General features: G+C 34.9%; 70 protein-coding genes and 4 pseudogenes. 57 read left to right on the forward strand and 17 right to left on the reverse strand.

Annotated elements, in window-relative coordinates:
- Positions 1-24 precede the first annotated feature (24 nt).
- Entirely contained in the window at positions 25-393 is a 369-nt protein-coding gene (locus tag PSR14_RS05585; protein WP_000545705.1) for a VOC family protein, read from the reverse strand.
- A gap of 107 nt (positions 394-500) precedes the next feature.
- Between PSR14_RS05585 and PSR14_RS05590 the strand changes: the two genes are divergently transcribed.
- The 3 genes from PSR14_RS05590 (at position 501) to PSR14_RS05600 (ending at position 1,468) form a co-directional block, all read left to right on the forward strand.
- Entirely contained in the window at positions 501-890 is a 390-nt protein-coding gene (locus PSR14_RS05590) for a general stress protein (protein WP_000448798.1), read from the forward strand.
- A 50-nt stretch (positions 891-940) separates the two neighbouring features.
- A complete protein-coding gene (locus PSR14_RS05595) occupies positions 941-1,141 on the forward strand; it encodes a CsbD family protein (protein WP_000004269.1) in 201 nt (66 codons plus the stop codon).
- Positions 1,142-1,216: 75 nt separating this feature from the next.
- Positions 1,217-1,468, forward strand: a complete 252-nt coding sequence (locus PSR14_RS05600; protein WP_000522902.1) for a GlsB/YeaQ/YmgE family stress response membrane protein — start codon at positions 1,217-1,219, stop codon at positions 1,466-1,468.
- Between the two features lie 180 nt (positions 1,469-1,648).
- Here the strand turns inward: PSR14_RS05600 and PSR14_RS05605 are convergent, their stop codons facing one another.
- Positions 1,649-1,849 carry a methyltransferase gene (locus tag PSR14_RS05605; protein ID WP_098487462.1) on the reverse strand — a complete coding sequence of 67 codons (201 nt, stop codon included), beginning with the start codon at positions 1,847-1,849 and terminating at the stop codon, positions 1,649-1,651.
- A gap of 197 nt (positions 1,850-2,046) precedes the next feature.
- Here PSR14_RS05605 and PSR14_RS05610 point away from each other — a divergent pair.
- The 5 genes and pseudogenes from PSR14_RS05610 (at position 2,047) to PSR14_RS05630 (ending at position 5,404) form a co-directional block, all read left to right on the forward strand.
- A pseudogene (locus PSR14_RS05610) lies at positions 2,047-2,350 on the forward strand (STAS domain-containing protein).
- A gap of 6 nt (positions 2,351-2,356) precedes the next feature.
- Positions 2,357-2,839 (forward strand): anti-sigma B factor RsbW, encoded by a 483-nt coding sequence (gene rsbW, locus PSR14_RS05615; protein ID WP_074532283.1) that lies wholly within the window; start codon positions 2,357-2,359, stop codon positions 2,837-2,839.
- Positions 2,802-3,578 carry an RNA polymerase sigma factor SigB gene (sigB, locus tag PSR14_RS05620; protein ID WP_002163732.1) on the forward strand — a complete coding sequence of 259 codons (777 nt, stop codon included), beginning with the start codon at positions 2,802-2,804 and terminating at the stop codon, positions 3,576-3,578. The genes rsbW and sigB overlap by 38 nt, the downstream gene beginning before the upstream one ends.
- 70 nt (positions 3,579-3,648) lie before the next feature.
- Positions 3,649-4,089, forward strand: coding sequence for a ferritin-like domain-containing protein (locus PSR14_RS05625; RefSeq protein ID WP_098487463.1), 441 nt, complete (start codon positions 3,649-3,651; stop codon positions 4,087-4,089).
- A 172-nt stretch (positions 4,090-4,261) separates the two neighbouring features.
- Entirely contained in the window at positions 4,262-5,404 is a 1,143-nt protein-coding gene (locus PSR14_RS05630; RefSeq protein ID WP_098487464.1) for a fused response regulator/phosphatase, read from the forward strand.
- 38 nt (positions 5,405-5,442) lie between these two features.
- On the opposite strand, the gene PSR14_RS05635 is transcribed toward PSR14_RS05630, so the two are convergent.
- The 3 genes from PSR14_RS05635 to PSR14_RS05645 all read right to left on the reverse strand — a co-directional run bounded on the left by PSR14_RS05635 (position 5,443) and on the right by PSR14_RS05645 (position 9,464).
- Positions 5,443-6,300 carry a protein-glutamate O-methyltransferase CheR gene (locus PSR14_RS05635; RefSeq protein WP_000429026.1) on the reverse strand — a complete coding sequence of 286 codons (858 nt, stop codon included), beginning with the start codon at positions 6,298-6,300 and terminating at the stop codon, positions 5,443-5,445.
- Between the two features lie 16 nt (positions 6,301-6,316).
- Positions 6,317-9,007 (reverse strand): ATP-binding protein, encoded by a 2,691-nt coding sequence (locus tag PSR14_RS05640; RefSeq protein WP_098487465.1) that lies wholly within the window; start codon positions 9,005-9,007, stop codon positions 6,317-6,319.
- Positions 9,008-9,212: 205 nt separating this feature from the next.
- Positions 9,213-9,464, reverse strand: a complete 252-nt coding sequence (locus PSR14_RS05645) for a hypothetical protein (protein WP_000991341.1) — start codon at positions 9,462-9,464, stop codon at positions 9,213-9,215.
- Positions 9,465-9,685: 221 nt separating this feature from the next.
- Between PSR14_RS05645 and PSR14_RS05650 the strand changes: the two genes are divergently transcribed.
- The 4 genes from PSR14_RS05650 (at position 9,686) to PSR14_RS05665 (ending at position 11,170) form a co-directional block, all read left to right on the forward strand.
- On the forward strand, positions 9,686-9,823 hold the full coding sequence (locus tag PSR14_RS05650; RefSeq protein ID WP_000359816.1) for a hypothetical protein: 138 nt from the start codon (positions 9,686-9,688) through the stop codon (positions 9,821-9,823).
- A 39-nt stretch (positions 9,824-9,862) separates the two neighbouring features.
- Complete coding sequence (locus PSR14_RS05655; RefSeq protein ID WP_071741434.1) at positions 9,863-10,393, forward strand: general stress protein; 531 nt, start codon at positions 9,863-9,865, stop codon at positions 10,391-10,393.
- A gap of 125 nt (positions 10,394-10,518) precedes the next feature.
- Positions 10,519-10,722: a DUF4028 family protein gene (locus tag PSR14_RS05660; protein WP_002193859.1), complete on the forward strand. Its 204-nt coding sequence runs from the start codon at positions 10,519-10,521 to the stop codon at positions 10,720-10,722.
- Positions 10,723-10,858: 136 nt separating this feature from the next.
- Positions 10,859-11,170, forward strand: a complete 312-nt coding sequence (locus tag PSR14_RS05665; RefSeq protein ID WP_000637511.1) for a heavy metal-binding domain-containing protein — start codon at positions 10,859-10,861, stop codon at positions 11,168-11,170.
- Positions 11,171-11,722: 552 nt separating this feature from the next.
- On the opposite strand, the gene PSR14_RS05670 is transcribed toward PSR14_RS05665, so the two are convergent.
- The 3 genes from PSR14_RS05670 to PSR14_RS05680 all read right to left on the reverse strand — a co-directional run bounded on the left by PSR14_RS05670 (position 11,723) and on the right by PSR14_RS05680 (position 14,178).
- On the reverse strand, positions 11,723-12,028 hold the full coding sequence (locus PSR14_RS05670) for a hypothetical protein (RefSeq protein ID WP_000266262.1): 306 nt from the start codon (positions 12,026-12,028) through the stop codon (positions 11,723-11,725).
- A gap of 117 nt (positions 12,029-12,145) precedes the next feature.
- A complete protein-coding gene (locus PSR14_RS05675) occupies positions 12,146-13,138 on the reverse strand; it encodes a zinc-dependent alcohol dehydrogenase family protein (protein ID WP_000546065.1) in 993 nt (330 codons plus the stop codon).
- A gap of 194 nt (positions 13,139-13,332) precedes the next feature.
- On the reverse strand, positions 13,333-14,178 hold the full coding sequence (locus tag PSR14_RS05680; protein ID WP_001083673.1) for a helix-turn-helix transcriptional regulator: 846 nt from the start codon (positions 14,176-14,178) through the stop codon (positions 13,333-13,335).
- Between the two features lie 178 nt (positions 14,179-14,356).
- Between PSR14_RS05680 and PSR14_RS05685 the strand changes: the two genes are divergently transcribed.
- Both PSR14_RS05685 and PSR14_RS05690 read left to right on the forward strand, forming a co-directional pair.
- Positions 14,357-15,526 carry an MFS transporter gene (locus tag PSR14_RS05685; RefSeq protein WP_048519793.1) on the forward strand — a complete coding sequence of 390 codons (1,170 nt, stop codon included), beginning with the start codon at positions 14,357-14,359 and terminating at the stop codon, positions 15,524-15,526.
- Positions 15,526-15,921, forward strand: coding sequence for a carboxymuconolactone decarboxylase family protein (locus PSR14_RS05690; RefSeq protein WP_073541961.1), 396 nt, complete (start codon positions 15,526-15,528; stop codon positions 15,919-15,921). The genes PSR14_RS05685 and PSR14_RS05690 overlap by 1 nt, the downstream gene beginning before the upstream one ends.
- A gap of 198 nt (positions 15,922-16,119) precedes the next feature.
- Here the strand turns inward: PSR14_RS05690 and PSR14_RS05695 are convergent, their stop codons facing one another.
- Complete coding sequence (locus tag PSR14_RS05695; protein WP_000273537.1) at positions 16,120-16,260, reverse strand: YflJ family protein; 141 nt, start codon at positions 16,258-16,260, stop codon at positions 16,120-16,122.
- A 153-nt stretch (positions 16,261-16,413) separates the two neighbouring features.
- On the opposite strand from PSR14_RS05695, the gene PSR14_RS05700 reads away from it, so the two are divergent.
- Complete coding sequence (locus PSR14_RS05700) at positions 16,414-16,776, forward strand: hypothetical protein (protein WP_029437729.1); 363 nt, start codon at positions 16,414-16,416, stop codon at positions 16,774-16,776.
- Positions 16,777-16,803: 27 nt separating this feature from the next.
- Here PSR14_RS05700 and PSR14_RS05705 read toward each other — a convergent pair whose 3' ends face one another.
- Positions 16,804-16,989: a YhzD family protein gene (locus PSR14_RS05705; protein ID WP_000539554.1), complete on the reverse strand. Its 186-nt coding sequence runs from the start codon at positions 16,987-16,989 to the stop codon at positions 16,804-16,806.
- 168 nt (positions 16,990-17,157) lie between these two features.
- Here PSR14_RS05705 and PSR14_RS05710 point away from each other — a divergent pair, with 168 nt between their 5' ends.
- From PSR14_RS05710 to yhaM, 3 genes are read left to right on the forward strand one after another with little or no spacing between them, the layout of a single operon-like run.
- Positions 17,158-18,399: a DNA repair exonuclease gene (locus PSR14_RS05710; RefSeq protein ID WP_141114676.1), complete on the forward strand. Its 1,242-nt coding sequence runs from the start codon at positions 17,158-17,160 to the stop codon at positions 18,397-18,399.
- Positions 18,396-21,320, forward strand: coding sequence for an AAA family ATPase (locus tag PSR14_RS05715; RefSeq protein ID WP_073541964.1), 2,925 nt, complete (start codon positions 18,396-18,398; stop codon positions 21,318-21,320). The genes PSR14_RS05710 and PSR14_RS05715 overlap by 4 nt, the downstream gene beginning before the upstream one ends.
- Before the next feature lie 41 nt (positions 21,321-21,361).
- Positions 21,362-22,318, forward strand: a complete 957-nt coding sequence (yhaM, locus tag PSR14_RS05720; protein ID WP_000726636.1) for a 3'-5' exoribonuclease YhaM — start codon at positions 21,362-21,364, stop codon at positions 22,316-22,318.
- 19 nt (positions 22,319-22,337) lie between these two features.
- Here yhaM and PSR14_RS05725 read toward each other — a convergent pair whose 3' ends face one another.
- The 4 genes from PSR14_RS05725 to PSR14_RS05740 all read right to left on the reverse strand — a co-directional run bounded on the left by PSR14_RS05725 (position 22,338) and on the right by PSR14_RS05740 (position 26,061).
- Complete coding sequence (locus tag PSR14_RS05725; protein WP_169509450.1) at positions 22,338-23,495, reverse strand: site-specific integrase; 1,158 nt, start codon at positions 23,493-23,495, stop codon at positions 22,338-22,340.
- A gap of 69 nt (positions 23,496-23,564) precedes the next feature.
- Entirely contained in the window at positions 23,565-23,990 is a 426-nt protein-coding gene (locus tag PSR14_RS05730; RefSeq protein WP_069355118.1) for an ImmA/IrrE family metallo-endopeptidase, read from the reverse strand.
- 15 nt (positions 23,991-24,005) lie between these two features.
- Positions 24,006-24,428, reverse strand: coding sequence for a helix-turn-helix domain-containing protein (locus tag PSR14_RS05735; RefSeq protein WP_000102963.1), 423 nt, complete (start codon positions 24,426-24,428; stop codon positions 24,006-24,008).
- Between the two features lie 403 nt (positions 24,429-24,831).
- On the reverse strand, positions 24,832-26,061 hold the full coding sequence (locus tag PSR14_RS05740) for an IS110 family transposase (RefSeq protein WP_098487274.1): 1,230 nt from the start codon (positions 26,059-26,061) through the stop codon (positions 24,832-24,834).
- Between the two features lie 369 nt (positions 26,062-26,430).
- Here PSR14_RS05740 and PSR14_RS05745 point away from each other — a divergent pair, with 369 nt between their 5' ends.
- The 15 genes and pseudogenes from PSR14_RS05745 to PSR14_RS05815 all read left to right on the forward strand — a co-directional run bounded on the left by PSR14_RS05745 (position 26,431) and on the right by PSR14_RS05815 (position 33,176).
- Positions 26,431-26,613, forward strand: coding sequence for a helix-turn-helix transcriptional regulator (locus tag PSR14_RS05745; protein WP_000361154.1), 183 nt, complete (start codon positions 26,431-26,433; stop codon positions 26,611-26,613).
- A 2-nt stretch (positions 26,614-26,615) separates the two neighbouring features.
- Positions 26,616-26,888 carry a DUF771 domain-containing protein gene (locus tag PSR14_RS05750; RefSeq protein WP_000127561.1) on the forward strand — a complete coding sequence of 91 codons (273 nt, stop codon included), beginning with the start codon at positions 26,616-26,618 and terminating at the stop codon, positions 26,886-26,888.
- A gap of 14 nt (positions 26,889-26,902) precedes the next feature.
- Complete coding sequence (locus tag PSR14_RS05755; RefSeq protein ID WP_169509496.1) at positions 26,903-27,058, forward strand: DUF6906 family protein; 156 nt, start codon at positions 26,903-26,905, stop codon at positions 27,056-27,058.
- Between the two features lie 14 nt (positions 27,059-27,072).
- Positions 27,073-27,825 (forward strand): Rha family transcriptional regulator, encoded by a 753-nt coding sequence (locus PSR14_RS05760; protein ID WP_113732852.1) that lies wholly within the window; start codon positions 27,073-27,075, stop codon positions 27,823-27,825.
- A gap of 11 nt (positions 27,826-27,836) precedes the next feature.
- Positions 27,837-28,025 (forward strand): hypothetical protein, encoded by a 189-nt coding sequence (locus PSR14_RS05765; RefSeq protein ID WP_001186272.1) that lies wholly within the window; start codon positions 27,837-27,839, stop codon positions 28,023-28,025.
- 26 nt (positions 28,026-28,051) lie between these two features.
- The gene (locus tag PSR14_RS05770; RefSeq protein ID WP_113732851.1) at positions 28,052-28,486 is read left to right on the forward strand and encodes a replication terminator protein; all 435 of its coding nucleotides are present in this window, start codon (positions 28,052-28,054) and stop codon (positions 28,484-28,486) included.
- Between the two features lie 17 nt (positions 28,487-28,503).
- Complete coding sequence (locus PSR14_RS05775; RefSeq protein ID WP_113732850.1) at positions 28,504-29,217, forward strand: hypothetical protein; 714 nt, start codon at positions 28,504-28,506, stop codon at positions 29,215-29,217.
- The gene (locus PSR14_RS05780) at positions 29,217-29,432 is read left to right on the forward strand and encodes a hypothetical protein (protein ID WP_038413184.1); all 216 of its coding nucleotides are present in this window, start codon (positions 29,217-29,219) and stop codon (positions 29,430-29,432) included. The genes PSR14_RS05775 and PSR14_RS05780 overlap by 1 nt, the downstream gene beginning before the upstream one ends.
- A complete protein-coding gene (locus PSR14_RS05785) occupies positions 29,365-29,703 on the forward strand; it encodes a hypothetical protein (RefSeq protein ID WP_113732849.1) in 339 nt (112 codons plus the stop codon). The genes PSR14_RS05780 and PSR14_RS05785 overlap by 68 nt, the downstream gene beginning before the upstream one ends.
- 93 nt (positions 29,704-29,796) lie before the next feature.
- On the forward strand, positions 29,797-30,750 hold the full coding sequence (locus PSR14_RS05790) for a DnaD domain protein (protein WP_113732848.1): 954 nt from the start codon (positions 29,797-29,799) through the stop codon (positions 30,748-30,750).
- 11 nt (positions 30,751-30,761) lie between these two features.
- Positions 30,762-31,241, forward strand: coding sequence for a hypothetical protein (locus PSR14_RS05795; protein WP_196477848.1), 480 nt, complete (start codon positions 30,762-30,764; stop codon positions 31,239-31,241).
- A complete protein-coding gene (locus PSR14_RS05800; protein WP_169509498.1) occupies positions 31,234-31,464 on the forward strand; it encodes a hypothetical protein in 231 nt (76 codons plus the stop codon). Before PSR14_RS05795 ends, PSR14_RS05800 begins: the two co-directional genes overlap by 8 nt.
- Positions 31,465-31,487: 23 nt before the next feature.
- A pseudogene (locus tag PSR14_RS05805) lies at positions 31,488-32,041 on the forward strand (hypothetical protein).
- Between the two features lie 39 nt (positions 32,042-32,080).
- Positions 32,081-32,515, forward strand: a complete 435-nt coding sequence (locus PSR14_RS05810; RefSeq protein WP_069355125.1) for a hypothetical protein — start codon at positions 32,081-32,083, stop codon at positions 32,513-32,515.
- A 124-nt stretch (positions 32,516-32,639) separates the two neighbouring features.
- Entirely contained in the window at positions 32,640-33,176 is a 537-nt protein-coding gene (locus PSR14_RS05815) for a dUTP diphosphatase (RefSeq protein ID WP_065485656.1), read from the forward strand.
- 179 nt (positions 33,177-33,355) lie between these two features.
- On the opposite strand, the gene PSR14_RS05820 is transcribed toward PSR14_RS05815, so the two are convergent.
- Positions 33,356-33,826: a hypothetical protein gene (locus PSR14_RS05820; RefSeq protein WP_069355126.1), complete on the reverse strand. Its 471-nt coding sequence runs from the start codon at positions 33,824-33,826 to the stop codon at positions 33,356-33,358.
- Positions 33,827-35,153: 1,327 nt separating this feature from the next.
- Here PSR14_RS05820 and PSR14_RS05825 point away from each other — a divergent pair.
- The 5 genes and pseudogenes from PSR14_RS05825 to PSR14_RS05845 all read left to right on the forward strand — a co-directional run bounded on the left by PSR14_RS05825 (position 35,154) and on the right by PSR14_RS05845 (position 37,532).
- A complete protein-coding gene (locus PSR14_RS05825) occupies positions 35,154-35,366 on the forward strand; it encodes a hypothetical protein (protein WP_065485654.1) in 213 nt (70 codons plus the stop codon).
- A 304-nt stretch (positions 35,367-35,670) separates the two neighbouring features.
- Positions 35,671-35,784, forward strand: coding sequence for a DUF3983 domain-containing protein (locus PSR14_RS05830; RefSeq protein WP_113732895.1), 114 nt, complete (start codon positions 35,671-35,673; stop codon positions 35,782-35,784).
- Between the two features lie 290 nt (positions 35,785-36,074).
- On the forward strand, positions 36,075-36,563 hold the full coding sequence (locus PSR14_RS05835) for an ArpU family phage packaging/lysis transcriptional regulator (protein WP_065485652.1): 489 nt from the start codon (positions 36,075-36,077) through the stop codon (positions 36,561-36,563).
- Positions 36,560-37,063: pseudogene (locus tag PSR14_RS05840) on the forward strand (tyrosine-type recombinase/integrase). Before PSR14_RS05835 ends, PSR14_RS05840 begins: the two are co-directional and overlap by 4 nt.
- 250 nt (positions 37,064-37,313) lie before the next feature.
- Entirely contained in the window at positions 37,314-37,532 is a 219-nt protein-coding gene (locus tag PSR14_RS05845) for a hypothetical protein (RefSeq protein WP_065485648.1), read from the forward strand.
- A 392-nt stretch (positions 37,533-37,924) separates the two neighbouring features.
- On the opposite strand, the gene PSR14_RS05850 is transcribed toward PSR14_RS05845, so the two are convergent.
- Positions 37,925-38,683, reverse strand: coding sequence for an anthrax toxin lethal factor-related metalloendopeptidase (locus PSR14_RS05850; RefSeq protein WP_233936032.1), 759 nt, complete (start codon positions 38,681-38,683; stop codon positions 37,925-37,927).
- Positions 38,684-39,882: 1,199 nt separating this feature from the next.
- On the opposite strand from PSR14_RS05850, the gene PSR14_RS05855 reads away from it, so the two are divergent.
- The 7 genes from PSR14_RS05855 (at position 39,883) to PSR14_RS05885 (ending at position 44,865) form a co-directional block, all read left to right on the forward strand.
- Positions 39,883-40,158 carry a hypothetical protein gene (locus tag PSR14_RS05855; protein WP_169509500.1) on the forward strand — a complete coding sequence of 92 codons (276 nt, stop codon included), beginning with the start codon at positions 39,883-39,885 and terminating at the stop codon, positions 40,156-40,158.
- Between the two features lie 117 nt (positions 40,159-40,275).
- Positions 40,276-40,413: a hypothetical protein gene (locus PSR14_RS05860; RefSeq protein ID WP_169509495.1), complete on the forward strand. Its 138-nt coding sequence runs from the start codon at positions 40,276-40,278 to the stop codon at positions 40,411-40,413.
- Positions 40,414-40,957: 544 nt separating this feature from the next.
- Entirely contained in the window at positions 40,958-41,266 is a 309-nt protein-coding gene (locus PSR14_RS05865) for a hydrolase (protein ID WP_113733190.1), read from the forward strand.
- Between the two features lie 15 nt (positions 41,267-41,281).
- A complete protein-coding gene (locus PSR14_RS05870; RefSeq protein ID WP_065485642.1) occupies positions 41,282-41,617 on the forward strand; it encodes an HNH endonuclease in 336 nt (111 codons plus the stop codon).
- A gap of 121 nt (positions 41,618-41,738) precedes the next feature.
- Complete coding sequence (locus PSR14_RS05875; protein ID WP_069355130.1) at positions 41,739-42,050, forward strand: P27 family phage terminase small subunit; 312 nt, start codon at positions 41,739-41,741, stop codon at positions 42,048-42,050.
- Positions 42,047-43,714: a terminase TerL endonuclease subunit gene (locus PSR14_RS05880; protein WP_069355131.1), complete on the forward strand. Its 1,668-nt coding sequence runs from the start codon at positions 42,047-42,049 to the stop codon at positions 43,712-43,714. Before PSR14_RS05875 ends, PSR14_RS05880 begins: the two co-directional genes overlap by 4 nt.
- A gap of 11 nt (positions 43,715-43,725) precedes the next feature.
- Positions 43,726-44,865: a phage portal protein gene (locus PSR14_RS05885; RefSeq protein ID WP_169509501.1), complete on the forward strand. Its 1,140-nt coding sequence runs from the start codon at positions 43,726-43,728 to the stop codon at positions 44,863-44,865.
- A 134-nt stretch (positions 44,866-44,999) separates the two neighbouring features.
- Here PSR14_RS05885 and PSR14_RS05890 read toward each other — a convergent pair whose 3' ends face one another.
- Positions 45,000-46,229 (reverse strand): IS110 family transposase, encoded by a 1,230-nt coding sequence (locus tag PSR14_RS05890; RefSeq protein ID WP_098487274.1) that lies wholly within the window; start codon positions 46,227-46,229, stop codon positions 45,000-45,002.
- A gap of 373 nt (positions 46,230-46,602) precedes the next feature.
- Here PSR14_RS05890 and PSR14_RS05895 point away from each other — a divergent pair, with 373 nt between their 5' ends.
- The 12 genes and pseudogenes from PSR14_RS05895 to PSR14_RS05950 all read left to right on the forward strand — a co-directional run bounded on the left by PSR14_RS05895 (position 46,603) and on the right by PSR14_RS05950 (position 55,358).
- A complete protein-coding gene (locus tag PSR14_RS05895) occupies positions 46,603-47,385 on the forward strand; it encodes a head maturation protease, ClpP-related (protein WP_113733266.1) in 783 nt (260 codons plus the stop codon).
- A gap of 3 nt (positions 47,386-47,388) precedes the next feature.
- Positions 47,389-48,543: a phage major capsid protein gene (locus tag PSR14_RS05900; protein ID WP_086386850.1), complete on the forward strand. Its 1,155-nt coding sequence runs from the start codon at positions 47,389-47,391 to the stop codon at positions 48,541-48,543.
- A gap of 5 nt (positions 48,544-48,548) precedes the next feature.
- On the forward strand, positions 48,549-48,842 hold the full coding sequence (locus PSR14_RS05905; protein ID WP_340135139.1) for a hypothetical protein: 294 nt from the start codon (positions 48,549-48,551) through the stop codon (positions 48,840-48,842).
- Between the two features lies 1 nt (position 48,843).
- Positions 48,844-49,197: a phage head closure protein gene (locus tag PSR14_RS05910; protein WP_089148395.1), complete on the forward strand. Its 354-nt coding sequence runs from the start codon at positions 48,844-48,846 to the stop codon at positions 49,195-49,197.
- Between the two features lies 1 nt (position 49,198).
- Positions 49,199-49,540, forward strand: coding sequence for an HK97 gp10 family phage protein (locus PSR14_RS05915; protein ID WP_098214535.1), 342 nt, complete (start codon positions 49,199-49,201; stop codon positions 49,538-49,540).
- Positions 49,540-49,869, forward strand: coding sequence for a hypothetical protein (locus PSR14_RS05920; RefSeq protein ID WP_098214536.1), 330 nt, complete (start codon positions 49,540-49,542; stop codon positions 49,867-49,869). Before PSR14_RS05915 ends, PSR14_RS05920 begins: the two co-directional genes overlap by 1 nt.
- On the forward strand, positions 49,870-50,463 hold the full coding sequence (locus PSR14_RS05925) for a major tail protein (RefSeq protein WP_113733089.1): 594 nt from the start codon (positions 49,870-49,872) through the stop codon (positions 50,461-50,463).
- A gap of 6 nt (positions 50,464-50,469) precedes the next feature.
- Positions 50,470-50,814 (forward strand): hypothetical protein, encoded by a 345-nt coding sequence (locus PSR14_RS05930; protein WP_000415940.1) that lies wholly within the window; start codon positions 50,470-50,472, stop codon positions 50,812-50,814.
- A gap of 68 nt (positions 50,815-50,882) precedes the next feature.
- A complete protein-coding gene (locus PSR14_RS05935; RefSeq protein ID WP_000338227.1) occupies positions 50,883-51,032 on the forward strand; it encodes a hypothetical protein in 150 nt (49 codons plus the stop codon).
- Positions 51,033-51,049: 17 nt separating this feature from the next.
- Positions 51,050-52,258, forward strand: a pseudogene (locus PSR14_RS05940) (hypothetical protein); the annotation flags it as partial.
- A gap of 257 nt (positions 52,259-52,515) precedes the next feature.
- Complete coding sequence (locus PSR14_RS05945; protein WP_113733255.1) at positions 52,516-52,773, forward strand: hypothetical protein; 258 nt, start codon at positions 52,516-52,518, stop codon at positions 52,771-52,773.
- A gap of 218 nt (positions 52,774-52,991) precedes the next feature.
- A complete protein-coding gene (locus PSR14_RS05950; protein WP_169509376.1) occupies positions 52,992-55,358 on the forward strand; it encodes a phage tail tape measure protein in 2,367 nt (788 codons plus the stop codon).
- Positions 55,359-55,370 lie beyond the last annotated feature (12 nt).

Below are 55,370 nucleotides of genomic sequence, written 5' to 3' on the forward strand. Positions count from 1 at the left end.
TACTAGTTTTAGGATAGAGAAAATTCAAGAGGAGGTTAACCGTAAATAATAACCATCAGGGTCTACAATACGAAAATCCTTCATTCCCCAAGATTGCATTTTAAGGTTAGATTCCACTGGATAATTTTTTTCTAATACATGTTGGTATATTTGTTCAATATTATCAAAAACCATGATAACTTCAACACCTTTACCTTTTGGCTTAAGTCCACCTGTTTTTAAATAATGATTTTCATTGAGAATATAATCAGGGGTTAATAATAAAGAAAAATCCCCTAGTTTAATCATTGCACTAGTTGCATTCTTTTTTGAGAATACAAGGGTAAGGATTTCCTCATAAAAACGAATAGATCTTTGCAAATCTTCTACAAATAACTCTAGACGAAAGTGCATATGTACTCTCCTTTTCATTTTTTTTCAAATTTTATGTTTAACATTTCGAAAATAGGTGTACTACATATAATATAACAAATAATTCATTTTAAAGGAGGAAGTTAAAGATGGAAACGAAGTATAGGAAACCTTTTGTATATGAATTTATTACGGAGAAAGAGGTCATGAATGCGGCGAATGATCTAGTGAAGAAAGGAATAGACCAAAAAGATATTTACGTATTAACACACGAGAAAGAAAGGACAGATAGAATCGCAGACAATGCAGACGTGAATACAATTGGTATACAAGAGGAGGGACTTGGGACAAGTATTATTAACGTCTTTCAAAAAACGGGAGATCAGTTAAGAAATAAGATGCAGGAGTTAGGGCTTAATGAGGAAGAAGCGAACTTCTACGAAGAAAAGCTGGATGAAGGGAAAATCTTGTTATTCGTTAAAGATTTAGAGAGAGTCGGTGAATGGTTACAAGAAAGAAGATGCATGTATTCTATTTAAATTTGTATCCTGTAAATCTATAAATCTATTACGAAAAGGAGATGGGAAATATGAGTGAGAGCGGACTAAAAGAACAAATTACTGGTAAAGTGGAAAAGACAAAGGGACAAGTAAAAGAAGGAATTGGTGAAGTTACAGAAGATAGAAAGTTGAAAAATGAAGGGAAGTGGGACAAGACGAAGGGAACGATAAAAGAAAAAGTCGGAAAAGTTAAACAAAAGATAAGTGATGGGTTGGATAATAAAGAATAATACATGTTTATCAAGCTTTGGTTACATACCAAAGCTTGATAAATACAATATAAAACGAATATAGGAGGGTTAATTGTGGGACTGATTATTACGTGTATTGTAGGTGGACTTATTGGTGCGTTAGCTGGAATGATTACGGGAAAAGACTTTCCTTTAGGTATAGTTGGTAATGTGATTGCCGGATTAATCGGATCTTGGGTAGGTAGTGCATTATTTGGTCATTGGGGTCCTGAATGGGGAGGCATCTTTATTCTTCCAGCTTTATTAGGTGCAATTGTCTTTATTTTAATCGTTACATTCTTCTCTAGAATGCTACGGAAAGCGTAAGTATGATAATGAATAGTAATCTTAAGTTTATTATATGCAGTTATAAAGTAAATAGAATGATAAATATACATAAAAAAGCATCCAATTCAAATAAATTGGATGCTTTTTTATGTAATCTGCATAGGAATGAGCGGGGGATGAAGGCCCCCGCTCATTGAAATTACACTTTCTATTTATGTATTAAGCCATCGTTACTTTTTTACAAGCGTTTATTCTTACGACCTGCCTTGGTTCTATATGAGATAAGTCCTCGTTATTACCTATATCAACTACAATTGTATTCGTTAGTATATTAATAATGGAACCAACTAATTTTGTAGCATGATCGTGTCGATAAGAAAATTGAACAAAATCTCCTTTTTCAAAATTGTGCTCTTCCATAGATAGATCCCCCTAAAAATAATGTTTATAGATTATATATACACAAATTTATAAGGTTTAAACATTTGGTAGTATTTTTTACGTGTTAAGCCGAGAAAGGTGTGGAAAATTTATTTATAATAAAAATAAAAAAATATGTTTAAAACTAATTTTTATGGGTAATTAACATAGTAGTAGTTTGAGATAAGGGGGCGGAAATGATGAATTTGGGAATAAATATTTTGCAAAATGATGTAGGTTATACGGTACAGCTTAATGGTGAAATTGATGCCTATTGCAAGCGAAAAAGAGGTTCATATGGTAGTAGATTTTACTGAGGTAGAGTATATGGATAGTACAGGTTTAGGTGTTTTTATAGCGCTATTAAAAGCAGTTAAGAAAAATGATGGAAAACTAGAGTTTATTGGTGTATCTAAAAGGTTAAAAAGATTATTTGATATTACAGGGTTAACAGAAATATTAAATTTGAATTCCGATTTTGAAAAAGTAGAAAGAAGGTGACTAGGGATGATGGAGAGATTTGAAAAGATAGAAATGAAAATTCCTGCAAAGGCAGAATATGTGGCTATTATTCGTTTAACAATGGCTGGTGTTGCGAATCGAATGGGCTTTGCTTATGACGATATAGAAGATATGAAAATTGCTATTAGTGAAGCATGTACAAACATTGTACAACATGCATACAAAGAAGACGTTGGAGAAATTGCAATTGTCTTTGGGCTATATGAAGATCGATTAGAAATTATGGTTGCTGATAATGGGGTTAGCTTTGATTTTAACAAATTAAAAAGGAAAGTTGGCCCGTATGATATTAGTAAACCAGTAGAACATTTGCCGGAAAATGGTTTAGGTTTATATTTAATTAATACGTTAATGGATGATATACAAATCATGCATGATGAGGGCATGACAGTTTTAATGACAAAATATATACAAAGAGAGCAGGTGGAGAATGATGGAAATCCAATCTCAACCTACGAATCTTACTAAAGAAGACGTTATGAAACTAATTGCAGAATTTCAACAAAACCAATGTGATGAAGCACAGGAAAGGTTAGTTGATCATTATAAAAATCTCGTATATTCCATTGCATATCGCTATTCAAAAGGCGGGCCGATGCATGAGGATATTATACAAGTAGGCATGCTAGGGCTCTTAGGAGCAATCAGAAGGTATGATTATTCGATAGGGAATGCTTTTGAGCCTTTTGCAATACCTACGATAGTAGGGGAAATAAAGAAGTATTTACGCGATAAAACTTGGGGCATTCACGTTCCAAGGCGAATTAAAGATTTAGGCGGAAAAATTAAACTTGCGATAGAGGAGCTAACAGATCATTTGCAACGTTCACCGAAAATTATAGAGATTGCGGATCATTTAGGGCTATCCGAAGAGGAAGTACTAGAAATTATGGATGCGAAAAATAATTATCGAGTATCTTCCTTAGATGATGTAGTTGAAAATGCATCTGATGGAAGTTCGGTAGCGAGAATTGAATCTGTAGGTGAAGTAGAGCAAGGATATGAAGAGACAGAAAGGCGTCTCGTTTTAAAAGATATTTTTAACGTATTAAATGAAACGGAAAAGAGTGTTATTCATTATATATTTGAAGAAAATTTAAATCAAAAGGATACAGGGGAACGGTTAGGTATTTCACAAATGCACGTTTCTCGTATTAAAAGACAAGCGATAAGTAAATTGAAGCAAGCCGCATTTTTAGATACATAAAAAATTTAAAATAATGATGTTTAAAACATGAGAAAAGGGGTACGTATTAAGTATAGGAGGAGATATAAAAATGTCACACGATGTGAAAGAACTAATCGAAGGATTGAATGAAGATTTAGCAGGAGAATACTCAGCAATTATTATGTATAACCATAATGCAGCAACAGTTTCTGGTATATATAGACAAGTGTTAAAACCTTTCTTTGAATCTGAAATTAGTGATGAACAAGGACATGCCCTATATTTAGCGGAGAAAATTAAGACGTTAGGTGGTACACCTACTACGATCCCTTTACCAGTGAAACAAGTAGAAGACGTTAGAGAAATGTTAGAAGAAGCTAGAAAGTCAGAATATGAAACAATTAAGCGTTATGAAAAGAGAAAAGGACAAGCAGCGAAATTAAATATGACAGAGTTAGTTGTAAAGTTAGAAGATATGATCGCAGATGAAACAAATCATATGGAAGAATTGGATCGTCTTTTAAGTGATAAAGCAATGGTGTTAAATTAAAAGTGGAAACTTATAGAGTGAAAGAACAAACTCTCATTTCTGGGGGTTTGTTCTTTTGCTGTATAAATGTGTTTGAGTAGGAAATTTTCATTTTATAACTGAGTATGTAATACTAGAAAAATAGAAAATGATAATCGATTTACATTTTATATAAGAAAAGGGGAAATCACTTGTGTCCATTTTAATTGTAGATGATAATCCGGTGAATATCTTTGTAATTAAGAAGATTTTAAAACAAGCCGGATATCAGGATCTTGTATCGCTTAATTCTGCACAAGAGCTTTTCGAATACATCCATTTTGGAAAAGATTCTTCCAGGCATAACGAAATAGATTTAATACTATTAGATATTATGATGCCTGAAATTGATGGACTTGAAGTTTGTAGGCGATTACAAAAAGAGGAGAAGTTTAAAGATATTCCTATTATTTTTGTTACAGCTTTAGAAGATGCAAATAAATTAGCTGAAGCTCTTGATATGGGGGCAATGGATTATATTACGAAACCTATAAATAAAGTTGAATTGTTAGCGCGTATGCGTGTGGCATTACGCTTGAAATCAGAATTAAATTGGCATAAAGAACAGGAAGAAAACCTTCGGAATGAACTAGATTTAGCTACGCAAGTACAAAGAAACTTATTAAGTAGTCCATTAAGGGAAGAGCATATAAAAATTGAAGCAAGTTACTTACCTTCATTTAAACTAGCTGGAGATATGTATTACTGGTATAAAATCGATGAAAACCGCTACGGTATTATATTATTAGATGTGATGGGACATGGTGTATCCGCTTCCTTAGTTTGCATGTTCATTTCGTCTGTATTACGTGAAACGATTAAAAGTTTAATCGATCCAGAACTTGTCATGAAAGACTTAAATAAATATATGACTCTTTTACATAATGAGAATGACAATATTCCATATTATTTTACAGCGATATACTTAGTAGTGGATACAGAAAAGAGAACGATTGAATATGTAAATGCAGGACATCCTTCTGGATACGTTTTAGTTGATGAAACAAATGTAGTGGAACTAAATCGCGGGAGTTGTGCGGTAGGATTTTTTGATGAAATAAAAGTTGAAAAGACAGTTATACCTTTTGAGAAGAACGCTCAAATCGTATTGTTTACAGATGGTGTACTTGAAGCAATAGCAAATGATGAATTTGAGGCTGAAGAGAAATTACGTACTTTTACAGAAAGAAAATGGGGAGAGTTAGAAGAAGAGATAGAAGGGTTTTACAAGGAAGAACAGAAGGAAGCACAATCAGATGATATGTGTCTTATCATGATACAAGCGAATGCGAAATAAAAAGCGTATGAAATCCAAATAGAGGATTTCATACGCTTTTATTGTATTTTTTGATAGATTTGTTCGTGTGGATTAAATTGCGTATAATGCGGCATGATATCCGAGAAACGAAGAGTTTCTTTATTTCCTAAACATAGGAATCCATTGTGACTTAAACTTTCATAAAATAGTTGCTGTACTTGGTTTTGAAGTTTACTTGTAAAGTAAATTAAAACGTTACGGCAAAGGATAATATGAAATTCGTTAAAAGATTGATCGGTTACTAAATTATGTTGTGCAAAAATAATGTTTTGTAACAGTGAAGGATTAAAATAAGCAAAACGACTATCCGTTGAATAATAGTTAGAAAATGCTTGTGTACCGCCAGCTTGTAAATAATTTTTCGTATAAGTTTGCATTTTATTTAATGGAAGAATACCTTGTTTTGCTTTTTCTAACACATCTGTATTCATATCTGTTGCGTAAATAATAGCTTTTTCACTTAATCCTTCTTCATGAAGTAAGATGGACATGGATAATACTTCTTCACCAGTTGCGCATCCAGCGTGCCAAATTCTAATTTCAGGATGCTTTCTTAATTCAGGAATAACATGCTCTCTTAGCGCCTTAAAAAAGATAGGGTTACGGAACATCTCAGTTACATTGATCGAGAAATCATTTAATAACTGCTCTAAAACCCCTTCCTCATGAATTACTTTTTCAATTAACTTTGAAATGGTAGGGATATTAGAAATTTGCATTCGATTACAAATCCGCCTATAAATAGATGTGCGAGCGTATTGGCGAAAATCAAATCCTGATAGTTTAAATACCGCTTCTAATAGTAAGTCAATTTCTAAGTTCGTACGCTTATCCATATCTACTGATGGATCAAAATTATAATACTTATTTTCCACTGAAACGAAACCTCACTTATTTTATTAACCATACACTCATTACCGAATAGAGTTGATGTAAATTTAATGGTTTACTTATATAATCTGAAGCGCCAGCAGATAAACATTTTTCCTTATCATTTGGCATTGCTTTAGCAGTTAATGCGATAATAGGTATTTCATGTAACCCTAAGTTCATTCGGATATGTTCCATCGTTTCATAACCGTCCATATTTGGCATCATAATATCCATTAAAATAAGGTCGATATTTGTATTGTTTTTTAGTATTTCTAAACACTCTAGGCCGTTTTGTGCAGTAATGATATTGGCATGGTGTTTTTTTAATGCATTTTGTAATGCAAATATATTTCGATGATCATCATCGACAATTAAAATGGTTTTCTCTTGGAAGACATTAGTTGTTTCTGGAAGAACGATGGTTTCCTCAACAACTTCAGCAGGAATAACTTCATCTACCGTTGCTGCGACTTCTAAATTGGATACTTGTATATCAGTTAATCCGTTTGGAAGGTTAGGAATATATACGGTGAAAGTACTGCCTTCTCCTACATTACTTTCTAACGTAATCCAACCACCTAATAGTCTAGCAAACTCTTTACAAATAGATAAACCTAATCCTGTACCACCATACTTCCGAATCGTTGCGCCATCTGCCTGTTGAAAGGCTTCGAAAATAAGTTGATGCTGTTCTTTAGCGATACCAATACCAGTATCTTTTACCGAAATGGTTATCCAATCATTACTGATAGACTGCATTTCATGGCTCAAATTAGTTGCTTCTATTGAATCAAAATGTAAAGAGACAGATCCTTTTTCCGTAAATTTAAATGCATTGGATAATAAGTTTTTAATAATTTGTTCAATCCGTTGTGCATCTGTATAAAACAGATCAGGAATGGTGTCACTGTTTTCAACAGTAAATTCTACATTTTTTTGTGCAGCGATATGTAAGAAGTTTTGCTGCATACTTGCAGCCATATCACTTATGTTCGTTGCTTCAAAAATAACATCTAGTTTTCCGGCTTCTACTTTAGATAAATCTAGTATGTCATTAATTAAAGTAAGTAAATCCTTCCCTGATGAATGAATGACGGTTGCTAATTCAATTTCATCATCGGATAAATGATTATCATGATTTTCTTTTAACATTTCAGATAATAGTAAAATACTATTTAATGGTGTACGTAATTCATGTGACATATTTGCTAGGAATTCTGATTTGTATTTTGAACTACGTAACAACTCACTTGCTTTTTCTTCTAATTCTAATTTAGTCACTTGTAAGTCAGCTGTCTTTTGCTCGGCCTCTTCCGTTCTAGACTCTAACTGTTCGTTCGTTGTTCTTAATTCCTCGGCTTGCATTTGTAGTTCTTCCGCTTGCGTTTGCAATTCTTCTGATTGAACTTGTAACTCTTCTGTCATTGCTTGTGATTCATGTAAAAGAGTTTGAATTCGCATACGTCCCATAATGCTGTGGATTGTTAAACCTAGATTATCAACAGTTTGGTGAATTAAATCTTGATGTAAATCTGAAATGTCAGTTACACTTACTAACTCCATTACTGCAATCACTTCATCCTCAAATAAGACAGGGATGACTAGTAAATTTTTAGGGCGTATTTCTAATAATCCAGTAGTAACGTAACGAAACTCTTCAGGTATGTCCCTAAGAATAAAACTTTTCTTTTCTAAAGCAGACTGTCCAATGAAACCTTCACCCATTTTAATGGATTGTTTTCCAATATCAATACCTTGATCGGCGAAAGAAGCTTTTTTCACAAAGTAGACAGTTTCTTCAACTTCTTCACGTACATAGAATGCACCGCAAGAAGTTTGCGTTTTTTGTATAATGCCACTCAAAATTTTGTTACCTAACATCTCAATAGAAGATACACCTTGATACATTAAAATTAATTCTGCAATCTCCGTTTGTAACCACTCTCTTTTCGATATTTCGTCTAGCAGATGGTTCGTTGTATGAGCAAGATCTTTTATTTCATCATGTGTATTTACATGAATTCTTTCCGTAATTTTTTCTTTAGAAGAAATGGATTTAATAGCTTGAATTACATTTTTAATCGTTTTTGTAATGGAATTGGAAATATAAAGTGAAACGATAATAGAAATACAAGATAGTAAGAACAATAAACTGTATAACCAAAGCTCTAATTTATTATTTTTAGTATCTAATTGTGCAGCTCTTTTTTTCGTTAATTGCTCCTCAGTGCTACGGAAGTCAGTTAGTTGTGATTGTAATGATTGGATTTCGGTAGTGTCGATTTCTTGTATTTTATTACTATTATGATTTGCAATTAACGGGTGAATCTCTTTATTCATCCAATTAGTAATGTTTCCGTTAATCTCTTTTAATTTTTCTTGCTGAGATGGATTATCTTCTAATAAAGAAAAAAGATTATGGTAATGTTTTTCATAATCTCTTTCGGCAGAGTTAAGAGATTGCAAATAGTTCACGTTATTAGAAGTGATAAAGCCTTTCGCTTTATTTTCTATTGTTAGCAAGTCTTTTTCCACTTGGTTCGTTAAATTGAGAACTTTAAAATCGTGATCAATAATAAAATTACGAGATTTTTGTAAATTGGAAATCTGATTGTTTAACATAATAAAAGAAATAAGTAAAAACAAAATGATAACTAAATAACCAGCCATAATTTTGTAGCGAATACTAAATTTTGCTTTCGATTTCATTAAAAATTCCTACCTTCAAGGTTATTAAAACTTTTCTATTTTAAAGAATGAAAAACGTAATATATATTATATCAGTTTTCATAGGGCTAAACTAGAAATCCCCCTATTGTATTAGGGGGTCTCGTTTTGAATAGAGGAAATCATTTTGAAGTATAAAACTATGTATGAAAAATAACAATCGAGGGAATAGGGGATAATAAAACCTTTAAGAAGGAAAGAGTGTTCTTAAAGCTCTTTTTGCATCTATTCCTTCAAATATAAATAATACAAGCTCTCTCTTTTTTATAGTAAGGAAAAATGATACTAATGTGCTTAAGTTTTTAATAGAAGTAAGTGTTCCTCGTTTACTTATAAATACATTTGTTTGAAATGTTGTCATTAAAGCATAAAAATGATGAATCTGCGTTATTGTAGGTGTTTCATTATAAAGAATAGTAGTAGAGTGAATGGCGTTCATCGTAATTTTCCTTTCCATATAATAAGCATAACAATATAAACGTACCCGTTTTAAAAAATGTTAAACATATAAATAAGAAAAAATATAATTATAGTTTTTTACGTTTAGAAAGGGGGAAGAAGGGTATACATATACCATAAAGAGATTGACCGAAGATGGATTGTAAAGTTTTAGTCTATAAAAATATACTTTTACTTTAAATAAAAAGGAGACTGTTACATATGGATAAAATGATAACGGATATTACATTTGATTTCATTTACTTGTTAAGTAGTTCTCTTGTAGTCCTTTTATTATTAGCATTTTTCGTAAATGGTTATGTGAATAAAAAAATTAGTGTATATAAAAACGAAGAGTAATAAAGATACGTTATATAAAATTTTAGGAGGTTAATAGTTATGAATATGGATAGAAAAATAGTAGGTGTTTTTCCAACAATTGATGATGCGGCACTCGTTATTAATGAATTAAAGGAAAAAGGATACTCGGCAGATAACATTTCAGCTATTGCGAAAGATCAAAAGGAAATTGAACATCTGGAAGAAAAATCAGGTGAGAAAGTGAATCATGAAACTGCACATAAAGGAGATATCTTTTCAGCGACAGGACTTGTAGCAGGAGGAGTAGCAGGCGGACTCGGAGGTTTATTAACAGGCCTTGGTGTACTTGCTGTATCTGGACTGGGCCCAATTGTAGCAGCGGGACCGATCGCAGCAGCAATTGGGGGAGCCGGTATTGGCGGAGGAGCTGGAAGTTTAATAGGAGCATTTATCGGATTAGGCATTCCAGAAGAACACGCTAAGAAATATGAAGAATACATTTACGATGGAAATATATTAATTTTAGTAGATGCAAAATTAGATGATAAGTTAGAAATCTACAAAATATTTGATAAGCATAATGCTTATAACTCTGATTTCTTTAAATAAAATGTAAACAAAGTAAATATCGTTTTTGATCTTACAACTTTGGCGCGACCGAGGAGTCGTATGACTATAAGAGAGGAAGGGCTTATGGTAAAAGATCAAGTTTCAGAGAGAAGGGGTGTCTTGTCGTGATTGTAAAAATATTAAAGGATAGTAGTAATAGCTTCCTTTGTACAGTGCAAAATAAGAATGGAGATCAGTATGTGAAGAAATGGTTTCGTAAACATGAAAACAAGGAAGAATTAGGACGACCAACTTTTAAAGAAGTAGAACGCGACTGGAAAGAAAATAGGGAGTCGTTTATGTATCCTAATGTTAAAGCACTTTATTAAACAAAATAGTCGCTGTATTCTTACAAAACTGTCACATTCCTGTAAGGTAATTCAATAGATTCGTTGCTTGTTCCATGTCATAATAAAGACATAAGAAAGCTTATTCAAACTACAACTTATTAGGAGAGTGTCAGTCATGATTGTAACAACAACGTCTGGAATTCAAGGTAAAGAAATTATTGAGTATATCGATATTGTAAATGGTGAAGCTATTATGGGTGCAAATATTGTCCGCGATTTATTCGCTTCTGTTCGTGATGTTGTCGGTGGTCGTGCTGGTTCTTATGAAAGCAAGCTAAAAGAAGCTCGTGATATCGCAATGGATGAAATGAAAGAACTTGCAAAACAAAAAGGTGCGAACGCTATCGTTGGCGTTGACGTAGATTACGAAGTAGTTCGTGATGGAATGTTAATGGTTGCTGTAAGTGGTACAGCTGTACGTATATAAGTAAAAAAACAGGCTCACCCCTCGAAGCTTATGCTTTGAGGGTTTTTTTTTGTTCATAACTAAAGGTAAGAGGGAGAAGAGCTGATATACTAGCCTGCTTATTTCAAATGTAGTATATTATTCTCGAAGATAAAAGTAATAATATGGAAAAATGTTAACTTTATGACAAATAATAAAATTATTATTTGAGGTAAGAAGAGAAATAATAGTATGAATAGCTTTAGAGAGTGTATAGTTGATAGAAATAAACGATTGAGCATGTAAAGAGTTATATTACATAAAATTTATTATGGATGGAGGCGATTATATTATGTTTTGGTTAGGATGTTTTTTAGGATACATTGTAGGCTCAGTTATTACATGCGCTCTACTTTACTATGGGTATAGATCTAATGAAAATAAAAAAGCGAATATACAAAAGAGGGAGGAGAGGAAAATCAATCAAAAAGGTGTATAGGATGTGGAAGGTACGGTGATAACGTTGATGCAAAAATAAAGGACAGTACATATTTTATATGACTATTATGTACTGTCCGGCTTATTCTTTTTGGATTAGGAAAAATTATTGCCTGTCTTACTATAAATTTCATAGGCGAAATAACCAAATAAATAGCCTATTCCAGATCCTAAACTAACTGAAAGCAGGGAGAAGTCCGGGAAAAACATACCGAAAATCAAACCGATTATACAGCCAACAAGCATTCCTATAGGTATGAGACTATCTAATAAGTTTTGAGCTTCTTTTGATTTTTTCTTACCTAATTTTCCGTTCTTATATTTATGTTCCAATCTTTTTATTACAAATACTACAATTCCCCCGACTAGTATAACAGGCCAAATTGCCGAAATTAACCACATGTGAAAATCTCCTTTCACCTTTTAATAGAATTATACCAGATACTTACAAATGTTCGCTCTTAAAGGTATTATCTAGTCTATTTAAAAGGCCAATCAAAAAGCCCACTTCAATTGTAGTTAATAACTAGTCAAAAATACTTTCCCTTTCGTTTTCTCAGCAGACTGCACAACATCAACTGCTGCTTTCACATCCGCTAAGTCATATGTAGAATGTACTTTCATAAAACGTAATTGCTTATTTTCTACTAAGTGAATTAAATGACGAAACGTCTCTTGCCATTTATATGGCGTTACTTCTTTATTCCAATGCCGTAAATGAAATATGTTCGCGTGCACTTTTGCTTTCGTGACAATCTCTGCCCAGTTAACTTGTACACCTGATAGAAGACCGATCGTTAAAAAGTGCCCGTTTGGACGTAAGGAGAAAGCCAATTCATTTCCATCTGATCCCCCGATAGAATCAATTGCAGCATCCGCGCCGAGCCCGTTCGTTAATTCCATAACGGTTTCATAAAGCGGGGTAGTGGAAGTATCGATTACATGGTGGGCACCAAGCTCAAGTAATTCCTCTGTATGTTTACTATTTCTTGTCACGGCAATGAGTCGGAAGTTTAAAATGTGTGATAACTGCGCAAAAAGATGACCAATTGCGGATCCACAAGCATTCACTAATAAAACATCATTCTGTTGTAAGTTTAACGTTTCTGTACATGTAACCCACGCCGTAAGAGGATTAATATACATTTGTGCCGCTGTAAAATCATCGATGGAATCAGGAATAGGGACTACAAAATCAGCTGATGTTTTCACATATTCTTGCCAAGTACCTTCTCCGCGTAACGGTAAAACACGTTTGCCGATAAGTTCTCTAGAAACAAAAGCCCCTACATCTTCTACAATGCCAACACCTTCATAACCAGGTATGTTAGGTAACGGAATTCTATGTGCGTACGCTCCGGTTATTGGAATTAAGTCAGATGGATTAATCGGTCTAACTAACATACGAACTAGCACTTCATTATCTCTTAATGGTTCTATATTTTTATATTCAACTTGTAATACATCTTTTGGATTGCCGAACTTGTGAAATTGAATGTGTTTTCCGTGCAAGATAAATGATCCCCCTTAGTTTGATTGGGTTTATTATAGCATTTTTAGTTTGAAGGGCTATTTTGTTGAAAATGAATAAAAGGGAACAAAAGGCTATTATTCTTCTCGTTCTAGTTTGTAAGGTTTAGCCTAGTATTGCATAATTTGCAGTGTAGGCCTTATGTTAATAATCAGTATGAGTATGTATTTTATATTTAATTGGAAGTTAATTGTAGTAATTGTCTTAATTTATTTAAAGTTTCTGGGTCTTTAGGTCGATACATAGTTAGTTTTAAGTCTGGAGCGTCATACACCCGGAATGTAATATGTTCGAATAATAGTGTGCCTACTATTGGATGATGGATTTCCTTTTTTCCACTCGGTGTACCGAGAACATCGTGAGCGGGCCACCATTCTTGGAACTCTGCGCTAATAGCCATTAATTCTTCCACTACTTCTTTGAGCCATTCTTCACCAACAAAACGACTACATGTAGCTCTAAATTGTGCTAAAAGTCTCCTTGCATGGGCCTCCCAATCATTTGCTAATAAGGTTCGATATTCTTGGGAGGCAAAACATCTCCAAACTGCATTTCTTTCTTTGAAACTCATAGTTTCAAAATCTCCAAATACTGCACTTGCAACACGGTTCCAGGTTACAACATCCCAAAGTTGATCTGTTACATATATCGGGTAAAACTTTAAATCATCTATAAAATTTTGTAGTACAGGGCTTACTTCGTCATCAGTTTTTAAAGGCTTTTCAGGAGGTAACTGTTGATGAGCTAATAAAAACATATGCTCACGTTCTTCTTTATCTAAGCGTAAGGCATCAGCTAAACTTTCTAAAGCCTGTATTGAGACTTGGATATCTCGGCCTTGTTCAATCCACGTGTACCAAGTTACCCCAATATTAGCTAGTTGTGCTACTTCTTCACGACGTAATCCTTTGGCTTTTCTGCGTGAACTAATTGGTAATCCAAAATCTTGTGGAGAAAGTCGGTTGCGTCTAGACTTCAAAAAATTTCCGAGTTCTTTTTTTCTTTCCTGTTCACTGTTCATAAAAAGCCCCTTTCTTTAAGGTAGTACTGTTAATACTAGTATAACTGGATATCTATTTACATTAAAATATTTGTTTTATATTAAAGTTGTAGTTTTGATAAAGGGGGTGAATAAAGTGAATAAAGCCAATGCTTCTGTACAAGAAAACCCAAGAGTTACAAAGGGAGTAATCTTTTTCATGGCAGTTGCTTGTGGATTTACAGTGGCGAATGTGTATTTAAATCAGGTTTTGCTTGTAAGCATGGGGAAGACATTTAATGTAGCAGCAGCATCTATTGGTATTGTAGCCACTTTAACACAAGTAGGATATGCTTTAGGGAATCTTTTAGTAGTACCACTTGGGGACATATTTGAGAGAAGAAAATTAATTTTAACGTTGCTATGTGCAGTAAGTCTTTCACTAGCAGCAGCCGCTATTTCACCAAATGTGACTTGGCTTGTGGTGACCAACTTTTTGATAGGGATTTGTACGGTTATTCCTCAGATAATTGTACCCCTTGTAGCTAGTTTGGTTGATGAAAAGGTGCGCGGAAAGGTCCTAGGAAATGTAGCCATAGGCTTGGTATGTGGGATTTTAGGAGCACGTTTTGTTAGTGGCTTGATTGACGTGCATTTTGGTTGGAGAGCAATGTATTGGGTCTCCTTTGCAAGTATGCTGGTAATCATTGTACTCACAAGACTTTTACTACCCAAAAGTCAAGGGGTTGCTTCTATGAAGTATAGTGAGTTATTGACTTCATTAGGCCCCATGTTTATACAAGAAAAAGTACTGCGTCAAGCTTGTATAAGCCAAGGAATGATATTTGGTGCATTTAGCGTGTTCTGGACAACTCTTGGCTTCCTTCTACAATCACCTTCTTATTCATATGGAAGTGATGTTGTAGGATTAGTTGGGTTAGTTGGAATAGGAGGTGCATTTGCTACTCCTATAATTGGGCGGGTAATTGATAAAAAGGGTCCAATTTATGCGAATACTCTTTGTATGACAATTACATTCATAGCATTTATTATTTCTATTACGTTAGGCTACTGGTTAACTGCTTTAATTTTATCTGCATTATTAGTAACTGTAGGTACACAAGCAAATCAAGTTGCATGTCAAGCCAGAATATTTCAGCTCTCCCCAGATAAACGTAGTAGATTAAATGGACTGTATATGGTAGCCACTTTTTTAGGTGGGGCACTTGGATCGTATATAGGGGTATTAGCTTGGAGCAATTGGGGTTGGCTAGGAGTTTGCATAACAGGTATGGTGATGGTGAGTTTAGGATTTACGAGTCTTTTAAACATGAAAAATGAGGTTAAGAGCTTAAAAATGGTTGAAAATATGAAAAGGGGCGATGCATAATGGTAAGGAATGAAGAGAATTATCAAAAAGGTCTAGATATTCTGAAAAAAATAGACAAGGAGAATTATCAAGCGATTGTCGATAGTTTTAAAGATTCTATTGCACCAGATTTAGGCACATTAGCTGTTGAATTTAATTACGGACAAATTTTTTCAAGACCAGGATTAGATTTAAAGTCTCGTCTATTAGCTACAGTAGCTGGGTTAACGGTATTAGGAAATACGCAACAACTTAAGTTTTATATTAATGGAGCTTTAAATGTAGGGTGGACAGAAGAAGAAATTGTAGAAGTAATGATGCAAATGTTGATTTATGGTGGTTTTCCAATAGCTTTAAATACGATTTTGACAGTTGCTACGGAAGTATTTGAAGAAAGAAAAATGGCAACAAAGTAAAAAAACGTAAGGGATGGAGAATAATATGATTATTGATAGCCATGCACATAGCAGGTTTAATGGAAAATAAAAATGTCTTTGTGAATGAAAGACATAATTTTACACTAGTTGATGTTGCAGTTGAACCCTTACAAGATGGAAGGCTTTCCTAATACTCTGACAAGAAGCCACTTGAAAAGTGGCCTCTTCTATTTTTTATTAAGCCGAAGCTCTCTTCATTCTCTCAAGTAAACTAGATAACACATGCGTACGATACGATTCTAGTTTTTTACCTTCATAAGTACGGATACCTAATTTTTTAAGTTCTTTTACATACCAACCTTTGCTTCCGAAATACATGTGATCGCTCCCCTTCAACTTTGTTTTATTTGTTCTGATTGCATATGGAGGTACAGGTAATATAATGAAGGAAATGAATTTCGCGCGAAAATGGTTAACTTTGTTGCAAAAGACATATATACTAAAGATAGTATACAACGAGGTGGACAAGACGTGATTATAGAGAAGCACGAAATTCAAATTGACCAAATTACGAGTGGTAAGGTGAATATCTTTACTTTCTATCGAAATAGAAAGCAAATTGATGATCATTTTTTACGATTGCAAGAACCATCGCTTACAGCAAACTACTTCTTCCATTTTCATTTTGATGCAGAGAGCTTGCATCTACTGCAGGAAGAGTTTCCGAGCGTATATCCGTACGACGGTAGTGAAACGATTCACGACTGGACGGAAAAGATGAAAGCAGAATTGCAACATCAGATCCAAACAGGAAAATGGAATAAGCGCGTACGTATCGGTAATCGCATTCTAGATGTGGTGTTTACGTGGTGTGACGAAGATATAGTAGAGTGAAAAAGAAGCGGATGACGCTTCTTTTTTTTAGCGCTGGAATAAAACGAGCTTACCTGCAGTAGATGTGCAGCGATGTGTTTTTTCATACAATCCTTTTTCTCGTAAAATAGATTCACCTTTTGCTTTCGCTTCTTTTTCAGTTGCCGCCTCGAATGATTCGTCTAATGCTTTTGAACCATCTTTTTCAAAGACTGTTAGAACGTATACTCCCATGAAAATTCCCTCCAATAATAAAAATCAGAATCTTATAACTATTTTGGCATAAATCACTAGAATATGCAAAGAAATATATGACATTGCGTGGTAAAATAGAGAGAAAGTTTTATGAGCACTAGATTTACTATTCGTAGTAAAGTACGGAAAAAGAAAGGATCGTTATTTGTGAAACAAGTGAAGTTTATACATGCGGCTGATTTGCATTTGGATAGTCCGTTTAAAGGGATGGAGATGAATGTACCGCAGTCTGTTTGGGAGAGAATGAAGCAAAGTACGTTTGAATCGTTCGAGCGTATTGTTGATAAAGCGATTCAAGAGCGCGTTGATTTCGTATTACTAGCCGGGGATTTGTATGATGCGGAGACGAGAAGTTTGAGGGCGCAAGTGTTTGTGCGTGAGCAAATGAAGAGACTGTCGCAGTACGATATCCCTGTTTTTATTATTCACGGTAACCACGATCATTTAGGGGGAAGCTGGGCAGCAATTGAGTTTCCGGAAAATGTTCATGTGTTTACCGAGCCTTATGTAGAAGAGAAATCATTTTATAAAAATGGTGAGTTGTTAGCTTCTATTTACGGATTTAGTTATTTGCAGCAAGCGGTAACGGATAATATGACAGCGCAGTATACGAAAATGAGTGATGCGCCTTTTCATATTGGCATGCTTCATGGAAGTGTGGAAGGGGATGCAGAGCATAATCGCTATGCGCCGTTTCAAATTCGTGAGCTGAAAGAAAAGCAGTTTGATTATTGGGCTCTTGGCCATATACATAAACGTGAAATTTTATCAGAAGAGCCGTATATTATTTATCCAGGTAATATACAAGGGCGTCATCGTAAGGAAACAGGGGAAAAGGGTGCGTACCTGGTTGAACTTACGAAACAAGGAACGCAATGTTCATTTTTCCATACGGCTGATGTTGTGTGGGATGAGAGAGAAGTGAATATTGATGGACTTGAAACTGTTGATGAACTTATGACGAGTGTGTCAACTGCGATGAATGAGTGCCGAAGAGAAGAGGAAGGGACGCTATTAACTGTCGTATTTACAGGACAAGGCCCACTTTCTCCGTATTTACGTGACGAAAAGCGTGTGGAAGAGATTTTTCATATTTTAGCAGCTGGCGAAGAGCGAAAAGATTTCGTGTACGCGATGAAGTGGAAAAATGAGACGGTCTCTTTTGCGGAAATCGAACGTTTGAAAGAAGAAAATCATTTCGTCGGTAGTGTGCTGAAGGAGTTAGAAGCTTTCACTAATATGGACGGCGTGTTGCGCACTATTTGGACATCTCCTGTAGCGCGTAATAGTATTGAATCTTTTACAGAAGAAGAGAAGAAAGAGATTCAGAAGGAAGCGGAAAATATTATTTTAGAACAATTATTCCAGCAAGAGAGGGATAAAAAATGAGAATGGAAAAACTCCATATTTATGGGTACGGAAAATTAGAAAATGTGGAAATGGATCTGTCAATGCTGACGGTGTTATACGGTGAAAATGAAGCAGGGAAATCAACAATTCGCTCGTTTATGAAAAGTATTTTATTCGGTTTTCCGACGAGAGGACAGCGCCGTTATGAACCGAAAGAAGGCGGGAAGTATGGCGGAGCAATCACTGTGCAAACAGAGAAGTACGGCCGTTTGAAAATTGAACGATTGCCAAAGACGGCTGTTGGTGAGGTAACTGTTTATTTTGAAGACGGGAAAACGGGCGGCGAGGAAATTTTATGCGATATATTAAGCGGGATGAATGAGAGCTTATTTGAATCTGTCTTTTCATTTGATATGCACGGTCTTCAAAATATTCATCAGCTTGGTGAAGCGGATATCGGTAATTATTTATTTTCAGCAAGCGCAGTCGGAAGTGATGCGTTATTACAGCTAGATAAAAAGCTAGAAAAAGAAATGGATCAGCGCTTTAAACCGAGCGGGCGTAAACCGGAAATTAACGTGTCACTGCAAGAGATGAAGAAACTGGAAGAGAAGATGAAAGAGTGGCAAGGAAAAATTGGCACGTATGAAAAACAGGTCGAACAGTTAAAAGAAAGTGAAGAGAAACTTGCTTCTGTTCGAGTGGAAAAAGAGAATGCAGAAAAACGAAAGCAAGATTATGAAATATTAGCAGCACTTGAACCTCTCGTTATTGAAAAGCGTGCGTATGAGAAAGTGTTAGAAAACGAGAATGGGCAGTTTCCTGTAAACGGGATGGCGCGTTATGAAGCAATTAAGGCAAAGATGGAGCCGCTCCAGTTGCAAGTTGATTCGCTCCATAAAAAAATAGAGACAGTGCAATTGGAAATGGAATGGATTCAAATAGACGAAGAGTTTTTACAAAAAGAAAGTTATGTAGAAGAACTTCGTATGCAGCATATGTCGTATGAAAATGCACGTCAAGAAATGCGTGATATAACAGGAGCGATTACGAATATAAAAGAAGAGCTTGCAGAACTCGAGCAACAAATCGGCACTACTTTTGAAGAAGAAACAGTTCTTTCCTTTGATATGAGTTTGGCAACGAAAGAGTTAATTACGCAAACTGTGCAAAAGGCACGCGAATTAGAAACGCAAAAAGCACAGCTTGATGATCGTTTTAAAGTAGCGCAAGAGCAATTAGAAGAACAAGAAGAAAATATAAGACAAATTCAGAAGCAAATGTTAGCGGATGAAGAGCGAAATACGTTAGTTGAGAAAGAAAAATCGTTCCAAGATGCGGCGTTTATCGGTATGGGCGCTGAGAGAATGAAGCGCAAATATGAGGAAAAAGCAGGAGCAGCGATGCAAAAGAAAAAACAGTGGCAAAGAGTTTGTCTTCTGTTACTTCTTATTAACACAGGCGTGTTATTCACAAGCTTATTTATAGATAACCGCCCGCTTTTATTTATTAGTGTCATTATTTTTGTAGGGATTGTTCTTGCTCTTGTTTTATATAAAGATCCGTCAAGTGGGTTACAAGAAGAGCTCCTTACTCTTCAGCAAAGTGCTGGCGGGAGACAAAGTGAAGAAGCGATGTCTGTTCGTTATGAGTTAGAAAAAGACGAAGAGATTCGTAAGTTATTTGAGCGTGAGTCATATAAATTGCAGCAAATGGAGCGAGCGTATGATAAAGTCGTTTCATCGTATGAGGAATGGGAGAGAGAAACGTTCCGCACGAGCGAACAAGTCAATGTGTATAAAAAGCGCTATACGTTCCCTGAATTTTATACGTATGCACACATATTGCCGGCATTTGAGCGTATGGAAAAAATGCAACAATTATATCGTGAATTAGAGAAGCAAGGCAAGCGAAAATCTTCATTATATGAAATGATTTCACAATTTGAACATAAACTAGAAACTGTTATCGGTAGCGCGGAGTATAGTAAGCTGCACGAGGCACAAAGTCGTATGCAAAATGAGAAAGAAAAACGCCAAACTTGTAAGCAGTTAAAAGAAAAACTGACGGAATGGCAAGAAGAATATGAGTTTATGCAAGAACAATTAAAGCAATTACTAGTAGAACGAGACAGTTTATGGCATATTGCAGAAGCTACAAATGAAGAGATGTTTTTAGCAGCAGGTAAACTAGCGGAAAAACGTGAAGATGCGGAGAAGCAAGTAGGACGTTTATTACCGCAAATTGATCTTTTAGAACAACGTTTAACGAGTTTATCATTAGCTGAACATTATGAAGCTGACGGTTATGATGAAAAATTAAAGCAAGAACTGACAGCCGCGCAAAACTGTCTGGCACAAGAAAAAGAACTGACAGAGCGTATTGCACAGCATCGTATGGAAATTGCGAATTTAGAAGAAGGTAGTACGTACGGTGATTTAATGCATGAATGGGAAATGAAAAAAGCGCAAGTGCGTGAGCAAGTGAAGAAGTGGGCTGCGTATGCGGCCGCAAAGACAGTGTTAACGAAAACGAAGCAATATTATCATGAAGTACATCTTCCTCGTATTTTACAAAAATCAGAAGAGTATTTTGTGTATTTAACGGGCGGACGATATAGTAAAATCTTTTCACCGTCAGAGGCGGAGCCGTTCATCGTTGAGCGTAACGACGGTATGCGTTTTTATAGTCATGAACTAAGCCAAGCGACAGCTGAGCAGTTGTATTTATCGCTGAGATTTGCATTAGCGAACACATTTGAGCATGATTATCCATTTATTATTGATGACAGTTTCGTGCACTTTGATGCGGTAAGGACGAATCGGACGATTGAACTTATAAAGGAAATTGCAAAGGATAGACAAGTCATATTCTTTACATGTCATGCGCATTTACTCGCGTATTTTACAGAAAAACAGATTGTAAAATTAACACATATGCGTAAAGAAAATGAGTTGTAGTGTGCTATACTAAAAGTAACTGATTTGGTGGAGGAATTCGAATGAAAAAGAAAATTGCAGAGTATGAAGTTGGTGAACAAGTCGATATTTTCTTGTTAATTAAAACAGCGACAAAAGGTATCGCAAGCAATGGAAAGCCATTTTTAACAGTAATCTTACAAGATCCAAGTGGAGATATTGAAGCGAAATTGTGGGATGTATCACCAGAAGTTGAGAAACAATATGTAGCGGAAACAATCGTGAAAGTGGCTGGTGACATTCTAAACTACAAAGGCCGTATTCAATTACGTGTGAAACAAATTCGTGTTGCGAATGAAAATGAAGTTACGGATATCTCAGATTTCGTAGAAAAAGCACCAGTGAAAAAAGAAGATATGGTTGAGAAAATTACGCAATACATATTTGAAATGAGAAACCCGAACATTCAACGTCTAACAAGACATTTATTAAATAAGCATCAAAACGAATTTTTAGACTATCCAGCAGCGACGAAGAACCATCACGAGTTCGTATCTGGACTAGCTTATCACGTCGTATCGATGCTTGATTTAGCGAAAGCTATCTCAAATCTATATCCATCATTAGATAAAGACTTACTATATGCAGGCGTTATTTTACATGACCTTGGTAAAGTAATCGAGTTGTCTGGTCCAATTTCCACAACGTATACGTTAGAAGGAAATTTATTAGGCCACATTTCGATTATGGTGAACGAAATTGGTAAAGCAGCAGACGAGCTGCAAATCGATGCAGAAGAAGTATTAATTCTTCAACACATCGTGCTTTCTCACCACGGAAAAGCAGAATGGGGTAGTCCAAAACCACCATTAGTAAAAGAAGCAGAAATTCTGCATTACATCGATAACTTAGATGCAAAAATGAACATGATGGACCGCGCATTAGGACGCACAAAACCAGGCGAATACACAGAGCGTGTCTTTGCTCTTGATAATCGTTCGTTCTATAAACCTAAGTTTGAAACCTATCGTGACAAGTGAATTTAGCGTATTGTTAAAGTTACTTGCCCACAATTTGCCCACGAGATTTTAAAAACTCGTCATATTGGTTTACGGCAGTTTCCTCTATAGATTTTGTTATATGAAGATACACATTTGCAGTCATGTCTATAGAGGAATGCCCTAAACGTTCTGAAACATATTTAAGGTTTGCCCCACTTTGTAATAAGTGAACGGCATGTGTATGTCTAAATCCGTGTAAGGTAATGTACTTTAAATTTCCTTTCTTACAAGCTTGCTGTAAGAATTTTAGGGTTGCTGGGTGTAGCATACAAGAATTATCTTCATGTGTAAATACAAAATTATACTCTTTATAATATTTACCGTTCTTCAAAGTGTTTTTATTTTGCTCCATTTTCATTTTTCTTAAATGAGATATGGTAGAAGAATCTAAAGAGATAGTTCGTTTACTACTTCTATTTTTAGGTGGGCCGAATAAGATTTTTTCATTTCTCTTGGTAGTGATTAATGTTTTGTTGATGAATAATTTTTGTTCTTCAAAATCAATATCTTCCCATTGAAGGGCTAAGCATTCACCAATGCGGAGACCTGTGCGAGATAGAAACATGAATAAAGAAAAGTATTTAAAGCCTCCTTTCTCATTAAGGATGTAAGTTAAGAATTGGTGTAGTTCATCTATATCGTAGCATTTTATATCATCATTTTTTGAGGAAACACGAGTTGTTCTTAATTTAATTTTTGTAGTTGGGTTTTTTTCTAAAATCCCAAGTTCGTTAACAGCTGTATCTAACGCATGGTGCATTGTGACATTAATTGTTTCTACCGTTTTTTTACTGTACTTTTCTAATAGGTTATTTATAAATTTTTGATATTTAATTCTTGTTAAATCTTTTAACTTTAATTCTCCAAACACAGGTAAGATGTGAAGTCTAATGTTTTTTTCGTAGACCATGTAAGTTCTTGGAGCTACATTTCCTTTTTTGAAGACATTTAACCATTCGTAAAGGTATTCATTAAAAGTTATTTTACCGTTCTGTATATTGCTCCCATTTACTAATTTTTCTTCTATTTTAGCAGCAGCTAATTGAGCTTCTTTTTTTGTTTTAAATCCACCTTTGGAGGTTTCTTTGTATTTCCCCATTTCTTTATACCTGATCCGATATTCCCACTTATCATTACGTTTTCTAAAACTAGCCATTTTAATCACTCCATTCTATATACAATGAGAATGTTTGTTCTGTTTTTGTGTAAAAATATATAATAGATTTTAAATAAATCTATCCATTTGTTTAGGGATTCCATAATGCTGTAATAATTCTTGCTTTGTTTGTATGTAGTAATCATGATGACTTCCATCGATAAGAAATCTCGTTGCAAAATAGTTTGCTTCAGCTTCTATACGAATTTCAGAACAAAGAGACACCTTGGATAATTTAGGTGTATTTTCATCTGGATGAAATAAAGCATGACCTAATTCATGAAAACAAGTGAAGATTTGATTTTGATATGAAAGTCGTTCGTTAATATGTATAAAAGGGATACGAGACACTTTGTGGTAGTATCCGTAAATATCCCCTAAGGCTTCTGTGATAATGACTATACCTTTTGCTTCAGCGATAAGGAAAGGATCTCTGGTGTTATATCGTCTAAGTAGTTCGTCTATTTTTAAATTGATTTGTTGTTTTGAAACCAACTAGATCCACTCCAATCACTCTTCGTTTCTGTATTTTTTTGGTGTAAATTTCTTTTTAGCCATTTGTTTTCCTAATCTAAGAGAGTTTTCTAATGAGACAATTAATAATTGTTTAGTTTCCTCTGACATAGGTTCAGAGTCTTTAGAAAAAGCAAGAGCATCAGCTTTACTCATATCTTCTATTAACTCTTCTAACTTTTTTTGTATATCTTTTTCATCTTTCTCTGTAAGTTCCCAGTACTCTTTGTTAGTTCTACCTAGTAGGTAATCAACACTTACCTCAAAATAATCTGCTACCAATTGCAGCTTATCAACAGCAGGTTTTTGTGTCTTCCACTTATATAGAGAATTTTCCCCCATGTTTAGTTGTTTTGCTAAATCAGATAACGATATTCCTTTTTTATCCGCAAGACTTTTAATTATGTTGAATGTAGACATTTGAGCCACCCTTAATAAAGCTAAGAACATTTATTATCTGAATGGATAGAAAATCATTGACTTTTATCCGTTTGGATATTAAACTATGTTCATAAGCTAATTATTTAGCCGCAAAACCATTACAAATTAAACCTCTATAGCACGTCCCTCAACGTTTAAAAGGTAATTTAATTTGGTTTATTTAGCTATGCCTTAATTTTATCTAATCGGATAGAAATAGTCAATAGAAAGCTAAAAAATTAGCTGAATGTATAGAAGACCTGCGGTAGTATGTCAACTTAGAAATAACAAAGTTTAAAGTTGTCAAAGGTCAATTTGTTTAAAAAAGGCATCACAAAACTAAACCAGTAACGAATGTAATTTACTGGAAAATAATGAAAGGTAGCGATGACAAAATTTTATGTCATTCTTTCACACACCTTCCAGGCGTAAAAAGTTGGTGGCTACGTAGTAGCGCATCCACCAATCGCACAAATTTTCTTGCGGTTAGAACGAGTGCACGTTTGTGTTGATGTTTTGGTACTTCATTATATTTTTTCACGTAATACTCTTGATAATCTGATACATGCTTTCTTACTGAATTGGCGGCTTCAACTAAGTAATAACGCAAGTAATGATTACCTGTACGGGATAATGAAGTATCTTCGGCTGTAAAACGACCGGATTGGTGCTTTCGCCAGTATAATCCAGCGTATTTGGCTATTTTTGTTTCATCGTCAAATCTTTCGATTTGGCCAATTTCAGCAATGATACCGGCAGCGAAAACAGGGCCTACTCCAGGAATAGATTCAAGTGTTTGGGTCAAACCAGCCATGATTTTTTTAATAGACTTTTCTAATTCCTTGATTTGCTGTTGAAACGTACGAATGACTGCGATGGATGTACCTAAGATGACATCTATTGAATCTTCTACAACCTTATCCAAGCGATAAGAAACTTTCACAGCTTTGTGAATGGATGCTGCTACGCATTTTGGATCACCAAAACGGTTTCGACTTTTTTTCTGTAGGAACTCAGCGAGTTCTTCTAAAGGCATATTAGCGAGTTCCTCTAAGCTGAATTTTTCAAGAAATAGTTCTGTCATGGCGCTACCGAATACGGAAGTATCCACCTCTTGTGAAAATGTATTACATTTAAAACTTAGGTGTTGAAGAAAGTGTTGTTTTTCTTTCGTTAACATTTTGACAAGTTGGTATCGTGATCGAGTTAATTGCTGCAGTGCCACGTACTGGCTTTCTTTTACGATAGACATTTGATTACGGCCAAATCGTAAGTAATCAGCAATGACAAAGGCATCAATCTCATCGGTTTTATTCATGTCAGAATAACTTTTCTTAAAATTTGCGACTTGCTTTGGGTTTAGGAGAAATACTTTTGCTCCAAAACGCTGTAAATCTATATCATGGTGAAGAAACATAGAAGGATGAAAGCTGTAAACAGAGGTGGATTCTAGACCAATCTTAAGGATGTCGACCTCTTTACCTGCAACACACTGTAATAATTTTTCTTTGAGTGTAGTAGCTCCCGGTAGGTCATTACTGACCGAAAAAGAATCCAGTTTTTCTCCATCACCATTTAAAAAGCAAACTTTCATATCAAACGAACTTACATCTAAACCAACAAATAATCTCATGTAAGAGACCTCCCTTCTATATTAGAATCATTTCTTGGACGTCTCGAGATATCTCTAGTGTGTACGCCGACCAACAACCTCGTGTATGAGAGCTAGTCCTGAATCGAAAGCCGCCCTAGAGCTACTATCATCTAGGTTCGAGGGTCAGGCTGCTCAGCCTGCGAGTAGGGAGTCCCGCACGTTCACTGAGAAACACTCTTCAAATGTGGTAAATCCACAGGAGGTGAAAGAATTGTCCCAAATGATCCTAAAATCATTATCTAGAAATATCTTGGGACGTCCAAGTATTTTTATTTATAGGGCTCTTATTAAGAAGAAAATCTAAGCCTGTAATAGGGCTTAAATATTAATATACGAGGAGGTGTGGATATGGATAAAAGGTTTGGTAAGAAAGTGAAAATGTGGCTATTTGTTAATGGGATGAAGCAAGGAGAATTAGCAAAGATGCTTAACGTTTCTGGTCCATATCTCTCTGATATTTTACACGGTAAAAGAGAAGGTAAAAAAGTGAAAGAAAAAATAAATCGAATATTGGAAAGTGAGGAGATCTAGTAATGACGGCAACAGTGCAAGTCATTATCGATGATAACTACTTGCAAAAAGAAGTTTCTCGTCAAGTTAATGAACGTTTAGCTGATATGGGAATTGGTACTTGGTGGGATATGAAAAGACTTCAATATGAAACAAGTAGAAGTTATGACTGGTTAATGGAATATGTTGTTTGTGATCCTAGAGTACAGATCTTTGCTAAACAAAAAAATAATCGTTGGTTATTTAAAGCGAAGGAAATGAAAGAATTTCTTAATAAGTATTTTGATGAATTATAAGGAGGTTAGTATTAATGAAAAATGGTAAAAAGCCGGCAAAAAAAGAAAAAATGCATATTAAATTATACAATCTAAATCCTGATAATTGGTTGATTTTTAAAAAAGTAAATCATGAATTGCATTTGGTACATCGTAATATGAATAAAACTAAAATTATTCCGAGTTTGTAGAGGGGGGAAGTAACATGAATCAATTAACAGTAGCAAACGAACAAGCACTAGTATTTGAAAACAACGGAAAAGTTGTTACAGATAGCTTGAAGATTGCGGAAGTATTCAATAAACGTCATGACAATGTTATGGCTGATATCAGAACTCAAATGGAGTATGCAGGTTATGAATTTTCACTCCTAAATTTTAAGGAGCGAACTTATGAAAATAGAGGGCGTCGTTATCCTAAAATCGATCTGACAGAAGAAGCTTTTACATTAGTTGTAATGAGTTATAACACAAAAGAAGCTGTTCAAATGAAAATCAAGTTTATTGAAGAGTTTAAACGAATGAAGCAACATATACAAAATCAACAAAAAATACCTACAGATCCAATGGGAATTTTAAAGTTAACGTTTCAAGCTTTAGAAGGACATACCCAGGAAATTCAGGAGATTAAATCCGATGTGAAGGATTTACGAGAAAACGCCCCTTTATATGCTATCGAATGTGATGAGGTATCAAAGGTTGTAAGAAAATTAGGTGTTCTTCTATTAGGTGGTAAGGAATCTAATGCTTATCGGGATGTTAGCCTTAGAAAAAAAGTATATAGCGATATTTATAGTCAATTACATAGAGAGTTTGGGATTAGTAGTTATAAAGCTATTAAACGTCATCATTTAGATAGAGCGATTCAAATCATTAATGAAGAATATTCACTTCCAATCATTTTAGAAGAAGAAATTACAGCTACAAATACACAAATAAATATGGCGGAAGTTCAGTAGGAGGAGCAAGCATGCAACAAAAGATTTTAGTGATTACTAGTAATTTCGCAGGTTTTCCAGGTATCAGTGAGTTTCACACAAAAGAAGCTGCAAAAGAAGAAGTTAAAAAGTTGATTCAAAAAGGTGTAAGTCCAAAATCAATTCGTGTAACGCAAGAAATACCTATGAACATTGATATTCAAGTAGATGTTGAATTTTAAGAAGGAAGGATTAGGTGAGAGAAATAATGGAAGTCATGATTGATTTAAATACATTTGCTGATGGAGCACTTGCTGAAAGATTTCATCAAGAGTTTGAGCGCGTAATGGAAAATATGGCAGATTTAAATACTGATCCTAAAAAAGCAAGAAAGATTGTTTTAACCCTTTCGTTTGCTGGTGATAAAAAGCGTGATGTGTGGAATTGTCAAGTTCAAGCCATTTCGAAACTAGCGCCAACAGAAGCGGTAGAATCTAAGATTCTATTAGATATGGATCAAAACGGAAATTTAGTTGGTCAAGAGTTAGCTTCCGGGATCCAGGGACAGTTTTATATGGATCTACAGGGTGATGTGAAAACAGATGTTGGACAACCTGTAGAAGAAGTAGAAGAAAAGGAACAAAATCAGGCTGCTGATAAACAAACAGTAGTAATCGATTATATGAAAAGTAAATCTAATTAAGAAAAGGGGAAATAAAAATGACTATGACAAGAGAAGCAATTGAAAAGGTATTAGAGATTGGAACGATTGAAACACATAAAATCGGGGAACAAACTTATTCAACACAAAGATTACATCTTGTGCAAGAACCGACACCAGCAGAGATTACTGTTCGTAGTTTATCTGGTTTAGTAGGTTACGTGAAATCAGAATTTGACACAACAGAAGCTGTAATGATTCATATTGTAAACCCAACAACGGTAAGATGCTTTACTGCGGTTAATGGAGATAAGGCTAGAAGTACTTATATCGAAGCACAAGCATCCATTCCACGTTTTAATTTTGGAAGCTTTTATGACAGAGAAGAATTTAATATTGCATTGCAATCAGGTTTTGTACAAAACAATCATCGAGACATTGTTTTACAGGTAGTAGGTACGGTTGTAGAAAATGATGTTAAGGAAATTGGAGATGATGGTGTATCGCAAGCTGTAACAGTGAAAACAGGAGTTGCGAGTAGAGGGAATGCAAAAGTACCTAATCCAGTGCAATTAAGCCCGCATAGAACATTTGTTGAAGTGGAACAACCAGAAAGTAAGTTTGTGTTCAGAATGCGTGAAGGTGCACGTTGTGGTTTGTTTGAAGCTGATGGTGGGGCTTGGAAGTTAGAAGCGATGAATAACATTAAAGAGTATTTAAACGAAGCGTTGGCGCAAGAAATTGAGTCTAAAAAGGTGTTTGTTTTAGCCTAATGGATATTACAACGGTAGAAAGTACAACGAATGTCTGTATCTTTGGATTAGGGATTGTGATACTTGCGTATGGAGTTTATAAAGGTGGTACTTTCATTGAACAAAAGTTTGATGAAAGTGATCGCTTAGAAAGGGAGGCTTTAGATAATGGGAATAGAAAGCCGAGTTCTTTTGGAACATCTAGAAAAGGCTTTGGAATTAGAAGAGGAGCGTAGAGAGTGTATACAAAATCTGCATCTGTTATATAAACAAATGAACCAGGCAAATAAGGAAAGGAATAAAACTTTGTATCTTGAATTGCATAACGCTTATCAGAAGCAAAGTATAAGAGATTTAGAGATATCAAAGCAGTTATCAGCTATGTATTTTAAGAAACAGAAAAGTGATCGTGAAGCAGAAAGAGCAGAGGTTTTTCGTGTAGCAGATCGTCTTGAAAAGGTTGGTGGCAGAAAAGAAGTAGTTGAAAGAATTCGCAAGAATGCATAAGAGAAGAACCCGCTGCAACGGGTCCTAAAGAAAAAATAATAATACGTATTATAACAATTAATTGATGTTTTGAAAATAGGAGAGGTAGGAAATATGGGTATTTTTCGAGTGAAAAAGGATACAAATTATTCGGTTATACACAATACGCCTTTGCGCGATGAAAATTTAAGTTGGAGGGCAAAGGGGTTATTGGCTTACATGCTTTCTTTACCGGATGATTGGACATTTCATGCTACTGAATTAAGTCAACATGCCAAGGATAGCGAGAAAACAACAACAAGTACCCTAAAAGAGTTGAAAAAGGCAGGGTATTTGAAGAGATATCCAATCCAAAATTCAGAAACAGGGAAAATTTCACATTGGGAAACCATTGTTTATGAGTTACCAACCATAGATACCAAAAACCATAGGGTGGATAAACCACCTAGTGGTGAAACCACTGAGTGGAAAAGCTACCCTATGGATGAACCACATGATGGTGAAACCACCGAGTGGACGAACCACCCTATGGAAAAATGCCGACTACTAAATACTAATTCTTTACTAAGTACTAATAATATACAAAATACTAATTATTATCATGATGATAATAAAGAATCGAAATCACATGTATTAGTCGATGAAGAATTTAAGGTCAGTTATAACTTTTTAAAAAATGAAGGCATTCCATTAAGTGAAATTGCCATTACGGAATTAGGAGAGTTTTGTGATTCATTTGGTAGCGAATTAATTAAACATGCTGCTCACAAAGCCATTGATGAAAATAAACCAAAATGGAATTATATTAAGGCTATTTTGAAAAGCTGGGAAAAACAAAAAGTAAAAACACTAGATGATGTTGCTGCATTAGATAGACGCTTTGAAATGAGTAAGAACAAGCGATTGAATAGTTCGGGACCAGGTCGTTCAAATAGAAAAGAAATTGTTCCAGATTGGTTACGTGAAGATGTTGAGCCAACTAAAAAAGAAATTGAAAAGCAAAACTCGCAATCTATTGATGAAGAGCGTGAGAGATTGCAAGAAGTGCTAAACAAATATAAATCATAGGAGCGATTTACATGTTAAATCCATTTGAAGATGTAATTGGAGAAGAGTGTTATAAATGCGAAAATCCTTTTCCTGAGTCTGATATGAGTAAAATATATATTTCTGGTTTGGAAAGGACTTTATGCAAGCGGTGTAGAGAGCAGCTTGAACAGAAAGTAAAAGTGTTAGATTTTCGTGTCATTCATGACGTACTAAAGGAATTAATAACAGGATTCGGCCGCGAGAAAGTCCGTCAATTCGATTTAGTAACTGCAAAAAGATACATGATTGACAACGAAGTAGCTCTAACGATTGAAAAACGAGGAGGCAAGTTCAATCAAGAACCTTTAGGCGAATTTGTTTTCTTATCTACCGAAGAGTTAATTACAATCATCGAATTTTTAATGAGAAAAATGAATCCTACCCTATGGATGAATGCTGTGATAGGGAATGTGTTAGATCAACAAATGATTATTACGCTTTCACCGATAGAAGGTGAATCAAATGACTGAACAAATCACAATAGATCATGATTTTATTTACGAGCCACTCATAGATACATACATGGTGGATATTGTTACAGAATCAGGATTTAAATTAGAATTTTGTGAAGCTGAAACGAAAGAAGAAGCGGCGTTAAAAACTCGTGAAAAATATCGTAAGAATTATAGTTTTAAGATTCGTAGTATTGAAGTTTCGAATAGATCGTTAAAAGAAGTTCAAGAACTTAACTAACAATTGAATAGGAGAAGATACTCATGCAGAATCCATATGATTATTATATAACTCCAGAAGAATATGAGGCGGCTGCAAAGAATGGAATTAGTAATGAATTACTGACACGTAGGATTAGAAATTTGGGATGGGACAAAGAAATTGCAATGACAAAACCATCAAGATATAACGCAAATAGATGGAAAAACATTAAAGAAATAGCTTTGAAAAATGGTATCTCTCATTCAACTTATACAGCAAGAATAAAAAAAGGTTGGAGATTGATGCAATCAGTAAGCCACCTATAGATAAGTATCAAGCATTAAAATTGGCGGAACAAGCCAATTCAAAATGTAAAAACAAAGTGTTAACTGATGGACAAGCGGAACAAGCTGAATTAAATGGTATTAGTTATAGTACGGCACGTGACAGAGTTAAACGTTTGAAGTGGACTGTAGAAGAAGTCATAACAACTACAGTGTTAACACGATCAGAATGTGGAAAGAAGGCAAAAGAAGCTTCACTTTGGTCAAAGTTGGTTATTCCATCAAGAGAAGAAATGATGCAGCGCAGGAAGTTAACTTATATAGCTGATTAGTTTGGATTCATAAATCTTTAATTAGAGGAGAGATAGAAAATGAATTTACAGATTGATGAAAAGAAAGTAACTGCTGGTCAATGGGTTATATGCGAATTGAAGGATAACAAAGTTATTGCACAAGTGAAACGAGTGATTAAAGATACATTTAACAACAAAGTAGAGTTATGGGGAACATGGGGATGTGAAGGAGCGATACATGGTGATTGGGGCTACAATCATGCAAATAAATGTAGATACGCAACAGTAGAAGAGATCAACAAAGAAAGTTTAAGACGTGTATTTGCTCAAAAGGGACGGAGGCCGAATGAGTATCGTTCTGGTGATGTGGTAACTGATGATGTGTATACATCTCGTGTTTTACACGTAATAGCCGATAGAGCGACTGTACAAATCATGAACTCGCATCAAATATATGAGGTTGCGATAGAAAATTTAGAAATTCTATTCTTTGCTGAAGATATGGCTGGTTAAATCATGGGATTTGTAGTTTCAATATTATGTGTATTGGTGGTTATGATTGTCTTCAGATTGGTAGATAAGGTTAACAAAAGAAAGCGTTCAAATAAATAAGTTTCAAGAGTAGGAGAGAAATTACATGAAAAATCGATTTATTGATTTAACGGAACTATTCCAAATGCAAAGGGTTTTAGATAAGGATATCATAGCAAAACATAAAGAAAATTATGTTCGCTATGACATGCTGTATAACAAGGTTTATGCGCTAAAAAATGAAGTGAATGAAGCTTGGAATGCAACAAATTCTTTTAAAATGTGGTCCACAAAATTTGAGCAACCTAACGATACATTTTTAGAAGAAATGGTTGATATTTTACATTTTTGGTTGTCGGTTGCTATGGACTTTAAAATCAAAAATCTGCTTCGAACAATTTATATTACAGAAACTAAAATAAACGGTTTTAATAAAGCGTTCTTCCATATGGACAAGAACGTAAATCATCTTATTGGAAAAGCCGAATACAAGGACTCTATTGGTGCAAAAAGACCTTTAATAATGATGATGGATTCATTCTATAAAATTATTGAATTTGCAGGTTTTACATGGGATGACGTTGTGAGAGCGTATAAAGAAAAAAATCAAGAAAACTTTAATCGTCTTGTTGGTGGTTATTAACCCAATTTGAATTTTATACAAAAAAAGATGAATCAGCAATTGTTCTAGCTAATTCACTAGTTCTATCAATTCAAGTAATTTTCTTTTTATATGTAGTTATATCAAAGTTCTAAGAGACGAGTTAAAAAGATTCCAACAAGAATACAAAGAAAAATTAATATAGAGAGAATAAGGTTTTATTAGGTTAATGCTACAACAGCAAGAGTTAACCCCCAAGTATTTAATGAATCAGAATAAGGTCCTACATGAACAGTCAGTGTACTTGTTATACCTGAAGGTGTAGTAAAAATGGCGGGTGCTGATACAGAGGTATATCCTGCAGTGTATCCTAAAGAAGTGCCTGAGCCAATTAGGGCATTATTATTAAGATACATAGTGATACCTGCGAAATTGCCTCCGGGTTGAATCATTACTTGCACTTCATAGATTGCTAAATAGGTTCTTCCGCCTTCTAGCAAAACAGTTGTTGGTGGTGTGAATGAGATTGCCGTGCCATTAGAATGTACCACGGTATCTAGTGGAATTGCAGAATTTACAGAAACGATTGTTGGAGTAGTCTGAACAACGTTTAAACTGTTAGCTGTGGGAGATGGACAAGAGCAAGGACACGGTTTGTGAATTTTTGAGTTCTTATTATGTTGATCATTCACAAAGAATCAAACTCCTTTTTGTGTATCTATTTTATTTTTAATGCATTTATAAAGATAAACTGAATTGTGTTGGTGAGTCAGTTCTTAAAAATATTTGATATATGAGGGATCTCAAATTGCATTCAATACATATATATGAATGTTTTTTGAGAGCAGTACTGTAAATTAAAAACACAATAAAAGAGTGATTTTATACAGAAAAATAAAAGAACCCGCTAATGCTAAACGGATTCTTTTGTAACAGGAACACAAGGAACACCAGGAGGCTGGTCCAGAGCAATCTAGGTATTCACTTGGATGATGTTACTATATGTAAATGGGATAAAACGGTTCATGGAAATTAAACAAAATTCTTATTTAACAACAAATAAAAGGCGCATGTTATATGCACCCTTAGTACGGTAGATGAATGTCTTATGAGATGTAGAAATCTAAAAGATCGTAATCAGATTTTTACGAGTAAATTTTTAATATAGTATGCCTTACTTGGAATTATGGAGCCTGTCATCAAAGAATAAAGGTAAGTAGGAATTTTAATTTTGGAAAAGGAGCTAAAAAATCATGAAAGAACAAATTTAAAAAATTTTTACTTATCATCCACCGAAAGAGGGACAAACAGAGAAGTTTGTAGATATTAGAAATGAAGCTTTGCAATTCGCAAATTTGATAGATGGATCATACCCGAATAGTCGTGAAAAATCATTAGCTTTAACAAAACTTGAAGAAGCTGTTTTTTTGGCTAATGCAAACATTGCAAGAAATTAATTTTTAACAAAATCCTTATTTAGGTACAAAAAAGAGCACAATATATGTGCTCTTGAACAAGAAAGGTAGATTTCTATGAGTGGATGCCTCCATACAATAATATATGCTTGTCCAGTTAAAAGGTGAAAAGTTTTAATAAAATTTTTATTTGAACATTACAGAAACCCTTTTGAGAAAAGCGCTCTGAAGGTGAATGTACTGTAACGACTATTCAGATTAGTATATGTATGTTTTTTAACGTATGTGCAGTTTTATATAGGGTCTTTATTAGTGCATTTAAATGCTAAAAGAGCGCTCCTTATACCTAATTATAACGAAAGTGACGAACTCACATTATACAGAAAGGCACTATTATTGTATGTCAAAGTATAAGGTTAGTGAATGAATTTAGATAAAATTTTTATTTGAAAGTAAATAAAAAAAGAGCACACATATAAGTGTGCTCTTAGACTAAAAGGTTTGAACGTATGGACTGTGGAGTGCCCTACACAATAAGATATGCTTGTCTGATTAAAAGGTGAAAAGTTTTTATAAAAACGTTATTTTTGGGTGGATGGAGAGGATGAGACATACAAGAAATAGCCGAATGTTTACAGTGGATCACAAGAACTTTAAGTATTTAGCTAATAATAAAATTTCATTAATGCGTAAAATCGGCTATAGAGGATTAGACCCAATTTTCCAGTGGCACAGAGATTATCATGGTATAAATATTGTATCTTTTAACCGTAACGGTGATACATTTAAAACTTATGTGATAAAAGGGAGAAATTAAACAAAAACGCTATTTTGCACTTTGTAAATGATAAAGCAGCTAGCTCAATGAACTAACTGCTCGGCTCCTATATTAAAAAATGATGCTAAGTGTAAGGTTGATTCGTGACAAATGGAGCCTATGTCTATTATTAACGAAATATTGAATTTTATTCATTGGATATAAGAGAGTTTAAAAATAATCCTTGTGTAAGCATTAATGAATAGATACAATTCACATATTATATTTTTGAATGAATAGTATTAAATTAATTAAAACGATCCAAAATAGCTGTTAAGGGTATTTAAAGAGAAGGGTGGAAAATTTGGCTAGTTTGAAGAAAAAGAAATTAAAAAAAGCAATTGCTCGTCGTATAAAGGCTATACAAAAGGAAGAGAAAGTTAGACTAGATAAAGCTTGGGAAAACCTTTTTACATAGCCTAGCATCATGAAATGAATATAGTCCGGCTCGAAAACTAGAGGACACCGATTTTTAGAACAGCAATCAAGCTGCTTTAAGAAATGGTGTCCTCTTTCTTTTGTAAGTGGGATGGAAAAAATTCAAGAACTAAGAGGTCAATGACGTGAATGGGAAAAACAAACTAAACAAAAGAGAATTTTAGCACTTGTGAAATGGAGAGTTTAATGGGGATGTATAGACCTTGTTATGAACGAAGACGTGGAGCAATCAGACAAAAGTAATTTAAAAATAAAAGGGAGTGGTCTTACGTGACTATACAATTATCTTTTTTACCAAAAATCGATAGAGCAGCAACACAAGAGAAATTAGAAGGTATTTTGGAAAGTGTACGTATATATAAGCAGTTTGGAATGATGCGTAAGGAAATGAAAGTCACTCCTTCTTATGAAAGGAGAGAGCATGGTCCTACACATACAGTTGGCAAGCAGTTAGAGGATGTAGCGATTTCTAATATTCAACAAAGAAAACGTGAAGAATGGTTAGAGAAAATGGCATTTCGAGTTGAACAAGCATTAAGTCGATTCGGAAACAGTTCAGTTGGAAACAATCAGAGGGACATTATAGTTAAACGATATTTAGAAGATGAAGATGTATGCGATTATATGGTGTATAACGAAATTGGCATGAGTGAGCGTACGTATCGACGTATGAAAGCGAAAGCTTTCTATAAGCTTGCTTTTGCTCTTAGATTAGAAGTTTATGAGACAGAGAAGCAATACGCGGGGGATGACTTATGAATTTTGTCCAGTTTATACGTAATCCAGAGCAAATACAACAAATCAAAGAATATTTAAAGAAAAAGAATGCATGTAACTATATTTTGTTTGTAATGGGAATTAATACGGGTTTACGTATAAGTGATATTTTAAAACTAAAGGTTGGAGATTTAAAAGGTAATCATATCTCAATGTGTGAAATGAAGACCGGTATGCAGAAACGTATACAGATTACAGCGATGCTAAAGAGAGAGCTTCGATATTTCAATGAAAACAGAGAAGATGATAGTTTCTATTAAAAAGTAAGTAGGGGGGATCGTCTAATCGGCCGTAGTAAGGCATATAAGATACTAAGTGGAAAGGCAGCAGAATTGGGATTAGATGAAATAGGATTAGATGAAATAGGATCTTATACGTTAAGAAAGACGTCCAAGTATCACATTGACATGCAAACGAAAAACATGGCATTCTCATGTAGCTATTCAATCACTTGTCTACACTACGTTACAGGTGCAAACTAAGATGCAATGGATAAAGTGATGACTAGGTTTAAAATCTAATCATTGCTTTTTTCTATTTAAATCTATACAGTTACTCAGAAATTTTGTACTGTGTAACCCAAAAGAAAAAGTAGAATGAAATCAATGATACCAAGGGATTTGGTGAAAGGGTCAGTTACACACAATATAAGATATGGGTAACTGCAGGTATCGAGAAATCGAATGGTGTATATACATAAATATAAACTGTAAGGGGAGGTAATTGTGATTCATGTTAAATGAAGAACTATTAGAAGTAATCATTAAATATAAAAGGAATACGGGGAGAAATCCTGATATGTTAAAGTTGAACCCAACTTATTTTAGAAATATTTTAGAAGAATTGAATTATCCACATTGGATTATTAAAAAGAAAATGACAGAAATGAAAAAAAGTATATTTGGTGTACCAGTAGAAGTAACAGATACAGTGGAAAAATTTGAACTATGAAAAACAATGGCATAGTTGTGGCCGCTTTTTGGCAGAAAATGTGTCGGTTATTTTGGAAGTAATGTGTTATATTTGTATGGTGGGAAGTGTCGGAAAACACAACTCACGATGTTGGTATTAAAATTCTAAACGGTTCATAATGACGGTATCTAAAATCCGAAACCAGTTTTCGATGGTGCGAGATTGAATGTAGCCGTTGAATGGAAAGAGCATCTTGAAAGATGCTCTTTATTTTGTATATAGAAAAATACTAATTCGTGTAGTAATTATGTTTACAAAAAGAATGTTACTCAGTCATCTGATTTCTTTATTTAGAGTAAACAGGGAATCTTTGATGTGGGAGGAATGACTTGGAAAAGAGTTGTATCGCTAATACATGTGCATGGATACAATTATAAACGAAGAGGTAGTTTTTGTATGAACTCGTAGGTATAAGGAGCGCGTGTTTTTAAAGTTTCATGGGTAGAACTATTCAAGTAATAGTAGGCATAGGCTTCAGCAAAATATTCCTCTGGATAGTAGTAATAGGAACTGTTGGAAAAGGAATTATATTCACGACTATGAATTCTTAAGAATTCTTGTGAATAGCTAATGTTTTGGAATACATAACGATCAATAGCGTGAGCTGTTTCGTGTAATTCAAGATTGATTGAAGTATGCATATTACCGTAATTACTATATCCTATACGAGCAACAACAGGATTCCCGCCAATACCTGGAACAGAGTCCCAGGTATAGCCTGTACCTTCCCAGCCTCTAGGGATTTGTCCTCTTAAATAAGAATATTCGGGTAAATAAGTGATTGGAAAGTTAATGAGTTTAATACGAATATTTTTATGGTAAAGAGCATATAGAGTTTTGCTATCAATGTTGCTAATACGCTGTATCATATTGGTGGCTTCTTGTTGATTATAGTTGCCGGAAGTTTGGACGATGATAAGTTGTTGAGGAAGATTCGCCGGTGATGGTGTGTGCAGTTTTAGGAAACCCGGAAGGGTGGATGGAAAGAAAGGAGAGGTAGAGACAGAGGGATTCGTTGTATTTTTACCAGAAATGATAGGTTGTCCTTTTTGAGCGCTCACACTAATCGAGGGTATAATTAGGAATAATGAGAAACATAAGACAGTTAAGAGCAATTTTTTGAATTTCATAGTTATTCATCCTTTGAAAGTAATTTATATCCATAGTATTATATTATGAAGTTTAGATAATGGTGATAGGAATGTAATCGTTATTTTTATATGTAAAGAGGAAAAGAAAAAATAGGGATGAAGTTATTGGAGAATTATAGTTTTTTCGTATGTTCTCACACAATGCTAATGTGCAAGATAAGTCTATAGCTTGCTATAAAAAAGAGAGCTACATGGTCTGTATAAGACAAGTCATGTAGCTCTGGAAGTGAGTAGGAGGACAAGTGAGTTTTTACGTCCTCGCAGAAATTTAATTAGGGTATATGTATTTTAACATGCAGGGCTTGTAGTGAGGAGAGAAAAGTGTTCTGTAATAAAGGACAAAAAATAGATAGTTGAATATAGGATTGTATGGTATTTTAAATTAGGTAAATGATGGCGGAAACCACTTTTACAATATATGTATAAGCAGATTTACGGGCATCCATTGTAATTCGGAAGAGCTTTTGCTCTTCTTTCAGCCGCTAAGTTTTAGACATGAATGTATAACCGGGAAAGTTAAACATATATGCTTAGCGGTTGAAAGAGGGGCTAAATAATACATAATGTTAGATTAAGTTTTTAGGGTAATTTTTTAATAATAAGTACATGCAGTACAAGTTGTACTAGAAGAGAGCGCTTTTATTATTGAGGTGCTTTTTTTTATAGGATTTATAATGAGGTGATGGATGAAGGAGGTAAAAGATGTATGAAGGAATGAAGAATGCAAAGATATAGATGTGTGGTAGGTTAATTTTGGGATAAGGGATACCCATTCGCATTCTTCACCCTTCTGAAAGAAATGTTGGAGGAAAACAGATGAATTGTAACTGCTTACTAAGTTAAGGGTCTGAAATAAACAGTAGACAGCGTCAGTTTTCCAACCATTTTTAGTATATGCAGAAAATGGTTTTTAAAACCAAAAATAATGTGTTGTCTAGAACTTTTTTCTAAGAATAAGCATATAATGAAGCATCGGACAACACTTATTGATAGTGCTTTTCCAAAGACCTTCCTTTCTATATAAATGATGCAAGAGCAGCTATTCCCTTGGTTGCTCTCTTTTTACGTCCATATGTACTTTTATAGAAAGAGGCATAGATATGAAAAATGGGCATATAAAGTATATAGAAAATATATGATAAATTGGTTATTTTGACAAAGTAAGGAGTGGGATACGGATGGGCAGTTTGTCTAAAATTATTTTATCAAATGGGAAAGAATATATTGTATCGATTCAGCTTGGTTCCCTCATTGGAAAGACACTTGTAAATGGTGAGGGAGAATTTCTTAATACTTTTGTTGCGTTACCTCATATAGATGTGGAAACAGGAAACGAAATGCAAGTTGCTTTAAATCCGCGGTATATAGTAGCGATTGAAGAGTCTAATATAAGAATGCAACCTCATATACCTTCAGCATTTAGAATTGAAAAAATAAATAAGGATTTAGAGTGAAAGTATCCATTCGGATGTTTTTGTTTATTTTGTAGAAGGTATGTATGAAGTGAATAAAATAAGAACAAGCAATTATAATCAGCACATTCACTTTGATGTTGGGACCAGGTTTTGTAAATGAATAATATCGATAAAAAGAAATTAGAAAGTGTTATTCCGATCTTTAACAAAACGGAAAATACAACGCTAAAACAAAGAAGAGAAGCGTTGGTTTGTTTACTTGATAGAACAATGGATGAATTTCTGAAAGAATAGTAAAAAAGGAACAGTTACCTCATCAACTGAGGATGATAAGTAACTGTTCAAATAGAGAAACAGAAAGGTTTGATATAACTTGTATATGATATCAAATATGGTTAAGAGATTTTTATTATAACATGAGGAAGATAAAAATGAATGTATAAAAATTCCTTTGCTAAAGGTCAAAAAATATATAAATGTCAAGATGGTTAAAGGTTTTATGCATTGTGGATGTAAAGCAGAATATGTAAAGAATGGAAAAGGAATAAAGAACGACTGTATAATTGTAACAAAAGAAAATATGGTTTAGTTTTAATATGATTTACACAGTACGTTCCTTATCCTTCATGAAGTGACTACACGGATGAAGGATATACATTATTCATACATTTCAAAGGTGTGGAATAGCTAATTGGGGTCATTCAATGTACAAGTCATAGTGCATGTCCTTCATCCACTCTTATTGTTCACTTGTTTTGGTTATGTATACCAAAAAAGGGAATATAAATTAGTAAATGACCAAATAGTGGTTTAATGGTTAAAATAAGGAGTGGAGAAGATGGTGCAAATGGAAAAAGAGGTACAAAAGAAGATTGATGCGCTTGGTCTGCGTCCTTTGGACGATGCAATTTATCATAGGTACTTTAAAAATCGAATAGTAGTAGGAATTGGTGAACTGCAATTTAAATATTATAAAATGTATGGCCAACAGCCTATGTTCTATTCAATGTCCCATCTTATGGATTCGACAATAGAAGAATTACTAAAAAATGATGAAAAGAATAACAAACAATTCAATCCTTCCTTTTTTATGAGATTAAAAAGAAGGATTGATAGGTGGTTGTTCAGAGGAGTAGTTCGAAAGTAGAGTGATAAAGAGGGAATGAGGGAATATAAAACCAAACAACAGAAGCGTAAGTTCTATGACAGTGGTGAGTGGAAGTGTATACGAGAGCAAGTAAAGAAGAGAGACAATAGTGAGTGTCAGGAATGCAAGCGCAACGGTCACGTTCAAACAGATACCAATGAGTATAGTGAGAGCGCCAAGCGTAAGAAGATACAGCTCGTTGTCCACCATATAAAAGAACTAGAACATCATCCTGAACTTGCGCTTGATATGGATAACCTTGAAACAGTTTGTGTTAATTGTCATAACAAAGAACACGGAAGAATGTACGAAAAGAAACAAAATAAATGGGAACATGATGAAAAGTGGTAAAAATGATTCGAAAACAGTCCCCCCCCTTAAAATATTTCATCAAAAAATGTTCTAAGGGGCACCGGAGGAGGGGGTTAACTGTCAGGTTTTTTCGGAAATACGCGCGTAAGGGGGGGGGTAGATGGCTGTTAGTATTGTAAGGGTAAAGGAACAGTTAATGAATAGTATTGATACGACAGATTTAGTTGAAGTTGAAAAGGTGGAACGCTATATTGATCTAGTTAAAGCATTTCGAAAAATTAATAAAACGATAACGAAAGAAGGGGAATCCGTAACAATTAAAAATGGAACCCAAGTTTTCGTTAAGGCCCACCCTCTTATAAGTGAGAGGAATAAAATTAACAGTTCTTTAATTGCGTTAGGGAGAGATATAAAGTTTGTTGTTAAGAATACTATCCCTGATACAGGATATAACAAAAGTGATCTTACATGATTAAGCAAAAATATGTAGAAGAATATATTGAACTTTATCGAAGTGGGAAAGTGAAGTTCAATAAAGAAAGAGAACTGTTAATTGGATATCTAGAAAAATACGTTTTAAATAGAGACGATTTGTATTTTGATGATGAAATGATTGAGGATTGTATTAACTTCGGTGAGAAGTGGTATTTTCCGTTACAATCATTTCAGAAATTCTTAATAGCATTCGTTTTTTTGTTTTATAAGAAAAATGGACGCGTATTTTATCGGAAATTCCTATGGATGTTAGGACGTGGTGGCGGTAAAAATGGTCTGATATCTGTAATTATTCACTTTTTAATTAGTGAATTGCACGGTATTCCAGAGTATAACATCTCTGTTGTTGCGAATAGTGAGGAACAAGCGAAAACAAGTCCTGACGAAGTGCATAAATGCGTAAAGAAAAATGAGGTTTTACAGAGAGCGTTTAAAACCACATTAACTCAAACTGTTTCAAAGGCTACTGAAAGTATACTAAAGTTTAGAACTTCCAACGGGGATACAAAAGACGGTTTGCGTGATGGTGCAGTTGTATTTGATGAAATACATCAATATGAAAGCAATAAAGATGTCCGCGTCCACATCAGCGGGTTGGGAAAAAAGAAAAATCCGCGCGAATTTTACATTGGTACAGATGGATATGTACGAGATGGATTTTTAGATAAGTTAAAAGAAAAGGCAATGAAAATTTTAAATGGTGAAGCGCGTCCTAATGCTGTATTTCCTTTTATCTGTAAGCTTAATGATGAAAAAGAAGTCGATGATATTGATAATTGGGAAATGGCGAATCCAATGCTATCTCAGCCTTTAAGTGAGTACGCTGAAGGTTTACTTGAAACGATAAAAGAAGAGTATGAGGATTTAGAGGATGATCCAAGTAACAGAGAAGAGTTCATGACAAAGCGAATGAACTTACCTGTTACAAATTTAGAACGATCTGTTGCTAAATGGTCAGAAATTATCGCTACAAATCGTCCATTTCCTGATTTATATGGCCAAGAATGTATTGGAGCGTTGGACTTTGCGAGTATGCGAGACTTTGCTGCATGTGGGCTCTTGTTTAGAAAAAATGGCGATTATATTTTTAAAACACATTCATTTGCGCGTAAGGAATTTGTTGATATTTACTATGGCTATTCAAAAAAAGCTGGTGAATATAAAAAGCAAAAGTTCGCGCCAATTAAAGATTGGGAAGAACAAGGACTGTTAACAGTTGTGGATGAACCAACTATTAATCCTCAGCATATTGTTGATTGGTTTGTAGAAATGCGTGATAATTATGGGCTTAAAAAAATTATAGGAGATAATTTCAGGTTAGAAGCTATAAAACCGTTGTTAATAGCTGAAGGTTTTGAAGTTGAAATTATAAGAAATCCTAAAGCGATTCATAGCTTATTAGCGCCGCGAATTGAAATGGCCTTTGCGAATAAACAAATTGTTTTTGATGATAATCCTCTTATGCGTTGGTATACACAAAACGTATTGGTTGTTATTAAAAATGATGGAAATAAAGTATACGAAAAGAAAGAGCCTGTTCGTAGAAAAACTGATGGATTCCAGTGTTTTGTCCATGCTCTTTATAGGGCTGATGAGATACGAGAATCAACAGAATTCCTAATAGGCGATATTAAATTCTAATACAGGGGGTGATGACAATTGGATGGATCAGTGATGTTTTAAACAAAAATAAGGAAATTGCATTTATGTTTGATGTAGATATGTTCATTGATACAGCAAACAGAGTCCACATGAAGCGACTGGCGATTGATACCTGTATATCCTTTTTAGGAAGAACAATTAGTCAATCAGAATTTAGGGTTAAAAATGGTGAAGTATTTGAAAAAAATGAACTTTACTATCGCTTAAATGTTCGACCAAATAAGAATATGACAGCAAGTACATTTTGGGAAAAATTCATTCAGAAGCTTGTTTATGATAATGAGTGTTTAGTTATCCAAGCTGATGATGGTGATCTACTTATTGCTGATGATTTTGAACATAACGAATATGCCGTGTTTGAAGATACTTTTACGAATGTCACAGTAAAAGATTATCAGTTTAAAAGAAGTTTTAAACAAAGTGAAGTTATTCATTTGAGATATCGAAATGATAAGTTATCACCACTTATTGATGGACTCTTTGCGGACTATGGTGACTTATTTGGAAGAATTTTAAGTTCTCAGAAACGAAAAAATCAAATTCGTGGCACAGTTGATATGGATATGATTGGTGCTAAAACACAAGAACAGGTCGATAAGTTACAAAAATTTATAGATGACATGTATCAAGCAATCGGTAAGAAAGATATTGCTATTGTTCCGCAACAAAAAGGGATTGAGTACAAAGAAGTTTATAATGGTTCTGCTAACGGCCCTAGTGTGGAGGAAATAAATAAAGTAACGAATGGTTTTTTAAATCAAGTAGCAATGGCGATGGGAATATCTACAGCTTTAATATATGGCGAAATGGCTGATGTTGAGAAGCAAACGAAAAACTACATGAATTTCACAGTAAAACCTTTGTTAAAAAAGATTTCTGATGAAGTAAACGTTAAATTCTTTGAAATGAATGAGTATCTTGAAGGGCAAAGGGTTGAGGTTAAATCTATTTCTTATCAGACTATATTTGAGCTTGCGGAAAGTATCGATAAGCTCATTTCTTCAGGTGCTTTTAAAGGTAATGAAGTGAGATTAGAAGCTGGTTATGAAGTTTCTGATGATCCAAACTTAAATAAACATTACATTACGAAAAACTACGCTGAAATGAACGCTGGAGAAGACCTGCGGTAGTATGTCAACTTAGAAATAACAAAGTTTAAAGTTGTCAAAGGTCAATTTGTTTAAAAAAGGCATCACAAAACTAAACCAGTAACGAATGTAATTTACTGGAAAATAATGAAAGGTAGCGATGACAAAATTTTATGTCATTCTTTCACACACCTTCCAGGCGTAAAAAGTTGGTGGCTACGTAGTAGCGCATCCACCAATCGCACAAATTTTCTTGCGGTTAGAACGAGTGCACGTTTGTGTTGATGTTTTGGTACTTCATTATATTTTTTCACGTAATACTCTTGATAATCTGATACATGCTTTCTTACTGAATTGGCGGCTTCAACTAAGTAATAACGCAAGTAATGATTACCTGTACGGGATAATGAAGTATCTTCGGCTGTAAAACGACCGGATTGGTGCTTTCGCCAGTATAATCCAGCGTATTTGGCTATTTTTGTTTCATCGTCAAATCTTTCGATTTGGCCAATTTCAGCAATGATACCGGCAGCGAAAACAGGGCCTACTCCAGGAATAGATTCAAGTGTTTGGGTCAAACCAGCCATGATTTTTTTAATAGACTTTTCTAATTCCTTGATTTGCTGTTGAAACGTACGAATGACTGCGATGGATGTACCTAAGATGACATCTATTGAATCTTCTACAACCTTATCCAAGCGATAAGAAACTTTCACAGCTTTGTGAATGGATGCTGCTACGCATTTTGGATCACCAAAACGGTTTCGACTTTTTTTCTGTAGGAACTCAGCGAGTTCTTCTAAAGGCATATTAGCGAGTTCCTCTAAGCTGAATTTTTCAAGAAATAGTTCTGTCATGGCGCTACCGAATACGGAAGTATCCACCTCTTGTGAAAATGTATTACATTTAAAACTTAGGTGTTGAAGAAAGTGTTGTTTTTCTTTCGTTAACATTTTGACAAGTTGGTATCGTGATCGAGTTAATTGCTGCAGTGCCACGTACTGGCTTTCTTTTACGATAGACATTTGATTACGGCCAAATCGTAAGTAATCAGCAATGACAAAGGCATCAATCTCATCGGTTTTATTCATGTCAGAATAACTTTTCTTAAAATTTGCGACTTGCTTTGGGTTTAGGAGAAATACTTTTGCTCCAAAACGCTGTAAATCTATATCATGGTGAAGAAACATAGAAGGATGAAAGCTGTAAACAGAGGTGGATTCTAGACCAATCTTAAGGATGTCGACCTCTTTACCTGCAACACACTGTAATAATTTTTCTTTGAGTGTAGTAGCTCCCGGTAGGTCATTACTGACCGAAAAAGAATCCAGTTTTTCTCCATCACCATTTAAAAAGCAAACTTTCATATCAAACGAACTTACATCTAAACCAACAAATAATCTCATGTAAGAGACCTCCCTTCTATATTAGAATCATTTCTTGGACGTCTCGAGATATCTCTAGTGTGTACGCCGACCAACAACCTCGTGTATGAGAGCTAGTCCTGAATCGAAAGCCGCCCTAGAGCTACTATCATCTAGGTTCGAGGGTCAGGCTGCTCAGCCTGCGAGTAGGGAGTCCCGCACGTTCACTGAGAAACACTCTTCAAATGTGGTAAATCCACAGGAGGTGAAAGAATTGTCCCAAATGATCCTAAAATCATTATCTAGAAATATCTTGGGACGTCCAAGTATTTTTATTTATAGGGCTCTTATTAAGAAGAAAATCTAAGCCTGTAATAGGGCTTAAATATTAATATACGAGGAGGTGAGAATACAAATGACGGTGAAAATTGACGTGAAAGGACCAATAATTTCAAATGATGAAGCTTGGATTTATGATTGGTTTGAAATGGATGCTGCAAGCCCAGGTAAAATTTTAAAAGAACTAACTAATGCCAACGGTGAGGATTTAATTGTATCGATTAACAGTCCCGGTGGTTATGTGCACGAAGGATCAGAAATTTATACAGCGCTGAAAAATTATCCTGGTCATGTGGAAGTTCAAATTGTCGGTTTGGCTGCAAGTGCAGCTTCTGTTATTGCGATGGCTGGTGATAAAGTCCGAATTTCACCTACAGCACAAATTATGATTCACAATGCTTCTATGTGGAATGGTGGAGATCATTGTGATATGGAAAAAGCTGCTGAAATGTTGAAAACGACTGATCGAGCAATTGTAAACGCCTATATCATTAAAAGTGGTAAATCAGAAGAGGAACTACTTCATATGATGGCTGAAGAAACTTGGATGGGTCCACAACAAGCATTAGAAAATAATTTTGTGGATGAAATCATGTTTATGGATAATCAGGTTAAAATGACAGCGTCAGCTTCTACTGCTGCCATGCTTCCACAAAAGGTAATCGATGGTTTTAGAAATGGAACAATGAACAAAAGCCAAGGGATTACAAAAGAAGATTTAAATGCAGCGTTATCAGGTTTGAAAAATGAAATTTTGAATGATTTACAAACGAATACAAATCCAAAAGAGCCTATTCAAAAGCCTGTTCATACAAAACAGAATTTGAGTACGCTCTTTTTAACTTTAGGAGGAAAATAAAATATGGTTATTAAGTTTAATAATTTTGAAGAGAAGAAACTAGCTTTCGCGAAAGCAACACAAGAAGGTACAGCGGAAGAACAATCAGCAGCGTTAAATTCCATGATTGAAGCACTTGCTACCGATGTTCGTTCAGATATTTTAAATCAAGTGAATGAATCAATGGTAGATCGTTCTATTATGCAATCTCGCGGTGCTAATGTACTAACAAGTGAAGAAATGAAGTTCTTTAATGCCGTTGTTGAAGAGGGTGGCTTTAAATCTACTGAAACTTTACCTAAAACAACACAAGAGAGAATTTTTGATGATTTAGTTCAAGGTCATCCGTTACTAGAGCATATCGGTTTAGAGAATTTAGGAGCCGTGACAGAATTTATTTATGGAGATCCAGAGGGCGCAGCTGTATGGGGACCTTTATTTGGTGATATTAAAGGGCAATTAAATGCTACATTCCGAAAAGAATCTATTACTCAACTGAAATTAACGGCATTTATTCCATTAGCGAATGATATGTTGAAGCTTGGTCCAGTATGGGTGGAACGATATGTTCGTACTATGATTACAGAAGCAATGTCAGTAGGTTTAGAACGTGGTTTTGTAGCTGGTACGGGTAAAAATGAACCTATTGGATTATTAAAGGACACTAGTGGAAGTGTTACGAATGGAGTATACCCAGATAAAAAAGTTGCTGGAACTTTAACTTTTGAGCCTGGTCGTAAAACAATTAATGAATTAAAAGGCGTGGTCAAATTATTGGCTAAAAAATTAAATCCTGATGGTAAAACCGATGCAGATCGTCCGAAAAATATTGCTGGTAAAGTAGTTATGGTAACAAACCCATTCGATACTTTTGATATTCAAGCAAATGCTACGATTCAAAATGCGGCAGGTGTATATGTAACGAGCTTACCTTTTAATCCAATCCCAACAGAATCTGTATTTGTACCTCAAGGACAAGTGGTTTTCTTTGTTAAAGGGGAATACATTGCAGCGATGGGTGGAACAGAGCCAATCAAGAAGTATGAAGAAACATTAGCTTTAGAAGATGCAACTGTTTATATTGCTAAACAATATGCTACAGGTAAACCGAAGGATAAATACACTTCACAAGTTTATACATTAAAGCTTGAAGAAGTAACCCCACCAACACAAGGGTGATGTGAATGAATACAGTAATTTCGAATGAAATATTACAGCAATTTAAAGAAAGGATGCACTTAGGGGATGAGGAAGATGATAACCTAAAGCGCATCCTTTCTACGTCTAACAAGGCATTACTTAGGGTTTGTGGGAATTATGATTTAAATAAAGATGAGGAGTTCAAAGAATTAGTCTTTGAACGTTCTCGTTATGTTTATAACGATGCATTAGAGTATTTTGACAAGAATTTTTTAAGTCAGATTAATAGTTTAGGTATCGAGAAAGCATTAGAAGAAATTAAATTGGACGGTGATTAATATGCGTCCTTTTCAGTATAAAAAACCACTGAATACAGGTGATTGTAGAAATCGAATTATCATTGAGCAACCTGAAGTAATAAAAGATGATTTGAATCAAGAAGTTGAAACAGGTAATTGGCAAGAAGTAAAAAAAGCATGGGCAATGATAAAAACGGTAAAAGGTTCGGAGTATATTGAAGCTTCGGCATCACAATCTACACGAATTTATCGGTTTGTGATGCCTTATACAGCAGGTATTACAGAATTAATGCGAATCAATATGAAAGGTCGTATCTTTGATATTATCGAACCGCCAATGAATGATGATGAAATGTATCAAACATTGACTATTATCGCAAAGGAGCATATTTGATATGAATGATTTTGCGAGCGAACTTGCTAGAGAATTACAAAGATATGCCCATGTTGTGGAAGAAGAATTGTTGACAGCGCAAGAAGAAGTTGCTGATGTTGCTGTGAATAAATTAAAACAAAACAGTCCTAAAAAAACAGGTGCTTATCGTAAAGGGTGGCGTAAGAAAAAAGAAGATAATGGTGTTGTTATTCATAATACTCAAGGGCAATTAACACATCTTTTAGAAAAAGGACATGCGAAAGTTGGCGGTGGACGTGTTCCAGGTCAAGTTCATATTCGTCCAGTTGAAGAGTATGTAATTAATGAATTACCAAGACAGATTGAAAGGGCGCTTGGATAATGACATTAGGTGAATTAACAAAAATTCTTGAAGCTACAGGATATCCTGTGGCTTATTCGCATTTCACAGCAACACCAACGAAGCCGGTCCCAGCGCCACCTTATATTTGTTTCCTTGTGGATGGATCAGCAAACCTAATGGCAGATAACAAGGTTTATCACAAAATAAATGATTTAAATATAGAGCTTTATACAACTAAAAAAGATTTAGTCGCAGAAGCAAAGCTTGAAAAGGTCCTAGACGATCACGAGATTCCTTATGACTCGTACGGGACTTTTATTGAATCTGAAAAAATGTATCAAAAAATATACGGAACGAGGTTGATATAAATGAATGAAAATAAAGTAGCTTTCGGTCTGAAAAATGTCCATTATGCACTCTATGAAATTAAAGATGGTGCAATTACATTCAGTACACCGATTCGATTACCAGGTGCGGTTGAATTAACCTTTGATCCACGAGGAGATCTAATTGAGTTCTACGCTGATGACATGCTTTATTACGCAGCAAGCAATAACCAAGGTTACGATGGAACATTGAGCATTGCTACTATCCCAGAACAATTTGCTATTGATGCGTTAGGCGAACAATTAGATGAGACAGATGGTGTATTAAATGAATTAGCTGATGCTAAAGGGAAACCATTTGCATTACTATTTGAATTCGATGGCGATATAAACGCTACTCGACATGTTATGTATAACTGTGCAGCGAGTCGTCCAACAATTGCATCTAAAACAAAAACAAATTCAGCCGAACCAAATACAAATGAACTGAAGTTTGTTTCTAGTCCAATCGTGTTAGCTCCTGGTGGAAGACCAATGGTTAAAACAAAAACAACATCTAAAACAACTCAAGCAATTTATGGTAATTGGTACAAAGAAGTATACGTTAAAAAACCAGCAGCACCAAAAGGAGCGTAATAGTAAATGGAGAAGACAATTACAGTAGATGGCCAAGACATTCGTTTAAAAAGTACAGGAGGGACACCAGTCCGATTTAAAGCGCAATTTGGAAAGGATTATTTCGCACAACTTCTCAAGTTAGCACCACTTGGAAAAATCGATATGGAAAATCTAGACCCAAGTAAGTTAGATAGTGTGGATTTCGAAGTATTCTATAATCTTGTTTGGACTATGGCAAAAACGGCCGATCCAAAGATACCGGAGCCAATGGTCTGGCTAGATTCATTTGATGAGTTTCCAATCATCGAAATCTTAGAAGATATTCAAGATATGATAGCTTCCACAATTCAATCTAAAAAAAAGTTGTAGATAGCAATAATAATAGTCAACAAGGAGCGAATCAGGGTGATGTGTTCACCACTGAGACGTTCCTTGTTTTGTGTTATAAATGCAAACTTACAAAAGCAGATTTAGAAGATATGACAATTGGTATGTGCCTTGATTATATCGATGAATATTTAGAAATGCAGAAGCCACCGCAAGAAAAAACGCGTAAAGCAACGCAAGCAGACTTTAATAGTTTCTAAAGGAGAGAGGTGAGAAAATGGCAGGAAAAATTAAAGGAATTACGATAGAAATTGGCGGGAATACAGAGCCGTTACAAAATGCTTTAAAAGATGTAAATAAACGAAGTAATGATTTAACCAAAGAATTAAAAGATGTTGAGCGTCTTTTAAAATTCAACCCTGGTAATGTCGAAGCGTTGGCTCAAAAGCAACAATTACTTACACAAGCAATTGAAAATACAACCCAAAAGCTAGATAAATTGAAAGCAGCAGAACAACAAGTGCAAGCTCAGTTTCAAAATGGAAAGATTTCTGAGGAACAATATCGTGCGTTTAGGCGTGAAATGGAATTTACAGAAGGGTCACTTAATGGTCTGAAAAATAAGCTTGGAAATATGAAGGCTGAACAAGACAGCGTAGCAAGTTCAACAAGGCAATTAGAAACATTATTTAGAGCTACAGGTAAAAGTGTTGATGATTTTGCAGGAGCGTTAGGAAATCGTCTTGTGAATGCAATTAAAAGTGGTACGACTACCAGTAGACAGTTAGATCAAGCGATTGGTCTTATTGGTCGTGAGGCATTGGGAGCAGAAGCTGATATTGAAAAGTTACAACGTGCGCTTCGTTCTGTTGATGATGGTAATTCAATACAACAAGTTCGAAATGATTTAAGGGACCTTTCACGAGAAGCTGAAAGAGCAGGTAAAAGCTTCAAAGAGTTAGATATCGGTTTAGAAAATATGTTAGGTGGAGCGATGGCGGCTGGTGGTATCTCAGGTGTAATTGAAAAAGCGCTTGATACTTCGAAATTAAAAACGAAAATTGATGTAACTTTTGAAGTCCCAGCATCATCTAAGAAATCAGTTGAACAAGCTGTTCGTGGTGTTGAAGCCTATGGTGTAGATGTGGAAGAAGCTCTTGAAGGAACACGTAGACAGTGGGCTTTGAATAAGACTGTAAGTGATGAAGCGAATGCAGCTGTTGTAAAGGGTGCATCAGCAATCGCAACTTCATATGCTGGTATTGATTTTACCGAATTAATTCAAGAAACTAATGAAATTGGTAACGAATTAGGGATAACAAATGATAGTGCTTTAGCTTTAACAAATGCCTTGTTAAAAATGGGATTTCCTTCTGAACAATTAGATATTATCGCTGAATATGGCGGACAGCTGACACGAGCTGGATACAACGCAAGGGAAGTTCAAGCGATTATGGAAGCTGGCGTTGAAACAGGAACATGGAATTAGATTATAGTTCCCTTGTATGGCGACATACACTGAAAAACTCCTTTAATTCAGTGAAACTCTCAAATGAGACAATACTGAGCGAAGCCTTTTAATTAAGGAACGTGCAACGACTAGTCGAAAGACGTAGGGTGTAAGCAAATGACACTCGAAACGGGGAGCAACTCAAGTAGTTGAAGATATAGTCTAATCTATACGGTGACGTATAGCAGTTCATAAGAGAACGGGCGTGACGTTGCGAATCACGCTGAATATAAATGATCGATAATCTCTTAGACGGATTGAAAGAAGGGCGAATTAGAGCGGCTGAATTCGGAAACGAAGTTCCAAAGGCGCTTCAAGATTTACTTAAAGGAACAAAAATTTCTACTGAGCAAATGCAAAAGTGGGGTAAAGCAGTTGCTGAAGGCGGTAGGGGCGGTTCTCAAGCCATGACGGAAATTGCAAAGGCTCTAGATGGTGTTGAAGATGCAACGCAGAAAAATTTAATAGGTGCTCAAATTTTCGGTAGATGATAAATTGTGCCGAAATAAAATCGCGGTATGAAGCAAAGAGGGTGCGAATCCTAATTTGAACCGAAGGCTATACGAAGTATAGTCAGGGGCAGAGCATAGAAGGTGAAAAGATATAATCCTTCCAAGAGACCGCGACACTTTATAAGTGAAAACGTATGCCGATCTTACAGGAAATGAACTGTAAGAAGTAGAGGATAAAAAGCCTTTACGATAACAAAATGACAATGTACGAAGATCAAGGTCAGAATATCACTAATACATTAATTGGTGCTTCTGAGAAAGTTATAGATTTTGATAAGAACCAAAAGAACTTAAATGAAACTATCAAAAAAATGGATGCAAGCCCAGCGATAAAGTTCCAAAAGGCAATGGGTGATTTAAAAATGGCACTCGAACCACTTTTGGGTGTAGTAGCTAACGTTATTGGAGCTTTTGCAAGTTGGGTTTCAGCGCATCCAGCATTAGCCGCAGCATTAACAACGATTGCTGTTGCATTAGGAATATTAATTGGATCTTGCATGGCTCTAGCCCCGGTATTTGTCACCTTATCCAGTATAGCTGGAATAGTAGGTGTAAGTATTGGGGCTGTTGCTGGTCCAGTTGCATTAGTGGTAGGAGGGTTTATAGCCGCCACCGCAGCTATAGCAGGAGTAGTCGTGTGGATGAAACATTTATGGCAGGCAAATGACGGTTTCAATAATAGTCTATCTGGTGTGATTACTGGTATACAGAACTTTATTGGGATTCTTATCGCTTTAGGTAAGTATCTATTTACCACAGCGGCTGAAGGGGATCATATGAATCAATGGGTAGGTTATCTACCTGAGAGTTTTCAAGCCGCAGCGGAGAAAATTGGCTTAGCTGTTGTTAAAATACGTGAAGCGTGTCTACATCTTTTTGATGCTATAAAAGCAGTATTTTCAGGAGATTTTAGCCAATTAGGAGAGATTTTTAAGACAATTGGTCCTTCTATAGCAGGGGCGATTATTGGTGGGCTTCCTGGTGTTCTCATCTCGGTATCTCGTTATTTGCCAGCTATAGCAGAGTATTTGAATGCAAACTCCGGAATTATTCTTGAAACCATAACAAATATTTTTACCAATATAGCTAATTTTGTAACGACAGCACTACCACAATTTCTTGAAGCTGGATCTCAAATGATTTCAAGTCTTGTGAATGGCTTGGTTGTAGCGGCTCCAATAATCCTTGAAGCCATTGTTGGAATCATTAATACAATTTCGCAAATGATTGCTACTTATCTTCCTATGATTGTTCAAACGGGAATCCAAATTATTCAAACCTTAATTTCCGGAATTGTACAGGTATTACCTACGCTTATAGAGACAGGGCTTCAATTGATCATGACTTTAATTAATGGGATTATGCAGATGATTCCACAATTAATTCCAATAGCTGTAACGATTATTGAGACCATTATTAATGGGATCATGTCATTTTTACCTCAGTTAATTGAAATAGGAATAAATTTATTAGTTTCGTTAATCACAGGTATTACACAAGCTTTACCTATGATCGCTTTAGCAATTATTACTGTCATTACAACTTTGATTGAAGCAATTACATCAAATCTACCAAAGATTATTGAAGCTGGTGTTAAGGTTTTAATTAGCTTAATAGATGGAATCATTAAAATGCTACCGCAATTAATAGATTTAGCAATAAACCTTATAACGAAAATAGCAGATACATTACTAGCAAATTTACCTAAAATAATTGAATCCGGTATAAAAATTCTAAGGGCTATTATCGATGGGGTTGTAAAAGTTTTACCGCAACTTATCAATGCAGCCTTAGATTTAATTGTTAAAATAGCATCCACATTAATCGCTAACTTGCCAAAGATACTTGAAGCTGGTATCAAAATTTTACTTATGTTAATTGTGGGTATTGTACAAGTGTTACCACAATTAATAGCAGCAGCACTAAAGCTTATTGTCACTTTGGCAGGAGAATTAATTAAGAATTTACCTAAAATACTTGAAGCTGGTGTTCAATTAATTTGGGCATTAATAAAAGGTATCGTAAGTATGGTTGGACAACTAGGATCTACAATAGTAACAGACATTGTACCTAAAATCGTAGATACATTAAGGAAAATTGACCTCTTTAAAATTGGTAAAAATATTATAAGTGGTTTAATTGATGGTCTTGGCAGCATGGCTGGAAAGGTTATAGATAAAGTAAAATCTATTGGGAGTAGTATTCTAGATGGTTTTACTGGATTCTTTGACATTCACAGTCCATCAAGATTAATGAGAGACCAAGTTGGTAAGCATATTGGAGCTGGTCTTGCGATTGGTATGGAAAATTCAATTGGAATAATAAACCGTGCATCTCAAGCAATGAGTGAAGCAGCAGTACCAACAGTTAATGTTGGCAATATAGGACTACAAGCCAACGGATTATACCAAGGTCAAGGTGTAAATGGTGAATTTGCAGTCCCAGGTGGTGGACTAGCAATTGAAGTGCCTGTAATTTTAGAAGGAAGAGAAGTTGCACGGGGTACTTATCGATATACAACCGAGTATCAAGATAGAGAAGCAAAAAGAAACTCAGACTTTTAGGTTTGGGTTTCT

The organism is Bacillus sp. A01H (assembly GCF_045277205.1).
GTDB classification, from domain to species: domain Bacteria; phylum Bacillota; class Bacilli; order Bacillales; family Bacillaceae_G; genus Bacillus_A; species Bacillus_A paranthracis.

Bases quoted from the DNA above. Each gene is read 5' to 3' on its own strand.
- PSR14_RS05585 (WP_000545705.1), bottom strand. From the start codon at position 393: ATGCACTTTCGTCTAGAGTTATTTGTAGAAGATTTGCAAAGATCTATT.
- PSR14_RS05590 (WP_000448798.1), top strand. From the start codon at position 501: ATGGAAACGAAGTATAGGAAACCTTTTGTATATGAATTTATTACGGAG.
- PSR14_RS05595 (WP_000004269.1), top strand. From the start codon at position 941: ATGAGTGAGAGCGGACTAAAAGAACAAATTACTGGTAAAGTGGAAAAG.
- PSR14_RS05605 (WP_098487462.1), bottom strand. From the start codon at position 1,849: ATGGAAGAGCACAATTTTGAAAAAGGAGATTTTGTTCAATTTTCTTAT.
- rsbW (WP_074532283.1), top strand. From the start codon at position 2,357: ATGATGGAGAGATTTGAAAAGATAGAAATGAAAATTCCTGCAAAGGCA.
- sigB (WP_002163732.1), top strand. From the start codon at position 2,802: ATGATGGAAATCCAATCTCAACCTACGAATCTTACTAAAGAAGACGTT.
- PSR14_RS05625 (WP_098487463.1), top strand. From the start codon at position 3,649: ATGTCACACGATGTGAAAGAACTAATCGAAGGATTGAATGAAGATTTA.
- PSR14_RS05640 (WP_098487465.1), bottom strand. From the start codon at position 9,007: ATGAAATCGAAAGCAAAATTTAGTATTCGCTACAAAATTATGGCTGGT.
- PSR14_RS05645 (WP_000991341.1), bottom strand. From the start codon at position 9,464: ATGAACGCCATTCACTCTACTACTATTCTTTATAATGAAACACCTACA.
- PSR14_RS05650 (WP_000359816.1), top strand. From the start codon at position 9,686: ATGGATAAAATGATAACGGATATTACATTTGATTTCATTTACTTGTTA.
- PSR14_RS05655 (WP_071741434.1), top strand. From the start codon at position 9,863: ATGAATATGGATAGAAAAATAGTAGGTGTTTTTCCAACAATTGATGAT.
- PSR14_RS05665 (WP_000637511.1), top strand. From the start codon at position 10,859: ATGATTGTAACAACAACGTCTGGAATTCAAGGTAAAGAAATTATTGAG.
- PSR14_RS05670 (WP_000266262.1), bottom strand. From the start codon at position 12,028: ATGTGGTTAATTTCGGCAATTTGGCCTGTTATACTAGTCGGGGGAATT.
- PSR14_RS05680 (WP_001083673.1), bottom strand. From the start codon at position 14,178: ATGAACAGTGAACAGGAAAGAAAAAAAGAACTCGGAAATTTTTTGAAG.
- PSR14_RS05685 (WP_048519793.1), top strand. From the start codon at position 14,357: ATGGCAGTTGCTTGTGGATTTACAGTGGCGAATGTGTATTTAAATCAG.
- PSR14_RS05690 (WP_073541961.1), top strand. From the start codon at position 15,526: ATGGTAAGGAATGAAGAGAATTATCAAAAAGGTCTAGATATTCTGAAA.
- PSR14_RS05695 (WP_000273537.1), bottom strand. From the start codon at position 16,260: ATGTATTTCGGAAGCAAAGGTTGGTATGTAAAAGAACTTAAAAAATTA.
- PSR14_RS05705 (WP_000539554.1), bottom strand. From the start codon at position 16,989: ATGGGAGTATACGTTCTAACAGTCTTTGAAAAAGATGGTTCAAAAGCA.
- PSR14_RS05715 (WP_073541964.1), top strand. From the start codon at position 18,396: ATGAGAATGGAAAAACTCCATATTTATGGGTACGGAAAATTAGAAAAT.
- yhaM (WP_000726636.1), top strand. From the start codon at position 21,362: ATGAAAAAGAAAATTGCAGAGTATGAAGTTGGTGAACAAGTCGATATT.
- PSR14_RS05725 (WP_169509450.1), bottom strand. From the start codon at position 23,495: ATGGCTAGTTTTAGAAAACGTAATGATAAGTGGGAATATCGGATCAGG.
- PSR14_RS05735 (WP_000102963.1), bottom strand. From the start codon at position 24,428: ATGTCTACATTCAACATAATTAAAAGTCTTGCGGATAAAAAAGGAATA.
- PSR14_RS05740 (WP_098487274.1), bottom strand. From the start codon at position 26,061: ATGAGATTATTTGTTGGTTTAGATGTAAGTTCGTTTGATATGAAAGTT.
- PSR14_RS05745 (WP_000361154.1), top strand. From the start codon at position 26,431: ATGGATAAAAGGTTTGGTAAGAAAGTGAAAATGTGGCTATTTGTTAAT.
- PSR14_RS05750 (WP_000127561.1), top strand. From the start codon at position 26,616: ATGACGGCAACAGTGCAAGTCATTATCGATGATAACTACTTGCAAAAA.
- PSR14_RS05755 (WP_169509496.1), top strand. From the start codon at position 26,903: ATGAAAAATGGTAAAAAGCCGGCAAAAAAAGAAAAAATGCATATTAAA.
- PSR14_RS05760 (WP_113732852.1), top strand. From the start codon at position 27,073: ATGAATCAATTAACAGTAGCAAACGAACAAGCACTAGTATTTGAAAAC.
- PSR14_RS05765 (WP_001186272.1), top strand. From the start codon at position 27,837: ATGCAACAAAAGATTTTAGTGATTACTAGTAATTTCGCAGGTTTTCCA.
- PSR14_RS05770 (WP_113732851.1), top strand. From the start codon at position 28,052: ATGGAAGTCATGATTGATTTAAATACATTTGCTGATGGAGCACTTGCT.
- PSR14_RS05775 (WP_113732850.1), top strand. From the start codon at position 28,504: ATGACTATGACAAGAGAAGCAATTGAAAAGGTATTAGAGATTGGAACG.
- PSR14_RS05780 (WP_038413184.1), top strand. From the start codon at position 29,217: ATGGATATTACAACGGTAGAAAGTACAACGAATGTCTGTATCTTTGGA.
- PSR14_RS05785 (WP_113732849.1), top strand. From the start codon at position 29,365: ATGGGAATAGAAAGCCGAGTTCTTTTGGAACATCTAGAAAAGGCTTTG.
- PSR14_RS05790 (WP_113732848.1), top strand. From the start codon at position 29,797: ATGGGTATTTTTCGAGTGAAAAAGGATACAAATTATTCGGTTATACAC.
- PSR14_RS05795 (WP_196477848.1), top strand. From the start codon at position 30,762: ATGTTAAATCCATTTGAAGATGTAATTGGAGAAGAGTGTTATAAATGC.
- PSR14_RS05800 (WP_169509498.1), top strand. From the start codon at position 31,234: ATGACTGAACAAATCACAATAGATCATGATTTTATTTACGAGCCACTC.
- PSR14_RS05810 (WP_069355125.1), top strand. From the start codon at position 32,081: ATGAATTTACAGATTGATGAAAAGAAAGTAACTGCTGGTCAATGGGTT.
- PSR14_RS05815 (WP_065485656.1), top strand. From the start codon at position 32,640: ATGAAAAATCGATTTATTGATTTAACGGAACTATTCCAAATGCAAAGG.
- PSR14_RS05825 (WP_065485654.1), top strand. From the start codon at position 35,154: ATGAGACATACAAGAAATAGCCGAATGTTTACAGTGGATCACAAGAAC.
- PSR14_RS05845 (WP_065485648.1), top strand. From the start codon at position 37,314: ATGTTAAATGAAGAACTATTAGAAGTAATCATTAAATATAAAAGGAAT.
- PSR14_RS05850 (WP_233936032.1), bottom strand. From the start codon at position 38,683: ATGAAATTCAAAAAATTGCTCTTAACTGTCTTATGTTTCTCATTATTC.
- PSR14_RS05855 (WP_169509500.1), top strand. From the start codon at position 39,883: ATGGGCAGTTTGTCTAAAATTATTTTATCAAATGGGAAAGAATATATT.
- PSR14_RS05860 (WP_169509495.1), top strand. From the start codon at position 40,276: ATGAATAATATCGATAAAAAGAAATTAGAAAGTGTTATTCCGATCTTT.
- PSR14_RS05865 (WP_113733190.1), top strand. From the start codon at position 40,958: ATGGTGCAAATGGAAAAAGAGGTACAAAAGAAGATTGATGCGCTTGGT.
- PSR14_RS05870 (WP_065485642.1), top strand. From the start codon at position 41,282: ATGAGGGAATATAAAACCAAACAACAGAAGCGTAAGTTCTATGACAGT.
- PSR14_RS05875 (WP_069355130.1), top strand. From the start codon at position 41,739: ATGGCTGTTAGTATTGTAAGGGTAAAGGAACAGTTAATGAATAGTATT.
- PSR14_RS05880 (WP_069355131.1), top strand. From the start codon at position 42,047: ATGATTAAGCAAAAATATGTAGAAGAATATATTGAACTTTATCGAAGT.
- PSR14_RS05885 (WP_169509501.1), top strand. From the start codon at position 43,726: ATGACAATTGGATGGATCAGTGATGTTTTAAACAAAAATAAGGAAATT.
- PSR14_RS05890 (WP_098487274.1), bottom strand. From the start codon at position 46,229: ATGAGATTATTTGTTGGTTTAGATGTAAGTTCGTTTGATATGAAAGTT.
- PSR14_RS05895 (WP_113733266.1), top strand. From the start codon at position 46,603: ATGACGGTGAAAATTGACGTGAAAGGACCAATAATTTCAAATGATGAA.
- PSR14_RS05900 (WP_086386850.1), top strand. From the start codon at position 47,389: ATGGTTATTAAGTTTAATAATTTTGAAGAGAAGAAACTAGCTTTCGCG.
- PSR14_RS05905 (WP_340135139.1), top strand. From the start codon at position 48,549: ATGAATACAGTAATTTCGAATGAAATATTACAGCAATTTAAAGAAAGG.
- PSR14_RS05910 (WP_089148395.1), top strand. From the start codon at position 48,844: ATGCGTCCTTTTCAGTATAAAAAACCACTGAATACAGGTGATTGTAGA.
- PSR14_RS05915 (WP_098214535.1), top strand. From the start codon at position 49,199: ATGAATGATTTTGCGAGCGAACTTGCTAGAGAATTACAAAGATATGCC.
- PSR14_RS05920 (WP_098214536.1), top strand. From the start codon at position 49,540: ATGACATTAGGTGAATTAACAAAAATTCTTGAAGCTACAGGATATCCT.
- PSR14_RS05925 (WP_113733089.1), top strand. From the start codon at position 49,870: ATGAATGAAAATAAAGTAGCTTTCGGTCTGAAAAATGTCCATTATGCA.
- PSR14_RS05930 (WP_000415940.1), top strand. From the start codon at position 50,470: ATGGAGAAGACAATTACAGTAGATGGCCAAGACATTCGTTTAAAAAGT.
- PSR14_RS05945 (WP_113733255.1), top strand. From the start codon at position 52,516: ATGATCGATAATCTCTTAGACGGATTGAAAGAAGGGCGAATTAGAGCG.
- PSR14_RS05950 (WP_169509376.1), top strand. From the start codon at position 52,992: ATGACAATGTACGAAGATCAAGGTCAGAATATCACTAATACATTAATT.